This is a genomic window from Streptomyces sp. NPDC057950 (genome assembly GCF_042887295.1).
Lineage (GTDB): Bacteria > Actinomycetota > Actinomycetes > Streptomycetales > Streptomycetaceae > Streptomyces > Streptomyces kaempferi.
In genome coordinates this window covers 115,344-173,014 of the sequence record NZ_JBHVPP010000008.1, presented here as the reverse complement: position 1 = coordinate 173,014, position 57,671 = coordinate 115,344, and the positions used below count along the sequence as shown (strand labels likewise).

Below are 57,671 nucleotides of genomic sequence, written 5' to 3'. Positions count from 1 at the left end.
GACGCCGACCGTACGACGCTCGCCGGCCTGCTCACCTCGGCAGCCGCCGGAACCCCGGTCAGCGGCGTCGTCTCGGTCCTGGCCCTGGCCCCGGGAGAGCGCACCGGAACCCCGGAAGGCGTTCTGGCCACCGCCCTCCTCGTCCAGGCGCTCGGTGACACCGACATCACCGCACCCCTGTGGACCCTCACCCGCGAAGCGGTCACCACCGGCCGCGGCGACCTCCCTCCACGCCTCGACCAGGCCGCCGTCTGGGGACTGGGCCGCGTGGCCGCGCTCGAACACCCCGACCGCTGGGGCGGTCTCATCGACCTCCCGCACGAACTCGACCGCCGCACCGCCTCCCGACTGGCCGCCCTGCTCTCCGGCGGCGGCGCCGACGAGGACCAGGCCGCCGTCCGCGCCGCGGGCGTCCTCGCCCGCCGCCTGGTCGAGGTCACGGAGGAACCCGGCACCCCCTGGACCCCCAGCGGCACGGTCCTGGTCACCGGCGGCACCGGCGCGCTCGGCGCCCGGGTCGCCCGCTGGGCCGCCGAACAGGGCGCCGGCCGTCTCGTCCTCACGAGCAGGCGCGGGGCGCAGGCACCCGGCGCCGCCGAACTGGAGGCCGAACTCTCGGCCCTGGGCGCCGAAGTCTCGCTCCTCGCCTGCGACATGACGGACCGTGAGGCCGTACGACAGCTACTGGACGACCACCCGGTCGACGCCGTCGTCCACACCGCCGGAGTCCTCGACGACGGTGTCCTCGACCGGCTCACCCCCGAGCAGTTCGACACGGTCGTACGCTCCAAGGTCGCCGCCGCCCTCCACCTCGACGAACTGACCCACGGGCGCGACCTCTCGGCGTTCGTCCTCTTCTCGTCCTTCGCCGGCACCGTCGGCTCCGCGGGCCAGGCCAACTACGCCGCGGCCAACGCCATGCTGGACGCGCTCGCCGAACGCCGCCGCGCGCGGGGTCTGTCCGCCACGTCCATCGCCTGGGGCCCCTGGGCCGGCGGCGGCATGGCCGCCGACACCTCCGCCGAGGACCGCCAGCGCCGCGGAGGCGTCAACCTGCTGGACCCGGCGACCGGCCTCGACGCCCTCGCCGTCTGCGTCGCCTCCCCGGCCCCGGTCACCTTCGTCGCCGACCTCGACTGGACCCTGTTCGGCCCCGCCTTCACCGCCGTCCGCACCAGCCCGCTCCTCGGCGAACTGTATGCCGCCCCCAGGAACACGGCCGCACAGCCCGCTCCCGCGACCGCCCTGCGCGCACGCCTCACCGGCCTGACCGCACCGGCCCAGCGCGCCGAACTCCTCGACACGGTCCGTACCCGCGCGGCCGCCGTGCTGGGTCACGCCGGGCCGGAAGCGGTTCCGGCCGACCGCGCGTTCCGCGAACTGGGCGTGGACTCGCTCATCGCGGTGGAGCTGCGCAACGTACTGGGCGCGGAGTGCGGGGTACGGCTGCCCGCCACCGTGGTGTTCGACTACCCGACCCCGTCGGCCCTGGCCGACTTCCTCCACGGCGAACTGAGCGGTGTCGTCGCGGAAACACCGGGCGCGTCCGCCGCGACCGGGACCGAGGTGTCCGCCGACCCGATCGTGATCGTCGCAATGGCCTGCCGCTTCCCGGGCGGAGTCGACTCCCCGGAAACACTGTGGGACCTGCTGTCCGAAGAACGCGACGGCATCGCCGACTTCCCCCGCAACCGGGGCTGGGACCTCGACGCCCTCAACGCACCCGACGGCCCCTACACCAGCCACACCCACCGCGGCGGGTTCCTGGGCGACGTCGGCTCGTTCGACGCGGGCTTCTTCGGGATCTCGCCCCGTGAGGCGCTCGCCATGGACCCGCAGCAGCGCCTGCTGCTGGAGACGTCGTGGGAGGCGGTGGAGCGGGCCGGAATCGACCCGCGTCTGCTGCGCGGCTCCCGGACCGGCGTGTTCGCGGGAACGAACGGCCAGGACTACCCGGCACTCCTCGCCTCCTCGGGCGGTGACTTCGGTGGCTACGTCGGCACCGGCAACGCGGCGAGCGTCTTCTCCGGCCGGGTCTCCTACGTCCTCGGCCTCGAAGGGCCCGCGGTCACCGTCGACACGGCCTGCTCGTCGTCGCTGGTCGCCCTGCACCTCGCCGCCCAGGCCCTGCGGTCGGGGGAGTGCGACCTCGCACTCGCCGGCGGCGTGACGGTGATGTCCACCCCCGGCGCGTTCATCGAGTTCAGCCGCCAGGGTGGCCTCGCCGCCGACGGCCTGTGCAAGGCGTTCGCGGAGGGTGCGGACGGTACGGGCTGGGGCGAGGGTGTCGGCGTCCTGCTCGTGGAGCGACTCTCGGACGCGCGCGCCAATGGTCATCCGGTGCTGGCGGTGGTGCGGGGTTCGGCGGTGAACCAGGACGGTGCGTCGAACGGTCTGACCGCGCCGAACGGTCCCTCGCAGCAGCGGGTGATCCGGGCCGCGCTCGCGAGTGCGGGTCTGTCGGCGTCGGACGTGGACGCGGTGGAGGCGCACGGTACGGGTACCTCGCTGGGCGACCCGATCGAGGCCCACGCCCTGCTCGCGACCTATGGCAAGGGCCGTGACGCCGAACGGCCGTTGTGGCTCGGCTCGGTGAAGTCGAACATCGGTCACACGCAGGCGGCCGCGGGTGTGGCGGGTGTGATCAAGATGGTGGAGGCGATGCGGCACGGCGTGCTGCCCGCCACCCTCCACGTCGACGCACCCTCGTCGCACGTCGACTGGGAAGCCGGTGAGGTCAGGCTGCTGGCCGGGGCGGTGGACTGGCCGGAGACGGACCGTCCGCGCCGGGCGGGTGTCTCCTCGTTCGGATTGAGTGGCACGAACGCGCACGTGGTGCTGGAACAGGCGGAGACGGCCGTCGAGGAGACGGACACCGCGATCCTCCCGGCGCTGCCCGTCACCCCGTGGGTGGTGTCCGGGCAGAGCCCCACCGCCCTGCGTGCTCAGGCCACCAGGCTGCTGGCTCATGTGCAGGCCCATCCCGACCTGGACCCCGCCGATGTGGGTCTGTCGCTGGTCAGGACCCGTTCGACGTTCGAGCACCGTGCGGTGGTGCGGGGCACGGACCGTGAGGAATTCCTCGCGGGTCTCGCCGCCGTCGCCCGCGACGAGAGCGTGCCGGGTGTGGTCCAGGGCGTCGCGACCGAAGGCAAGCTCGCCTTCCTCGTCTCCGGCCAGGGCGCGCAACGCCTCGGTATGGGGCGGGAGTTGTATGACTCGTATCCGGTGTTCGCCGAGGCCTTCGACGCGGTGTGCGCGCACGTGGACGAGGGGTTGCGGGAGGTGGTGTTCGGTGCGGACGCCGACCTGCTGAACGAGACGGGCTGGACCCAGCCCGCACTGTTCGCGATCGAGGTCGCGCTGTTCCGGCTGGTGGAGTCGTGGGGTGTGCGGCCCGACTTCCTGATGGGCCACTCAGTCGGCGAGCTGGCTGCCGCGCACGTGGCGGGAGTGTTCTCGCTGGAGGACGCGTGCCGTCTGGTGTCGGCGCGTGGTCGTCTGATGCAGGAACTCCCTTCCGGTGGGGCGATGTTCGCGCTGGAGGCGTCCGAGGACGAGGTCCTGCCGCTGCTGGAGGGCCGGGAGGCGGAGGTGTCCGTCGCCGCGGTCAACGGGCCCCGCTCGGTGGTGATCTCCGGCGTCGAAGCGGTCGCGGAGGCCGTCGCGGGGGAGATAGCCGCCCTGGGCCGCCGTACCTCCCGTCTGCGTGTCTCGCACGCCTTCCACTCGCCGTTGATGGAGCCGATGCTCGCGGAGTTCCGCACGGTCGCGGAGAGCGTGACCTACGCACCGCCCCGTATGGCGGTCGTCTCGAACGTGACCGGACAGGCCGCCGGCGTGGGGGAGTTGGAGTCGGCCGAGTACTGGGTGCGGCATGTGCGTGAGGCCGTGCGGTTCGCGGACGGGGTGCGCACGCTGGCGGAGCGCGGTGTCACCCGGTTCGTGGAGCTCGGCCCGGACGGCACCCTCACCGCCCTCGCCCAGTCCAGCGTCACCGGCGACGAGGACATGCTGTTCGCGTCCGTCCTGCGCAAGGACCGCCCCGAGACGGACACCGTCATGGCGGCGGTGTCGCGGGCGTTCGCACACGGTGCCGCCGTCGACTGGCCCGCACTGCTGGCCGGCGCACGGCCGGTCGAACTGCCCACCTACGCCTTCCAGCACGAGTGGTTCTGGCCCGAGCCCGCCGCTGCCGCCGGACCCGTGGCGGCCGACCCGCTGGACGCGAGCTTCTGGGCGGCCGTGGAACGCGGCGACGCCCACGACCTCGCCGGGGTCCTGGGCGTGGACGAGGCCGAACTCGACGCCGTCGTACCGGCCTTGTCCGCCTGGCGGCGCGGTGCGGCCGAGCGCTCACGCGTGGACGGCTGGCGCTACCGCGTCGAATGGCAGCCGGTCACCCCTCCCACCGCGACCGACACCGGCCGCCGGCTCCTGCTCCAGCACGCCGGCGAGGACACGCTCGCGGGGATCGAGGAGTTCCTCCCCGGTGTGGAGCGGGTGACGTACGACCCGCACGCGGACCGTGCGGCGCTGGCCGACGTCCTGTCCGTCCTGTCCGACACCGCCGAACCGATCGCGGGCGTCCTGGCGTCCCCGGCCGACACCGCCGCCCTGCTGACGCTCGTCCAGGCGCTGGGTGACGCGGGCGTGAGCGCGCCGCTGTGGCAGCTCACCCACGGCGCCGTCACCGTGGGCACCCCGTCCGAAGGTGTCGTCGACCCGGCGCAGGCCGCCCTGTGGGGTTTCGGCCGGGTCGCCGCCCTGGAGCACCCCGACCGGTGGGGCGGCCTCGTCGACCTGCCGGCCCGCCCCGACCGCCGCGCCCTGGCCGCGCTGGCCGCCGTCCTCGCCGACGGCGCCGAGGACCAGGTCGCCGTCCGAGGCGCCGCCGCCTTCGCCCGACGCCTCACCCACGCCGCCGCCCCGGCCGACGCGGGCGGCGGATGGAACGCACCCCGCCGGGTGCTGCTGACCGGCGGCACCGGAGCACTCGGCGCGCGGGTGGCCCGGTGGCTGGTGGGGCGGGGTGCGAGTGAGCTCGTCCTCACCAGCCGTCGCGGAACCGACGCCCCGGGCGCGGCCGAACTCGTCGGTGAGTTGGAGGTGTTGGGTGCGCGGGTCGTGGTGGAGGCGTGCGACACGGCTGACGCTGAGGCGGTCGCGAGCCTGTTGTCCCGGCATCCGGTCGACGCGGTGTTCCATGCCGCGGGTGTGCTGGACGACGATCTGATCGACCGGCTGACTCCGGAGCGGGTCGCCGCGGTGCTGGCCGCGAAGGCGGTGGGTGCCGGTCATCTCGACGCGTTGAGCCGGGACTTGGACCTGTCGGCGTTCGTGGTGTTCTCCTCGATCGCGGGTGTGTGGGGCAGTGGTGGCCAGTCGGCGTACGCCGCGGCCAACGCCCACCTCGACGCCCTCGTCGAGCGGCGCAGGGCCCGGGGTCTTGCCGGCACCGCTGTGGCCTGGGGCCCCTGGGGCGAGAGCGGCATGGCCGCCGACGCCGAGGCCCAGGACCTGCTGCGCCGCCGCGGACTGCGGCCGCTGGAGCCCGACGCGGGCCTGCGCGCCCTCTCCCGCGCCCTCGAACTCGGCGACACCACCGTGGTCGTGGCCGACGTCGACTGGGACCGCTTCGCTCCCGCGTTCACGACCGGCCGCCCCAGCCCCCTGCTGTCCGCACTGCCGGAGGCATCCGACGCGCTGCGCGGCACCGGCCCGGCCGCGGACACCACGAGCGCGGGCGCCGCCCTGCGCGAACGGCTCGGCCCGCTGCCGGCCGAGGACCGCGACACGGCCCTGCTCGACCTGGTCCGCGAGCGCGCCGCCACCGTGCTCGCCCACACCGACACCGCGGCCGTCGCCCCCGGGCGGACCTTCCGCGAACTGGGCTTCGACTCCCTGACCGCGGTCGAACTGCGCAACGAACTCACCGGCGCCACCGGGGTGCCGCTGCCCTCCACCCTCGTCTTCGACCATCCGACCCCGCTGGCCGTCGCCGCCCGGCTGCGCGACGAACTCTTCGGCACCGGCACCGACACCGGCGACGACACCGCCGCGCGGCCCCCGGCGGCCACCGCCACCGACACCGACCCCGTCGTCATCGTCGGCATGGGCTGCCGTCTGCCGGGCGGCGTGGCCGGGCCCGAGGCGCTGTGGCGGATCGTCTCCGGCGGCCTCGACACCGTCTCCGGATTCCCCGAGGACCGCGGCTGGGACCTGGAGACCCTGCTCGCGGCCAGCGACACCCGCTCGGGCGGCTTCCTGCGGGAGGCCGCCGGCTTCGACGCCCCGTTCTTCGGCATCAGCCCCCGCGAAGCCCTCGCGATCGACCCCCAGCAGCGCCTGATCCTGGAGACGTCCTGGGAGGCGCTGGAGCGCGGCGGCATCGACCCGACCGGCCTCAAGGGCAGCCGGACCGGCGTCTTCGTCGGCGCCGGAAGCTCCGGCTACGGCTCGGGCCTGACCGAGGTCCCCGAAGGCCTCGGCGGACACCTGCTGACCGGCGGCGCCGGAAGCGTCGTCTCCGGCCGCGTCGCGTACACGCTCGGTCTCGAAGGCCCCGCGGTCACCGTCGACACCGCCTGCTCCTCCTCGCTCGTCGCCCTGCACCTGGCCGTGCAGTCCCTGCGCACCGGTGAGTGCGACCTCGCCCTGGCCGGCGGCGTCACCGTCATGGCGAACCCGGGCGCCTTCGTCGAGTTCAGCCTCCAAGGAGGTCTGGCACCCGACGGACGCTGCAAGGCGTTCGCCGACGGCGCCGACGGAACGGGCTGGTCCGAAGGTGTCGGCGTCCTCGTCGTCGAGCGGCTGTCCGACGCCCGCCGCAACGGCCACCGCGTCCTCGCCGTCGTCCGCGGCACCGCCGTCAACCAGGACGGCGCCTCCAACGGACTGACCGCGCCGAACGGCCCCGCCCAGCAGCGGGTCATCCGCGCCGCCCTCGCCTCCGCGGGCCTCACCCCGGCCGACGTCGACGCCGTCGAGGCGCACGGCACCGGCACCGTCCTCGGCGACCCCATCGAGGCGCAGGCACTGCTCGCCACGTACGGGCAGAACCGGCCCGCGGACCGGCCGCTGTGGCTGGGCTCGGTCAAGTCGAACATCGGCCACACCCAGGCCGCCGCCGGCGCCGCCGGCATCATCAAGATGGTCCTCGCCCTCGACGAGGGCGTCCTCCCGCGGACCCTGCACGCCGACGCGCCCTCCTCACGCGTCGACTGGAGCACGGGCGACGTCCGGCTCCTGACCGAACAGCGGCAGTGGCCCGACACCGGCCGCCCGCGCCGCGCCGGTGTCTCCGCGTTCGGCGTGTCCGGCACCAACGCCCACGTCGTGATCGAGCAGGCCCCGCACCCGCCGGCCGCCCCCGCCGCACCCGCCCGCGGGCCCGCCGCCGAAACGGTGACCCCGTGGATCGTGTCGGGCCGCAGCGCCGCCGCCCTGCGCGAACAGGCCGCACGCCTGCTGGCCCACGTCGAGGAGCACCCCGCACTCGACACCGCCGACATCGCCCACGCACTGGTGACGACCCGGCCCGGCTTCGAGCACCGGGCCGTGGTCCGCGGCACCGGACGCACCGGACTCCTGCGCGGCCTCGCCGCCGTCGCCGCGGGCGAACCCTCCCCGGACGCCGTCACCGGCGACACCCTGACCGAGGGAACCACCGCGTTCCTGTTCGCCGGCCAGGGCACCCAGCGGCCGGGCATGGGCCGCGAGCTCTACGACGCCTTCCCCGTCTACGCGGACGCCTTCGACGCCGTGTGCGGCCACTTCGAAGGCCAGTTGGGACAGCCGCTGCGCGAGGTCGTCCTCGGTGACGACGCCGCCCTCCTCGACCGCACCGAGTACGCGCAGCCCGCCCTGTTCGCCGTCGAGGTCGCGCTGTACCGCCTGGTCGAGTCCTGGGGCGTACGGCCCCAGCACCTCCTGGGCCACTCCGTCGGTGAACTGGCCGCCGCCCACGTCGCGGGCGTCCTGACCCTGCCCGACGCGTGCCGGCTGGTCGCCGCCCGGGGCCGGCTCATGCAGGCCCTGCCGGAGGGCGGCGCGATGATCGCGCTGCAGGCCACCGAGGAGGAGGTCCTGCCCCTGCTGGCCGGCCGGGAGGACGAGATCGGCCTCGCCGCCCTCAACGGCCCCCGGTCCGTGGTGGTCGCCGGTGACGAGCCGGCCGTACTCGCCGTGGCCGCGCACTTCGCGGGCGAGGGACGCAAGACCACCCGGCTGCGCGTCAGCCACGCCTTCCACTCACCGCGCATGGAACCGATGCTGGCCGACTTCCGGGCCGTCGCCGAAAGCATCGGCTACGCCGAGCCGCGCATCCCGGTCGTCTCCGACCTCACCGGCAGGCCCGCCGAGGCCGGGGACCTCACCTCGCCCGAGTACTGGGTGCGCCACGTCCGCCAGGCGGTCCGCTTCGCCGACGGCATCGCCTGGCTGGAACGGCACGGCGTGGAGCACTGCCTCGAACTCGGCCCCGACGCCACCCTCACCACCCTCGCCCAGGGCTGCTGGGAGTCCCACGGCCACCTCACCGTGCCCGCGCTGCGCGCCGACCGCCCCGAACCGGCCGTCCTCATCGCCGCCGTGGGCGCCCTGTTCACCCGCGGTGTCCCGGTCGACTGGCAGTCCTGCCTGGACGCGGCCGCCCCCGGCGGCCGGCCCGTACCCCTGCCCACCTACGCCTTCCAGCACCGCACGTTCTGGCTCGACGTACCCACCGGAGCCGGCGACCCGGCCGCGGCCGGACTCCTCGACGCGGACCACCCGCTGCTGACCGCCGTCGTCCCGCCCGCCGAGGGGGCCACCGTCGTCCTGACCGGACGCCTCTCGGCCCACGCGCAGCCCTGGCTCGCCGCCCACCGCGTCAACGGCTCCGTCGTGGTGCCGAGCACCGCCTTCCTCGAACTCGCCCTGCGTGCCGGTGCCCACACCGACTGCGGGCACGTACGCGAACTCGTCCTGGAATCCCCGCTCGTCCTGCCCGAACACGGCCGCGTCCACCTCCAGATCCGGGTCGCGGAACCCGACGCGCTGGGCTCCCGCGTCTTCGGCGTGTACGGCCGGCCCGAGGACCTGAACAACGCGGACAACCTGGCCACGGCCGGCCCCTGGACCCGGCACGCCGGCGGCCTGCTGAGCGCCCGGGAACCCGAACGCGGCGCCGGCATTCCCGAGTTCGACTTCACCGCCTGGCCGCCCCCCGGCGCCGAACCCCTCGACGCCGACGGCGTCTACGAACGGCTCGCCGCCGCGGGACTCGACTACGGGCCCGTCTTCCAGGGCCTGCGGGCCGCCTGGAGCCACGACGAGGACGTGTACGCCGAAGTCGCCCTCCCCGAAGGCGCCGCGCAGGAGGCCGGACGCTTCGACCTGCACCCCGCGCTCCTGGACGCCGCCCTGCACCCGCTCGGCCTGGGCACCTTCGACGGATTCGGCGACGGCCGCGTCCTGTTCTCCCTCGCCGACGCCTCACTCCGGGCCACCGGCGCCACCACCCTGCGCGTCCGCCTCTCCCGCCGCGGCCCCGACACCCTGACCCTGGAAGCCGCCGACGCGATCGGCGAACCCGTCCTCACCATCGCCTCCCTGCTGATGCGGCCCCTCGACCCGCACCACACGAGCACCCCCGCCGCCCCCGCCACCTCCGACCGGCCCGCCCCCGCCCGCACCCGGGCCGTCGCCCGGCGCACCGCGGCCCGCGCCCAGCAGCCCGGCAGCCTGCTGGAGAGGCTGTCGAACCGGCCCCCGGCCGAACGCGCCCGCGTCCTGCTCACCACCGTGCGCACCCAGGTCGCCGACGTCCTCGGCTACGAGGGCCCCACCGACATCGAGCCGGCCCACTCCTTCTCCTCCCTCGGATTCACCTCACTCACCTCCGTCGAACTGCGCGACGCGCTCAGCACCGCGCTCGGCGTGGGCCTCCCGGCCACCCTCGTCTTCGACCACCCCACCCCCCACGCACTCGCCCGGCACCTCGACGCCGACCTGTTCGGCAGCACCGACCACGACGACGACCACACCCGCCGCCCGGCGTCCACCGACGACGACCCGATCGTCATCGTCGGCATGGCCTGCCGCTACCCCGGCGGCGTCCGCAGCCCCGAGGACCTGTGGGACCTCGTCGTGGCCGGTACCGACGGCATCTCCCCGCTGCCCGGCGACCGCAACTGGAGCCCGGAGACCCTCTACCACCCCGACCCCGACCACCCGGGCACCGTCTACACCCGCGAGGGCGGATTCCTCCACGACGCCAGCCGGTTCGACCCCGCGTTCTTCGGCATCAGCCCCCGCGAGGCCCTCGCCATGGACCCCCAGCAGCGCCTGCTGCTGGAGACGTCCTGGGAGGCACTGGAACGCGCCGGCATCGACCCGGCCACCGCACGCGGCAGCCGCACCGGCGTCTTCGCCGGCGTCACCTACCAGGACTACGTCACGATCCTGGCCGCCGCCGACGACAACGTCGAAGGCTACGTCGGCACCGGCAACTCACCCAGCGTGCTGTCCGGCCGCATCGCCTACACCCTCGGCCTCGAAGGCCCCGCGGTGTCCGTCGACACCGCCTGCTCCTCCAGCCTCGTCGCCCTCCACCTCGCCTCCCAGGCACTGCGCCAGGGCGAATGCACCCTCGCGCTCGCCGGCGGCGTGACCGTGATGTCCACCCCCGGCTCCCTCATCGAGTTCAGCCGCCAGCGGGCGCTCGCCCCCGACGGCCGCTGCAAGCCGTTCTCCGCGGACGCCGACGGCGCCAGCTGGGCCGAGGGCGTCGGCATGATCGTCCTCGAACGGCTCTCCGACGCCCGCCGCAACCACCACCCCGTCCTGTCCGTGCTCCGCGGCAGCGCCCTCAACCAGGACGGCGCCTCCAACGGACTGACCGCACCCAGCGGACCCTCCCAGCAGCGCGTCATCCGCCAGGCGCTCGCCGGCGCCGGCCTCACCCCGGCCGAGGTCGACGCGGTCGAGGCGCACGGCACCGGCACCACCCTCGGCGACCCGATCGAGGCCCAGGCGCTCATCGCGGTCTACGGCCAGGACCGGCCCGAGGACCGGCCCCTGTGGCTGGGCTCCCTGAAGTCCAACATCGGCCACAGCCAGGCCGCCGCCGGCGTCGGCGGCATCATCAAGATGGTCATGGCGATCCGCGAGGGCGTCCTGCCACGCACCCTGTACGCCGACAACCCCACCCCGCACGTCGACTGGACCGCCGGCGACGTCCGCCTGCTCGACCGACAGCTCGACTGGCCCGAGACCGGGCGCCCGCGCCGCGCCGGTGTTTCCTCGTTCGGCATGAGCGGCACCAACGCCCACGTCATCGTCGAACAGGCACCCGCCCCCGAAGCGGCCACCGCCCCGCCCGCGACCCCGGACCCCGCGGCCTTCACCGGCGCCCTGCCCCTCGTACCGACCCTGCTGTCCGGCCGCACCGAGGCCGCCCTGCGCAGCCAGGCCGCACGCCTGCGCACCCACCTGCTCGCCCGCCCCGACACCCCGCTCACCGACCTCGCCTACTCCCAGGCCACCACCCGCTCGGCCTTCGAACACCGGGCGGCCGTCCTCGCCACCGGCCGCGACACCCTCGACGAGGCGCTCGCCGCCCTCGCCGCCGGCGCCCCCGTCACCGGACCCGGCGTCGTCTCCGGCACCGCGCCCACCGCCGCCGACCCCGTCCTGGTCTTCCCCGGACAGGGCGCGCAGTGGACCGGCATGGCACGCGAACTCCTCACCGAATCACCCCTGTTCGCCGCACTCGTCGCCGACTGCGAACGCGCGCTCGCCCCCCACATCGACTGGTCCCTGACCGCGGTCCTGCGCGGCGACGAGGACGCGGCCGACATCGGCCGGGTCGACGTCGTCCAGCCCGCCCTGTGGGCCGTCATGGTCGGCCTCGCCGGCCTGTGGCGCTCCCTCGGCATCACCCCCGCGGCCGTCGTCGGCCACTCGCAGGGCGAGATCGCCGCCGCCTGCGTCGCCGGGGCCCTGTCCCTCGACGACGGCGCCCGGATCGTCGCCCTGCGCAGCCGGGCCATCGTCGCCATCGCCGGCACCGGCGGCATGATGTCCGTGCCGCTGAGCGCCGACGAGACCCGCGCCCGGATGAGCCCGTGGGCCGACCGCCTCGCCGTCGCCGCCGTCAACGGACCGGCCTCGGTGGTGGTGTCCGGCGAAGCCGCCGCGCTCGACGAACTGTTCACCGCCCTCACCGAGGACGGCGTACGCGCCCGCAAGGTCGCCGTCGACTACGGCTCCCACTCGCCGCAGGTCGAACCCATCCGCGCGACCGTGCTCGACGCCCTCGCCGGCATCGAACCGCGGGACGCCGGGATCCCCTTCCGCTCGTCCCTCACCGGCCAGTGGCAGGACACCACCACCCTCGACCCCGAGTACTGGTACACCAACCTGCGCGAGACCGTCCGCTTCGAGGACGCCGTCCGCGGCCTGATCGCCGAAGGCCACCGCACCTTCATCGAGGTCAGCCCGCACCCCGTGCTCGCCGTCGGCCTGCGCGAGACCCTGGAGGACGCCGGCGTCGAAGGCGCCGCGCTCGGCTCCCTGCGCCGCGACAAGGGCGGCCTCGGCCAGTTCCTCACCTCCGTCGCCGAGGCCCACGTCAACGGCGTCACCCTCGACTGGACGGCCGTGTTCACCGCCACCGGCGCCCACCGCGTCGACGTACCCACCTACCCCTTCCAGCAGCAGCGGTACTGGCCCCACGTCCCGGAGCAGGACACCTCCGCCTCCTCCGACACCGCCGCCGCGGACACGGTGGAGTCCCGCTTCTGGGAGACCGTCGACCAGGGAGACCCGGAAGCCCTCGCCGACGCCCTCGACCTGCCCGCCGACGCACCGCTGAGCGCCTTCCTGCCGGCCCTGTCCACCTGGCGCCGCACCAGCCGCGAACGCTCCACCACGGACTCCTGGCGCTACGGCGTCGGATGGTCCCCGCTGACCGACAACGCCGCCGGCGCCCTGTCCGGCACCTGGCTCCTCGTCGCCCCCGCCGGACCGGACGGCACCCACGACGCCCTCGTCGCCGACGCCCACCGCGCCCTGACCGGCGGCGGCGCCCGCGACACCCGCCTGGTCACCGTCCCCGACGGAGGCACCGACCGCACCGACCTCGCCGCCCTCCTGACGGCCGCCCTCACCACCGACGACGCCACCCCCGCCGTGACGGGCGTCCTGTCCCTGCTCGCCCTCGACGAACGCCCCCACCCCGACCACCCGGCGCTCCCGCACGGCCTCGCCGGCACCGTCGCCCTCCTCCAGGCCCTCGGCGACACCGGCACCGACGCCCCGCTGTGGTGCGCCACCCGCGGCGCCGTCGCCGTCGGCCCCTCCGAGACCGTCACCAGCCCCGCCCAGGCGCTCGTCTGGGGCCTCGGCAGGGTCGCCGCCCTGGAACACTCCGAACGCTGGGGCGGCCTCGTCGACCTGCCCGCCGCACTCGACGGCCGGGCCGGCACCCGCCTGTGCGCCGTCCTCGCCGCCCCCGGCGACGAGGACCAGATCGCGATCCGGCCCTCCGGCTCCTTCGGACGCCGCCTGGTCCACGCCGCCGCCCCCCTCGCCGACACCCCGGCCTGGCACCCGCGCGGCACCGTCCTGGTCACCGGCGGCACCGGCGCCCTCGGCGGCCACATCGCCCGCTGGCTCGTCGCACGCGGCGCCACCCACCTGATCCTCGCCGGACGGCGCGGCGCCGACGCCCCCGGCGCGACCGCACTGCGCGACGAACTCACCGCGCGCGGCGCCGACATCACCCTCGCCGCCTGCGACGTCGCCGACCGGGACGCCCTGGACGACCTGCTCCGCTCGATCCCCGCCGACCGCCCGCTGGACGCCGTGTTCCACGCCGCCGGCTCCCTCGACGACACCGTCGTCGACTCCCTGACACCCGACCGCATGGACCCCGTCCTGCGCGGCAAGGCCACCGCCGCCCGGCACCTCCACGAACTCACCCGGGACCTGGACCTGTCGGCCTTCGTCCTGTTCTCCTCCTCCTCCGGCGTCCTCGGCGGCGCGGGCCTGGGCAACTACGCCCCCGGCAACGCCTACCTCGACGCCCTCGCCCAGCACCGGCGCTCCCAGGGCCTGCCCGCCACCGCCATCGCCTGGGGCCTGTGGGCCGACGGCGGCATGGTCGGCGACGCCGCGGGCGACCGCATGCGCCGCTACGGCGTCCACCCCATGGACACCAAGTCCGCCTGCGACGCACTGGGCCGGGCCCTGGACGCCGACGACACCACCGTCGTCGTCACCGACCTGCGCTGGGACACCTACGCGCTCGCCTTCACCGGACCGCGCCCCAGCCACCTCCTCGACGAACTGCCCACCGCCCGCCGCGCCCTGGACGCCGCCCGCACCCAGCAGGCCGAGGGCCCCGCCGCGGACGCCTCCTCCCTCCGGGCCCACCTGGCCCGACTGCCCGCCTACGACCGGGCCGGCGCCGTCCTCGACGTCGTCCGCTCCTACGTCGCGGGCGTCCTCGGCTACCCGTCCGCCGAGGCCGTCGAACCGGGCCGCCCCTTCACCGACCTCGGCATCGACTCCCTCAGCGCCGTCGAACTGCGCAACGGCATGAACCGCATCACCGGCCTGCGCCTGCCGGCCACCCTCGTCTTCGACCACCCCAACTGCGACGCCCTCGCCGGCCACCTCCTGACCGAGCTGGCCGGCACCGAACAGCCCGACACCGCGGCGCCCGCACCGACGACGGCGCCGCGCGACGACGAGCCGATCGCGGTCGTCGCCATGGGCTGCCGCTTCCCCGGCGACGTCAGCACCCCCGAACAGCTGTGGGCCATGCTGCTCGGCGGTCAAGAGGGGCTCGTGCCCTTCCCCGAGGACCGGGGCTGGGACCTCGACGCGCTCTACGACCCCGAGCCCGGAAAGCCCGGCAGCGTCTACACCCGCACCGGCGGCTTCCTGAACGACGCCAGCGGCTTCGACCCCGCGTTCTTCAACATCTCCCCGCGCGAGGCCGTCGCCATGGACCCCCAGCAGCGCCTGCTGCTGGAGATGACGTGGGAGACGTTCGAGCGGGCGGGCATCGACCCCAGGACTCTGAAGGGCAGCCGCACCGGCGTCTTCGCCGGCACCAACGGCCAGGACTACACCGGCATGCTGGCCGCCTCCCGGGAGGACTTCGAGGGCTACATGCTGACCGGCAACGCCGCCAGCGTCGTCTCCGGCCGGCTCTCCTACACCTTCGGCCTGGAGGGCCCGGCGGTCACCGTCGACACCGCCTGCTCGGCCTCCCTCGTCGCCCTGCACCTGGCCGTGCGCTCACTGCGCTCCGGCGAGTGCGACCTCGCCCTCGCCGGCGGCGTCACCGTGATGGCCTCACCCGGCCTGTTCGTGGACTTCAGCCGCCAGCGCGGCCTGTCGCAGGACGGCCGCTGCAAGGCGTTCGCGGACGCCGCCGACGGCACCGGCTTCTCCGAGGGCGGCGGCATGCTCCTGGTGGAGCGGCTGTCCGACGCCCGCCGCAACAACCACCCCGTCCTCGCCGTCGTCCGCGGCTCCGCCGTCAACCAGGACGGCGCCTCCAACGGCCTGAGCGCCCCCAACGGCCCCGCCCAGCAGCGCGTGATCCGCGCGGCGCTCGCCGACGCGGGGGTCACGGCCACCGAGGTCGACGCCGTCGAGGCGCACGGCACCGGCACCACCCTCGGCGACCCCATCGAGGCCCAGGCCGTCCTCGCCACCTACGGCCAGGACCGCGAGCCCGGACAGCCGCTGTGGCTCGGCTCGGTCAAGTCCAACATCGGCCACACCCAGGCCGGTGCCGGCGTCGCCGGGATCATCAAGATGGTCCTGGCCCTGAACAACGGCGTCCTGCCCGCCACCCTCCACGTCGACCGGCCCTCCACCCACGTCGACTGGACGGAGGGCGACGTCCGGCTGCTGACCGAGGCCGTCGACTGGCCCGAGGCGGACCGCCCCCGCCGCGCCGGTGTCTCCTCCTTCGGCATCAGCGGCACCAACGCCCACGTCATCCTCGAAGCCGCCACCGACGAGGAGCCCGCCCCCACCGCCACCGAACCGGCCCCCGCCGGCGGCGCGGTGCCGTGGATCGTGACCGCCCGCAGCCGCACCGCCCTGCGGGCCCAGGCGGACCGCCTCCTCACCCACCTCACCGACCGGCCGGAGACGGACCCCGCCGACGTGGGCCTGTCCCTGGCGGCACACCGCTCGGTCTTCGAACACCGCGCGGTCGTCCTCGGCGAGGACCACGACACCCTCCTCCAAGGCCTGCGCTCACTGGCCGACGACGAGCCCAACCCCGCCACCGTGACCGGCTCCGCCCGCGGCGAGGGCAAACTCGCCTTCCTCTTCTCCGGCCAGGGCGCGCAACGCCTCGGTATGGGCCGGGAGTTGTACGAGTCGTTCCCGGTGTTCGCCGAAGCCTTCGACGCGGTGTGCGCGCACGTGGACGAGGGGCTGCGGGAGGTCGTGTTCGGTGCGGACGCCGACCTGCTGAACGAGACGGGCTGGACGCAGCCCGCGCTGTTCGCGATCGAGGTCGCGCTGTTCCGGCTGGTGGAGTCGTGGGGGATGAGCCCCGACTTCCTTGTCGGTCATTCGGTGGGCGAACTCGCCGCCGCGCACGTGGCCGGAGTGTTCTCCCTGGAAGACGCGTGCCGTCTGGTGTCGGCGCGTGGCCGTCTGATGCAGCAACTCCCCTCCGGTGGCGCGATGTTCGCGCTGGAGGCCGCCGAGGACGAAGTCCTGCCGCTGCTGACGGACGGGGTGTCGATCGCCGCGGTCAACGGGCCCCGCTCGGTGGTGATCTCCGGCGTCGAAGCGGTCGCGGAGACCATCGCGCAGGAGATATCCGCCCAGGGCCGCCGTACCTCCCGCCTGCGGGTCTCGCACGCCTTCCACTCGCCGCTGATGGAACCCATGCTGGCCGAGTTCCGTACGGTCGCCGAGAGCGTGACCTACGCACCGCCCCGTATGGCGGTCGTGTCGAACGTGACCGGACAGGCCGCCGGCGTGGGGGAGTTGGAGTCGGCCGAGTACTGGGTGCGGCATGTGCGGGAGGCCGTGCGGTTCGCCGACGGGATCACGTGGCTCGAAGGACGCGGCGTACGCCGGTTCGTGGAGCTCGGCCCGGACGGCACCCTCACCGCCCTCGCCCAGTCCAGCGTCACCGGCGACGAGGACACGCTGTTCACGTCCGTCCTGCGCAAGGACCGCCCCGAGCGCGAAGCACTGCTCCTCGGCCTGGCCCAGGCGTTCGCCAAGGGCGTCGGCATCGAATGGGCCCACGTCTTCGACGCCACCGGCGCACAGACCACACCCCTGCCGACATACGCCTTCCAGCGGCAGCGGTTCTGGCCCGGACCGCCCGTTCTGCTCGGCGACGTCGGCTCGGCGGGCCTGGACTCCGCCGCGCACCCGCTGCTCGGTGCCGCGGTCGAACTGGCCGGAGGCGACGCCCGCCTCTTCACCGGACGCCTGTCGCTGCGCGGCCAGACCTGGCTCGCGGACCACGCCCTCACCAGCACCGCCCTGTTCCCGGCCACCGGCTTCCTCGACCTGGCCCTGCACGCCGCCGAACACGTCGGCTGCGACCGGGTGGAGGAACTGACCATCCTCACCCCGCTCACCCTCCCCGACAGCGGCGCCCTGCACGTACAACTGCACGTGGAGGCCGCCGACGCGAACGGCGCCCGCACCCTCACCGTGCACTCCCGCACCGAGGACGCCGCCCCCGAGACGCCGTGGACGCTGCACGCCTCCGGCCTGCTCACCGCCGACGCCGCGACCACACCCGAAGCCCCCTACGACTTCACCGCATGGCCGCCGCGGGACGCCGACGAAGTACCCCTCGACGGCTTCTACGAGCGGTTCGCCGAACGGGGCCACCTGTACGGGCCGCTCTTCCAGGGCCTGAGGTCGGTGTGGACACGCGGCGAGGAGGTGTTCGCCGAGGTCGCGCTGCCCGAGGACGCCGACCCGTCCGCCGACGCGTTCGACCTGCACCCGGCACTGCTCGACGCCGCCCTGCACGCCGTGATGTTCGTGCCCATGAAGGACGCGGGCCGGCTGCCGTTCTCCTGGAACGACGTCCGCCTGGAGGCCGCCGGCGCCGACGCCCTGCGGGTGCGCATGGTCCAGACGGGCCCGGAGTCGATCGGCCTGGCCCTCGCCGACACCACGGGACGCCCGGTCGCCACCGTCGGCTCACTCACCCTGCGCGAACTCACCGGAGACCTCGCGGGCGCCACCATCGGCGCACCGCGCCAGGAAGGCCTGTACGAACTGGACTGGGCGCCGGTATCCGCGAGCACCCGGACGCCCGACACCGACTGGATTCTCGTCGGCGGCACTGAAGCCCGGCCACTGGCCGCCGAACTGGAACGGACCGGCGCACCGGTGCGGGCCTTCCCCGACCTGACCGCGCTCGCCGCCTCGGACCTCCAGATCCCCGAGACCGTCCTGCTGGTCCTGCCCGACACCGACCCCGACACCGACACCGACACCGACACCGACACCGATGCCGGTGGTCTGGCCGGTGCCGCACGCGCCACCGCGCACACCACACTGCGGCTCGTACAGCAGTGGCTCGACGAACCCCGCTTCGCCCACGCCCGGCTCGCCGTCGTCACCCGCGACGCCATGCGCGTCGGAACCCGGCCCGCCGACCCGGCCCGCGCCACCGCCTGGGGACTGGTCCGCTCGGCCCGCTCCGAGAACCCCGGCCGTTTCGTCCTCGCCGACCTCGACACCGCCCCCGCCTCGGCGGCCGCGCTGCCCGCAGCCCTCGCCACCGGCCACCTCGAACTGGCCGTCAGGGAAGGGGCGGTGACCACACCGAAGATCATTCCCCTCGCCGTGCAGCGCGCGCTCACCGAGCCCGCCGACACGGCCGCCTGGCGGCTCGCCGTCGAGGAACGCGGAACCCTGGAGAGCCTGAAGCTCACCGCGTGCCCCGAGGTGACAGGACCCCTCGCACCGCGCGAGGTCCGCATCTCGATGCGCGCCGCGGGCGTCAACTTCCGCGACGTCCTCACCGCGCTCGGCATGTATCCCGGCGACGCCACGGCGATCGGCCTGGAAGGCGCCGGCGTGGTCACCGAGACCGGCGCCGACGTCACCTCACTCGCCGTCGGCGACCGCGTGATGGGCATGTTCGCCGGAGCCTTCGGTCCCGTCGCCGTCGCCGACGAACGGATGGTCGCCGCCATCCCGCGCGGCTGGACCTTCGCCCAGGCCGCCACCGCGCCCATCGTCTACCTGACCGCCTACTACGGCCTCGTCGACCTCGGCGGGCTGCGCCCCGGCCAGTCCGTGCTCGTGCACGCCGCCGCCGGGGGAGTGGGCACGGCCGCCGCACGGCTCGCCCGCCACCTGGGCGCCGAGGTGTTCGGCACCGCGAGCCCCGGCAAGTGGGACGCGCTGCGCGCCGCGGGCCTCGACGACGCCCACCTCGCCTCCTCCCGCGACCTCGGCTTCGAGAAACTGTTCCTGGAGACCACCGAGGGCCGCGGTGTGGACGTCGTACTCGACTCGCTGGCACGCGAGTTCGTCGACGCCTCCCTGCGGCTGCTGCCGCGCGGCGGACACTTCCTGGAGATGGGCAAGACCGACGTCCGCGACCCGCGGCAGGTCGCCGAGGACCACCCGGGCGTCGCCTACCGGGCCTTCGACCTCGTCGAGGCCGGCCCCGACCGCATCGGGGAGATGCTGCGCGAACTGGTCACCCTCTTCGAGGAAGGGGTGCTGCCGCCGCTGCCGATGACCACGTTCGACGTACGCCGGGCCCCCGACGCGTTCCGCTTCCTCAGCCAGGCACGCCACATCGGCAAGGTCGTCCTGACCCTGCCCACCGCCCCCGACCCCGACGGCACGGTCCTGCTCACCGGCGGCACCGGCGGACTGGGCCGGATCACGGCCCGCCACCTGGTCACCCACCACGGCCTGCGCCATCTCGTCCTGGCCGGCCGGCAGGGACCCGACGCGCCCGGCGCCGCCGAACTGCGCGAGGAACTGACCGCCCTGGGAGCCGACGTCGCCATCGTCGCCTGCGACACCGGCGACCGCGCCGCGCTGGCCGACCTCCTCGCCTCACTGCCCCCGGCCCACCCGCTGACCGCGGTGATCCACACCGCGGGCGTCCTCGCCGACGGCGTCATCTCCTCGATGACACCGGAACGCATCGACCGGTCGATGCGGCCCAAGGCCGACGCCGTGACCAACCTGCACGAACTCACCCGCGACCTCGACCTCGCACGGTTCGTGGTCTTCTCGTCCGTGGCCGGCACCTTCGGCGGCGCCGGACAGGCCAACTACTCGGCCGCCAACGCCTTCCTGGACGCCCTCGCCCACCACCGCCGCGACCTGGGCCTGCCGGCCACCTCCCTCGCCTGGGGCACCTGGCTGCCCGACGCGGGCATGACCGGCGAACTCGGCCAGGCCGACCGCGAACGCCACGCCAGGACCGGCATGGTCCCGCTCGGCGCCGAACTGGGCATGCGCCTGCTCGACGCCGGCCCCGCCACCGACCGCGCGGTGCTGCTGCCCATGGACCTCGACCACGCCTCCCTGCGCGAACACGCCGACGTGCTGCCCCCGCTGCTGCGCGCCATGGTCAAAACACCCGCCCGGCGCCGGGCCGAGACGTCCGCCACCGCGGCCGGCGGCACCCGGACCCTCGCGGAGCGGCTGGCCCCGCTGCCGGCCGCCGACCGCGAACAGCTGCTCCTCGACGCGGTCGCCGAACAGGCCGCGGCCGTCCTCGGCCACTCCTCGGCCGCCGAGATCGAACCCGAGCAGTCCTTCAAGGAACTCGGCTTCGACTCACTGACCGCGGTCGAACTGCGCAACCGCCTCAACGCCGTCACCGGCCTGCGGCTGTCGGCGACCCTCGTCTTCGACTACCCGACCCCCGCCGTCCAGGTCCGCCACCTGCTGACCCAGCTCGACCTGCCCGACCCGCCCGGCGGCGCGCAGGCCCTGCTGGGCGAACTGGACCGCCTGGACGCCGCGTTGAACGGCACCGACGTGGACGACACCGAGGTCCGCTCCCGCGTCACCGACCGGCTGCGGGACCTGCTGGCCCGCTGGTCGGGCGCGCCCGTGACGGTCACCGGGACCGAGGAACCGGACGCCGGGGACGGCGAACTGGAATCGGTCGAGACCGCCGACGATCTGTTCGACCTCATCGACAGGGAGCTGGGAACGACGTGACAACGGCAGCGGACGCCCGCACAGCGGCGGCACCCGCCGCCGCGGATCACCCCCCTACGGGAGTCGATCCCTCCACCCCGGCACTGGACCTCCCCACTCCGGCACTGGCTCCCGCACGGCGGACACGGTCCGGCTCGGGTCAAGGAAGTGAGACACGTGGCTGACGACGGCAAGTACGTCGAGTACCTCAAGCGGGTGACGGCAGAGCTGCGGCAGACCCGCCGGCAGCTTCACGAGGTGGAGGAGAAGCAGCGCGAGCCCATCGCCATCGTGTCGATGAGCTGCCGCTTCCCCGGCGCCGTGGCCACCCCCGAGGACCTGTGGCGGCTCGTCGACGAGGACGGCGACGCCATCGGCCCGCTGCCCGCCGACCGAGGCTGGGACATCGAGGACCGCTTCGACCCCGACCCCGACAAGCCGGGCACCTTCTCCACCCGCGAGGGCGGCTTCCTCGGCGACGCCGCCGCGTTCGACGCGGGCTTCTTCGGCATGAGCCCCCGCGAGGCCCTCGCCACCGACCCCCAGCAGCGGCTGCTCCTCCAGGCGTCCTGGGAACTCCTCGAGCGGGCCGGCATCCCTCCCGCCACGCTGCGCTCCAGTGCCACCGGCGTCTTCGTCGGCGCCGCCACCTCCGGCTACGGCCAGGGCCCCGTGGAGGTCCCCGAGGACGTCCACGGCCTGATGCTCGCGGGCAACGCCACCTCCGTCGCCTCCGGCCGCATCTCCTACGTGCTGGGCCTGGAGGGCCCCACCGTCACCGTCGACACCGCCTGCTCCTCCTCCCTGGTCGCCCTCCACTGGGCGGTGCAGGCCCTGAGGTCGGGGGAGTGCGACCTCGCCCTGGCCGGCGGCGTCGCCGTCATGGCGACCCCCGGACTGCTCTTCGAGTTCAGCCGGCAGCGCGGCCTCGCCGCCGACGGCCGCTGCAAGGCGTTCTCCGACGACGCCGACGGCACCGGATGGTCCGAAGGCGTCGGCCTGCTCCTGGTCGAGCGCCTCTCCGACGCCCGCCGCAACGGCCACCCCGTCCTCGCCGTCGTCCGCGGCTCCGCCGTCAACTCCGACGGCGCCTCCAACGGCCTCACCGCGCCCAACGGCCCCGCCCAGCAGCGCGTCATCGAACAGGCCCTGGCCAACGCCGGTCTGAACGCCGCCGACATCGACGCCGTCGACGCCCACGGCACCGGCACCTCACTGGGCGACCCGATCGAGGCACAGGCCCTGCTGGCCACGTACGGCGGTGCCAAGGACGCCGACCGTCCGCTGCTGCTCGGCTCCCTGAAGTCCAACCTCGGCCACACCCAGGCGGCCGCCGGTGTGGCCAGCATCATCAAGATGGTCATGGCGCTGCGCCACGGCCGCCTCCCGCGCACCCTGCACGTCAGCGAGCCCTCGACCCACGTCGACTGGGCGGCCGGCCACGTCCGCCTGCTCACCGAGCCCGCCGAATGGCCCGACACGGGGGACCGGCCGCGCCGCGCCGCCGTGTCCTCCTTCGGCATCAGCGGCACCAACGCCCACACCATCCTGGAGGCCGCGCCCGCCGAACCCCCGGCCGACGCCACCGCCGACGACGGAGCGGCCGGGCCCGTGACGGAGGCCGCGCCCGCCGGCGCCCCGGCCGCCTCCCCGGTCGTGCCGTGGATCGTCTCCGCGCGCAGCGCCGCCGCCCTGCGCGGCCAGGCCGCCCGGCTCCTCGACCGTGTCACCGCCGGGGACGACTCCGCGTCGCCCGGCATCGCCCACGCCCTCCTCACCACCCGTCAGCTGTTCGAACACCGCGCCGTCGTCCTCGCCGAGGACCACGCCGCCGCGCTGCGCGGACTGGCCCGGCTCGCCGACGAGGACCCCGACGCGCCCGACGCGCCGCACGTCGTCACCGGCCGCGTCCTGCGCGGCGCCACCGCCTTCCTCTTCTCGGGACAGGGATCCCAGCGCATCGGCATGGGACGTGAGCTGTACGCGGCGTTCCCCGCGTTCGCCGCGGCCTTCGACGCGGTCTGCGCGCACCTCGACACCGCGCTGGGCCGGTCCCTGAAGGGCATCGTCCTCGACGGCAGCGAGGGCCCCGACGCCCTGGACGGCACCGGCCTCGCCCAGCCCGCGCTGTTCGCCGTCGAAGTGGCCCTGTTCCGGCTGCTGGAGTCCTGGGGCGTCAAGCCCAAGTACCTCGTCGGACACTCCCTGGGCGAACTGTCCGCCGCGCACGCCGCGGGTGTCTGGTCGCTGGCCGACGCCTGCCGGCTGGTCGCGGCCCGCGGCCGCATCATGCAGGCGCTCCCGCCGGGCGGCGCCATGATCTCCGTCGAGGCGACCGAGGACGAGGTCACCGGGCTGCTCGCCGCACACGGCGGCGCCGTGAGCATCGCCGCCCTCAACGGCCCCCGCTCCACCGTGATCTCCGGCGACGAGAACGCCGTCGAGGAGGTCGCCGCACACCTGAGCGCCCGGCAGCGGCGCACCCGGCGCCTGCGCGTCGGCCACGCCTTCCACAGCGCCCGCATGGACGCCGCCCTCGACGAGTTCCGGACCGTCGCCGAGAGCGTCACCTACCACGCGCCGCGGATCACCGTCGTCTCCAACCTGACCGGCCGGCCCGCCACCGCCGAGGAACTGCGCTCGCCCGACTACTGGGTGCGCCATCTGCGCCGGCCCGTGCGCTTCGCCGACGGCATCGACTGGCTCGCCGGACACGGCGTCAGCCGGTTCGTCGAACTCGGGCCCGACGCCACCCTGACCGCGCTCGCCCGCACCTGCCTGCCCGACGACACCACCGAACGGGTCTGCCTCGCCTCCGTGCGCAAGGACCGGCCCGAGGCCCCCGCACTGCTGGCGGCCGTGGCCGGACTCTTCGCGCACGGCGCCGCCGTGGACTGGGAGCGCCTGCTGCCCCCGCCCGCCGCCGCCCGCGTCGACCTGCCCACCTACGCCTTCCAGCGCGACGACTACTGGCTGCGCATGAGCGCCCGCGGCGCGGGCGACCTCTCCGGCGCGGGACTCGGCAGCGCCGGGCACCCGCTGCTGAGCGCCGTCGTCCGCGTCGCCGACGACGGCCGGGTCCTGCTCACCGGCCTGCTCTCGGTGCGCTCCCAGCCCTGGCTCGCCGACCACCAGGTCTCCGGCGCCGTCCTGCTGCCCGGCACCGCCTTCGCCGAACTCGCCCTGCGCGCGGGCGACGAGGTCGGCTGCGACCTGCTGGAGGAACTGACCCTCGAAGCCCCGCTCGTCCTCGCACAGAAGGACACCGCGCAGCTCCAGCTCGTCCTCGGCGCCCCCGACGACACCGGCCGCCGCCACCTGGCCGTCTACGCGCGCCCCGAGCCCGCCGCGGGCGACGACACCGACACCGGATGGACCCGCCACGCCTCCGCGGTCCTGGCCGCCGGTGCCGCCGGGGCCTCCTTCGACCTGACGGCCTGGCCGCCGCCCGGCGCCACGTCCGTCCCCCTCGACGGCTTCTACGCCGCCCTCGCCGACACCGGCTACCAGTACGGCCCCGTCTTCCAGGGCCTCAAGGCCGCCTGGCGCGCGGACGGAGCCTGGTACGCCGAGGTCGTCCTGCCCGAGGACCAGCACAAGGACGCGGCCCGCTACGGACTGCACCCCGCGCTGCTGGACGCCGCCCTGCACGCCCAGCTCACCGCCCCCGCGGGGGAGGAGGGCGGCCCCGCCGGGGTCGGACTGCCGTTCTCCTGGAGCGGGGTGCGCCTGCACGCGGCCGGAGCCACCAGCCTGCGGGTACGGATCGAACCCTCGGGCGCGAGCGGTGTCGCCCTGCGCATCGCCGACGCCGAGGGCCATCCCGTCGCCACCGTCGACACCCTCGTCTCCCGGCCCGTCTCCGCCGACAGCCTGCGCGGCGCCGCGGCCCCGGCCGCCGCCGGCGCCCTGCACCGGGTCACCTGGAGCCCCGTCGAGAACACGCCGGCCGCACCCCCGGCCGGCCGCTGGTACGCGGCCGCGGACGACGACGGCCTCGACACCGGCCTCGATGCCGCCTGGCCCCGCGTGGCAGGCCCCGACGACGTCCCCGAGGACGCCGAAGCGGTGCTGCTGCCCTGCCCCGCCGGCGACGACCCCGGCACCGTCGCCGCACACCTCCTGCGGACCCTGCGGACCTGGCTCGCCGACGACCGCACCGCCGGCGCCCGCCTCGTCGTCCTCACCCGCGGGGCCGTCGCCGCCCGCGACGGAGAGGACGTGCCGGCCGTGGCCGCGGCCGCCGCCTGGGGCCTGGTCCGCTCCGCCCAGACGGAGAACCCCGGACGCCTCGTCCTGCTCGACACCGGCACCGACGGGATACCCGCCACCGCCCTCGCCGCCGCTCTGGCCACCGGCGAACCCCAGCTCGCCCTGCGCGACGGCCGGCCGCTCGTCCCCCGGCTCACCCGCGTGAACACCGCCCGCCCCGGCGCCGATCCGGACCACGGCCCCGAGGCTCCCTGGGACCCCGAAGGCACCGTCCTGATCACCGGCGGCACCGGCTTCCTGGGCGCCCTCGTCGCCCGCCACCTCGTCACCCGCCACGCCGTACGCGGCCTCGTCCTCGCCTCCCGGCGGGGCGCCGACGCCCCCGGCGCGAGCCGTCTGGTCGCCGAACTCGCCGCCCAGGGCGCCGAGGTGACCGTCGAGGCATGTGACACCGCCGACCCCGCCGCGCTCACCGCGCTCCTCGCCCGGATCCCCGCCGACCGGCCGCTGCGCGGCGTCGTGCACACCGCCGGCGTCCTCGACGACGGCGTCCTCGCCTCACTCACCCCCGAGCGCCTCGACACCGTCCTGCGCGCCAAGGCCGCCTCCGCGCTCGCCCTGCACCACGCCACCCGGGACGCGGACCTGACCGCGTTCGTGCTGTTCTCCTCCGCCGCCGGACTGCTCGGCGGCGCCGGACAGGCCAACTACGCGGCCGCCAACACCGTCCTGGACGCCCTCGCCCAGCACCGGCACGCCCAGGGCCTGCCCGCCACCTCCCTGGCCTGGACGCTGTGGGCCGGCGACGACGGCATGACGGGCGGCCTCAGCGAGGACGACATCCGGCGCATCGCCGCCTCCGGCCTTCCCGCGATCACCGCCGAACAGGGCCTCGACCTCCTCGACGCCGCCCTCGCGACCGGCGAGCCGCTGCTCGCCCCGCTGCGACTGGACACCGCCGCGCTGCGCACCGCCGCCGCCGCGGGCCGGCTGCCCGTGCTGCTGCGCGGCCTGGTCCGGGCCCCGGCCCGGCGCACCGTCGAGGCGGGCACCGGCGGCGCACCCCGGCTGAGCGCACGCCTGGCCGGCCTGGAACCGGCCGAACAGGAACGCCTCCTCCTGGACCTGGTCCGCCGGCACGCGGCCACCGCCCTCGGCCACGACACGGCCGGCGCGGTCGGCGCCGACCAGTCCTTCCGCGACCTCGGCTTCGACTCCCTCACCTCCGTCGAACTGCGCAACCGCCTCAACACCGAGACCGGGCTGCGCCTGCCCCCCACGCTCGTCTTCGACCACCCCCGGCCCGCCGCGCTCGCCCGCCACCTGCGCGAGGAACTCGGCGGAACCACCGTGCGGACGGAGACCGCCGCCGTGGCCGCCGCCGACGACGACCCCGTCGTCATCATCGGCATGGCCTGCCAGTACCCCGGCGGCGTCACCTCCCCCGAGGAGCTGTGGCGCTTCGTCGCCGAGGGCGGCGACGCCATCTCCGCGTTCCCCTCCGACCGCGGCTGGGACCTGGAACGCCTGCCCGGACTCCAGGCCGGATTCCTCTACGGAGCCACCCACTTCGACGCCTCCCTGTTCGGGATCTCGCCCCGCGAGGCCCTCGCCATGGACCCGCAGCAGCGGCTGCTGCTGGAGTCCTCCTGGGAGGTCTTCGAGCGGGCCGGCATCGACCCGCTGTCCCTGCGCGGCAGCCGCACCGGCGTGTTCGTGGGCGCGATGGGCTCCGGCTACGCCTCCGGGCTCGCCGACATCCCCGAGGGCATGGAGGGCTACATCGGCCTCGGCGTCTCCGGCAGCGTCATCTCCGGCCGCGTCGCCTACACCTTCGGCCTCGAAGGCCCCACCATGACCATCGACACGGCCTGCTCCTCGGCGCTGGTCTCCCTGCACCTGGCCGCGCACGCGCTGCGGACCGGCGAGTGCGGCATGGCCCTGGCCGGCGGTGTCACCGTGATGGCGACCCCCGGCACCTACACCGAGTTCACCGCGCAGAACGGTCTCGCCGCGGACGGCCGCTGCAAGGCGTTCGCCGCGTCCGCCGACGGCACCAGCTTCTCCGAGGGCGTCGGCGTCCTGCTCCTCGAACGGCTCTCGGACGCCCGCCGCAACAACCACCCCGTCCTCGCCGTCGTCCGTGGCTCGGCGACCAACCAGGACGGCGCCTCCAACGGACTGACCGCCCCCAACGGCCCCTCCCAGGAACGCGTCATCCGCCAGGCCCTCGCCGCCGCCGGCCTCACCCCCCGCGAAGTGGACGCCGTCGAGGCGCACGGCACCGGCACCAGCCTCGGCGACCCCATCGAGGCACGGGCCCTGTTCGCCACCTACGGCCAGGACCGGGAGGACGGCCGGCCCCTGCTGCTCGGCTCCGCCAAGTCCAACTTCGGCCACACCCAGGCAGCCGCCGGTGCCGCCGGAGTCATCAAGATGGTCATGGCCATGCGCCACGGCGAACTGCCCCGCACCCTCCACGTCGACGAGCCCTCCGAGCACATCGACTGGTCCAGCGGCGCCATCGAACTGCTCACCGAACCCCGCACCTGGCCGGCCGACACCGCACGCCCCCGCCGGGCCGGCGTCTCCTCCTTCGGCATCAGCGGCAGCAACGCGCACGTCATCCTGGAGGAACCGCCCGCACCCCGGCCCGCCCCGGCCCGCCCCGAACCGGCCGCCCGCCCCCGCGCGTTCACCCTCTCCGGACACACCCCGGAGGCCCTGCGCGCCCAGGCAGCCCGGCTGCGCACCCACCTCCTCGCCCACCCCGGCACCGACCTGCGCGACCTCGCGCACACCCTGTCCGCCGCCCGGCACACCCTCGACCACCGCGCCGTCGCCGTCGCCGGCGACCACACGCAACTGCTCACCGCGCTCGCCGCCACCGCGCAGGGCACCGCCACCCCGGACGTCGCCACCGGCGTCGCCGGCACCGGCGCCCGGACCGCGTTCCTCTTCAGCGGCCAGGGCGCCCAGCGCCCCGGCATGGGCCAGGACCTCTACCGGGCCCACCCCGTGTACGCCGAGACGTTCGACACCGTCTGCGCCGAACTCGACCGCCACCTCGACGGACCGCCGCTGCGCTCGGTGGTCTTCTGCGAGGACGGCTCCCCCGAGGCCGACCTGCTCGGCCGGACCGCCTACACCCAGGCCGCGCTGTTCGCCGTCGGCACCGCCGCCCACGCCCTGGTCCACTCCTGGGGCGCCCGCCCCGACGCCCTCATGGGCCACTCCATCGGCGAACTGACGGCCGCGCACGCCGCGGGCGTCCTCACCCTCCCCGACGCCTGCGCCCTCGTGGCCGCCCGCGGCCGGCTGATGCAGGCACTGCCCGAGGGCGGCGAGATGACCGCCGTCGAGGCCACCGAGGAGGAGGTGCGCGCACTCCTCGGCGGGAGCGAGGGGAGCGACGGGAGCGGGGACCGCGCCGGCATCGCCGCCCTCAACGGCCCCGCGTCGGTCGTCCTCTCCGGCGACAGCGACGAAGTCGAGCGGATCGCCGCCGTCCTCGCCGGGCGCGGCCGCCGCACCAGGCGCCTGCGGGTCAGCCACGCCTTCCACTCCGCCCGCATGGACGCGATGCTCGACGAGTTCGAACAGGTCGCGGCACGCGTCACCTACGCCCCGCCCGCCCTGCCCGTCGTCTCCAACGTGACCGGGCGCCTCGCCGAAGGCGACGACCTGCGCACCGCCTCCTACTGGAGGCGGCACGTGCGCGACGCGGTCCGCTTCTGCGACGGCGCGCGCGCCCTGGAAGCCCTCGGCGTCACCACGTACCTCGAACTGGGCCCCGACGCCACGCTGACGACGATGGCCCTCGACAGCGTCACCGATCCCACGACGGCCGCCGCCGCACCGCTGATGCGGCGCGAGGGCGACGAACGCCGCTCCGCGCTGCTCGCCGCGGGCCTGCTGCACGCCCGCGGCGCCGAACTGGACGCGGCCGCGCTGCACGACCCCGACGCGCTGCGCGGTGAACCGCCACTGCCCACCTACGCCTTCCAGCGCGAGCGCTACTGGCTCCAGTCCTCCGCACAGCCCGCCGGGGCGGCCCCCACGGCCGACTCCGCCGAGGAGGCGCGGTTCTGGGACTTCGTCGAGCAGGCCGGCCCGCAGGACCTCGCCGACCGCCTCGGCCTCGGCACCGACGCCCCGCTCAGCGCGGTCCTGCCCGCGATCTCCTCCCTGCGCCGGGAGCGCCGGCAGACCTCCGAGGCGGAGGGCTGGGAGCACCGCGTCGTGTGGAAGCCGGCCGTCGAAGAGGCCGCCGCCCTCACCGGCACCTGGCTGCTGCCCGTCCCCGCCGCCGACGCGGACGGCGCCTGGGCCGCCTCGGTGGCCGCCGCCCTCGGCGCGCACGGCGCCCACGTGGTGAGCGTGCCCGTCGACTGTGTCTCGGCCGACCGCGTCACCCTGGCCGCCCAGGTGACCGGCGCCCTCGCGAAGACGGACGGCGGCGTCCTCGGCGGCGTCCTGTCGCTGCTCGCCGCCGACACCCGGCCCCTGCCGGAGCACGCCTCCACCCCGAGCGGCCTCGCCGCCACCGCCGCGCTCGTCCAGGCACTCTCCGACAGCCTGGACGACCTGGGGAGCCCGGACGGCCCGAACGGCCCGCGCACGGCGGCGGGTTCGTCCCCCGCGCCCCTGTGGTGCCTGACCGCCGGCGCCGTCGGCGTCCACGCCCAGGAGGCGCCCACCGCACCCGAACAGGCCGCCGTCTGGGGCTTCGGCCGTACCGCGGCCCTGGAGTACCCGCAGAGCTGGGGCGGACTGGTCGACCTCCCCGGCACCGCCGACGCCCCGATCGCCGAGGACATCGGCCGCCGGCTGAGCGCGGTCCTGGCCGGCCGCGACGGGGAGGACCAGGTCGCGGTACGCGGCTCCGGCACCTTCCTGCGCCGCCTGGAACGCGTACCGGCCGGCGCCGCTCCCGCCACCGCCTGGCACGGCACCGTCCTGCTGACCGGCGCGACCGGCGCCCTCGGCGTGCACACCGCCGCCTGGCTCGCCGCACAGGGCGCCGAACGGATCCTGGCCGTCAGCCGCTCCGGCGCCGGCACCGAGGGCGCGGCCCGGCTGAAGGCCGCACTGGACGGCACCGGCACCGCACTCGAGATCGCCGCCTGCGACGTCGCCGACCGCGACGCGCTCGCCGCCCTCCTGGCCCGGCACCCGGTGGACGCCGTGGTGCACACCGCGGGCGTCCTCGACGACCGGCTCATCGACACCCTCTCGCCCGAGAGCCTGGAGACCGTGCTGCGCCCCAAACTGGCCGCCGCCCGCAACCTCCACGACCTCACCCGCGACCGCGACCTGTCCGCGTTCGTGCTGTACTCGTCCGTCTCCGGCACCCTCGGCACCCTCGGCCAGGCCAACTACGCCGCAGCCAACGCCTGTCTGGACGCCCTCGCGCAGCAGCGCCGCGCCGCCGGACTGCCCGCCACCTCCCTGGCCTGGGGGCCGTGGGCCGGCGGCGGCATGGCCGCGCAGAACACCGGGGCCGAGGAGCGCATGCGGCGCAGCGGCATGAACCCGCTGGACCCGCGGCGCGCCCCGGCGGCCCTCGGCCGGGCCGTGGCCCGCCCGGACGCGGCCGTGGCCGTCGCCGACGTCGACTGGGCACGCTTCGCGCCCGGCTTCACCTCGGCCCGGCGCAGCCCGCTCCTGTCCGACCTGCCGGAGATCCGCGACCTGGCGGCCGCCCGCCCGGCGGCCCCGGGCGAGGACAACGCCGCCGAGGCGCTGCGCTCCCGGCTGGCCGGGCAGTCCGCCGCCGAGCAGGAGCGCACGCTCCTGGCCCTGGTGCGCGGCCAGGCCGCCGGGGTCCTCGGCCACGCCTCCACCGACAAGGTCGGCGCCGCCCAGGCGTTCAACGCCCTCGGCTTCGACTCCCTGACCGCCGTCGAGCTGCGCAACCGGCTCGGCACCGCCACCGGCCTGGCGCTGCCCGCCACGCTGCTGTTCGACCAGCCCAACGCGACGGCTCTCGCCGGATATCTGCGCGGCCGGCTCACCGAGGGCATGGACGGCGCGGGCCGGGCGCTCGCCGAACTCGACCGTCTGGAGTCCGCGCTGACGGACCTGGCGGACGACGACGCGCGGCGGGACCGGATCGGCGCCCGGCTGCGCTCCCTGCTGGCCCGCTGGGACGGCCCCGACCGCGGCGCCGTCCTCACGGCGACGGCGACGGACGACGTCAGCGACCGGATCAACTCCGCGGCGGCGGACGAGATCTTCGACTTCATCGAGAACGATCTTGGAATCTCCTGAGGCCGCCGCGACGGCGACGGCGAACGGACACAGGACAGGACCGGGGAACGGGTGAACACGCATGAGCGATGAACAGAAGCTCCTCGGCTACCTGAGGAAGGTCACGGCCGATCTCCACCAGACGCGGCAACGGCTGAGCGAGGCCGAGGCCCGGGGCCGCGAACCCGTCGCGATCGTCGCCATGGGCTGCCGGTTCCCCGGCGGCGTGAGCGACCCCGAGGACCTGTGGCGGCTGCTGGGCTCGGGCGACGACGCCATGACCGAGTGGCCCGTGGACCGCGGCTGGGACACCGACTCGCTGTACGACCCCGAGCCCGGCACCCCCGGCCGCAGCTACACACGGACCGGCGGATTCATCGACCGCGTCGCGGACTTCGACGCGGGCTTCTTCGGTGTCTCGCCCCGCGAGGCCGTCGGCACCGACCCGCAGCAGCGCCTCCTTCTGGAGATCTGCTGGGAGGCCCTGGAACGGGCCGGCATCGACCCGGCCGGGCTGCGCGGCAGCCGCACCGGCGTGTTCGCGGGCACCAACCTGCAGGACTACACCACCCTGCTCAGCCTCTCGGACAACGCGGGCGACGACGGTGTCGGCAACTCCGCGAGCGTCCTGTCCGGCCGCGTCTCCTACACCCTCGGCCTGGAGGGCCCCGCGGTGTCCCTCGACACCGCCTGCTCGTCCTCCCTGGTGACCCTGCACCTGGCCGTGCAGGCCCTGCGCAACGGCGAGTGCGACCTCGCGCTCGCCGGCGGCGTCACCGTCATGTCGACGCCCACGGTCTTCCTGGAGTTCAGCCGGCAGCGCGGCCTCGCCCGCGACGGCCGCTGCAAGGCATTCGCGGACGCCGCCGACGGCACCGCCTGGGGCGAGGGCGCAGGCGTCCTCGTCGTCGAGCGGCTGTCCGACGCCCGCCGCAACAACCACCCCGTCCTCGCCGTCGTCCGCGGTACGGCCGTCAACCAGGACGGCGCCTCCAACGGACTGACCGCCCCCAACGGACCCTCCCAGGAACGCGTCATCTGGCAGGCGCTCACCTCCGCCGGCCTGGCCCCGGCCGACGTGGACGCCGTCGAGGCGCACGGCACCGGCACCAAGCTGGGCGACCCCATCGAGGCCCAGGCCCTGCTCGCCACGTACGGCCAGGACCGGCCCGCCGACCGGCCGCTGCTGCTCGGCTCGGTCAAGTCCCACATCGGCCACACCCAGGCCGCCGCCGGAGTCGCAGGCGTCATCAAGATGGTCCTCGCGCTGCGCGAGCGGCACCTGCCCGCCACCCTGCACGTCGACCGGCCCTCCACCCACGTCGACTGGTCCGCGGGACACGTCGAACTGCTCACCGACGCCCGGCCCTGGCCGTCCGCCGACCGCCCGCTGCGCTGCGGCGTCTCCTCGTTCGGCGTCAGCGGCACCAACGCCCACGTCATCCTCGAACAGCCCCCCGCACCGCAGGACACCGCACCGTCCGCCCCCGCCACCGACGCGCAGCCGCCCGCCACCGACGCGCAGCCGGCCACCGGCCCCTTCGCCTTCCCGGTGTCCGCACGCACGAGCAGCGCGCTGCGCGCCCAGGCCCGGCGCCTGCACGACCACCTGACCTCCGGGCAGCGGCCCGCCCCGCACCCCGCCGACCTCGCCCGCGCGCTCACCCGCACCCGCTCCGCCCTGGAACACCGCGCCGTCGTCGTCGCCCGGGACACCGGCGAACTCCTCGCCGGTCTTGCCGCCGTCGCCGAGGACACACCCGCACCCTCCGTGGTCAAGGGCATCGCCGACACCGAGGGCGGACCCGTCTTCGTCTTCCCCGGGCACGGCCCGCAGTGGCCCGGCATGGCCACCGAACTCCTCGACACCGACGAGGTGTTCCGCGCCCACTTCACCGAGGTCGCCTCCGCCGTCGAGGAGTACACCGACTGGAAGGTGCTGGACGTGCTGCGCGACACCGGCGGCGCCCCGCCGCTGGACCGCGTCGACATCGTCCAGCCCGTCCTGTTCGTGGTCTGCGTGGCGCTCGCCCGCCTGTGGCAGTCCCACGGGGTGCGGCCGGTCGCCGTCGCCGGCCAGAGCCAGGGCGAGATCGCCGCCGCGCACGTCGCAGGCGCCCTCACCCTGACGGACGCCGCCCGCATCGTCGTTGCCCGCGGCCGCGCGCTCACCCCGCTCTCCGGCCGCGGCGGCATGCTCTCCGTACCGCTGCCGCTCGCCGAGGTGGAACACCGCCTGGCCCGCCGGGAGGGACGGATCTCCGTGGGCTCGCTCAGCGGCCCCCGCGCGGTCGTCGTCTCCGGCGACACGCAGGCGCTCGACGCCCTTCAGGCCGAACTCGCCGACGAGGGCGTACGGTCCCGCCGCGTCGCCATCGGCTACGCCTCGCACTCCGCGCAGATCGAGGAGGTGCGCGACGACCTGCTCGCCGCGTTCGCGCCGGTCACCGCACGCCCGGCCGACGTGCCGTTCCACTCCACGGTCACCGGCGGCCGGATCGAGGACACCACCACGCTGGACGCGGACTACTGGTACCGCAACGTCCGGCAGACCGTCCGCCTCGGCGACACCGTCGAGGAGCTCGCCGCCGCCGGCCACCGCGTCTTCGTGGAGGTCGGCCCCCACCCCGTGGTGACCACCGTCCTCGGCGACGTCCTGGACGAGGCCGGCGCCACCGGCAGCGTCGTCGTCGCCACCCTGCGCCGCGGCGACGGCGGCCGCGCCCGCTTCCTGCTCTCGCTCGCCGAACTCCACGTACAGGGCTGCGCCGAACTCGCCGCCGCCGACGACAGCCCGCCACGCCGCGTCGACCTGCCCACCTACGCCTTCCAACGGCGGCGCTACTGGCCCGAGTTCACCCGGGCCGCGGCCGCCGGCGCCGCTGCGGGCACCAGCGACGGGCCGTTCTGGGAAGCCGTCGAGCAGGGCGACGTCACGGCCCTGACCGCCGCCCTCGACCTCGACGAGACCGCCGTCTCCCGGCTCGTCCCGGCGCTGGCGCACTACCGCCGGCACAGTGCCGAGACCGCCGTCGCCGACTCCTGGCGCTACCGCATCGCCTGGCAGCCCGTCGAGGACGGACCCGCCCCCGCCCTCAGCGGCCGCTGGCCCGTCGTCGTCCCCCCGGGCCGCGAGGACGGCCCCGAGGCCACCGCCCTGACCGCCGCCCTGCGGCGCGCCGGCGCCACCCCGGTGACCGTCCCCGTCGACTGCGCGGCCGACCGGACCGCCGTCGCCGCCGCCCTCTTCGCCGCCCTCACCGGGAGCGCCGGACCCTCCGCCGAGCCCTCCGCGACGAACCGTGCCGCGCAACCCGCCGGAGTCGTCTCGCTGCTCGCCCTCGACGAGGACCCGCTGCCCGCGCTGCCCGCCGTACCGAGAGGATTCGCCGGGACCGTCACCCTCGTCCAGGCGCTGCAGGACCTCGGCGCCGACGTCCCCGTGTGGTTCACCACGCGCGGCGCCGTCGCGACCGACGCGCACAGCGCCCCGCAGGCGCCCGTCCAGTCGATGGTCTGGGGGTTCGGACGGGTCGTCGCCCTCGAACAGGCCGATCTCTGGGGCGGTCTCGTCGACCTGCCCGCCGCCCTCGACGAGCGGGCCGCCGACCGGTTCACCGCCGTACTGGCCGGCCGCGACCACGAGGACCAGGCAGCGATCCGCGCCACCGGCGTCCTCGGCCGCCGTCTGCTGCGCGCGGCCACCGGCGTCCGGCCGGCCGGCCGCCGCTGGCACCCCGACGGCACCGTTCTGGTCACCGGCGGCACCGGCGCACTCGGCCGGCACGTCGCCCGCTGGCTGGCCCGCTCCGGCGCCCGCGACCTGCTGCTGGTCAGCCGCTCCGGCCCGGACGCGCCCGGCGCCGCCGAGTTCGCCGCCGAACTCGCCGCCCTCGGTGCCCGCGCCGACATCGCCCGCTGCGACATCGCCGACCCCGGCGACCTCGACCGCCTGCTCGCCGCGATCCCCGACGAACGGCCCCTGACCGCCGTGTTCCACACGGCCGCCGTCCTCGACGACGGCGTCATCGGCTCCCTCACCCCCGACCGCCTCGCCGACGTGCTGCGCGTCAAGGTGGGCGGCGCCCTCAACCTCGACTCCGCCACCGCCGGCCTCGACCTGTCGGCCTTCGTCCTGTTCTCCTCGTCCTCCGGAGTCTTCGGCAGCCCCGGACACGGCAACTACGCCCCCGGCAACGCCTTCCTCGACGCCCTCGCCGAGGACCGCCGCGCCCGCGGACTGCCCGCGACCGCCGTCGCCTGGAGCGGCTGGGCCGACGGCGGCATGGCCTCCGGCACCGTCGGCGAACGCCTGGAACGCCACGGCGTACGCCTCATGGACCCCGACACGGCCGTCACCGCGCTCCAGCACGCCCTCGACCACGGCGACACCACCCTCGTCGTCACCGACATCGACTGGGAGGTGTTCGGCACCGAACTCGCCAAGGGCCGCCCGCGCCGCCTCTACGCCGCCCTGCCCGAAGCCCGGCAGGCCCTGGCCGGCACCCGCGGCACCGCACCGGAGCCCGCGCCGGGGGAGCGCACCGGCCTCGCCGGACAGCTCGCCGCACTCGGCGACAGCGACCGCCGCGGCGCCCTGCTCACCCTCGTCCGGGCCCACATCGCCTACGTGCTCAACCACCCCAGCCCCGACGAGGTCGAACCCAACCGGGCCTTCCGGGAACTCGGCTTCGACTCGCTGACCGCCGTCGAACTGCGCAACGCCCTCAACGCGGCCACCGGCCTGCGGCTGCCGACCAGCCTCGTCTACGACTACCCGACGCCCGCCGCGCTCGCCGACCACCTCGGCGCCGAGCTGGCCCCCGCGAACTCCCCGGCCCCCGCCGCGGACACGGCCCCCGGCGTACGGCGCGCGGACACCGACGACGACCCGATCGCCATCATCGGCATGGCCTGCCGGTTCCCCGGCGACATCAGCACGCCCGAGGAGTTCTGGCGGCTGCTGGCCGCCGGCACCGACGCGATCACCCCCTTCCCCGACGACCGCGACTGGGACCTCGACGCGCTCCACGACCCCGAGCCGGGACACAGCGGCGTCTCCACCCGGGCGGGCGGCTTCCTCACCGGGTTCGCCGACTTCGACCCGGCGTTCTTCACCATCTCCCCGCGCGAGGCCGCCGCGATGGACCCGCAGCAGCGACACCTGCTCGAGATGTCCTGGGAGGCGTTCGAGCGGGCCGGCATCGAACCGAGGACCCTGCGCGGCAGCCGTACCGGTGTCTTCGCCGGCACCAACTACCAGGACTACTCCTCCCGGCCGCTCGCCCTCGACGAGGACGCCGGCGCCCACCTCGGCACCGGCAACTCGGCGAGCGTCCTGTCCGGCCGCGTCTCCTACACCTTCGGTCTGGAAGGGCCCGCGGTCACCGTCGACACCGCCTGCTCCTCCTCCCTGGTCGCCCTGCACCTGGCCGTGCGCTCCCTGCGCTCCGGCGAGAGCGACCTCGCGCTCGCGGGCGGCGTCACCGTGATGTCCACCCCCGGACTGTTCCTCGACTTCAGCCGGCAGCGGGGCCTCGCGGCGGACGGCCGCTGCAAGTCCTTCGCGGACGCCGCCGACGGCACCGGGTTCTCCGAGGGCGGCGGCATGCTCCTGGTGGAGCGGCTGTCCGACGCCCGCCGCAACGGCCACCGGGTCCTCGCCGTCGTGCGCGGCTCCGCCGTCAACCAGGACGGCGCCTCCAACGGGCTCACCGCCCCCAACGGCCCCTCCCAGCAGCGGGTCATCCGGGCCGCGCTCGCCGACGCGGGCCTCGGCACCGCCGACGTCGACGTCCTGGAGGCGCACGGCACGGGAACCATGCTCGGCGACCCGATCGAGGCCCAGGCCGTCCTCGCCACCTACGGCCAGGACCGGCCCGCGCAGCGGCCGCTGTGGCTGGGCTCGGTGAAGTCCAACATCGGTCACACCCAGGCCGGCGCCGGCGTCGCCGGGATCATCAAGATGGTCCTGGCCCTGCGCAACGGCGTCCTGCCGGCCACCCTGCACGTCGACCGGCCCTCCACCCACGTCGACTGGGAGGCGGGTGACGTCCGGCTGCTGACCGAGGCCGTCGCCTGGCCCGAGAACGACCGCCCCGGCCGCGCCGCCGTGTCCTCCTTCGGCATCAGCGGCACCAACGCCCACGTCATCCTCGAAGCCGCCGCCGAACGGGAACCCGGCGGGCCCGCCGAGGCCGGACCCGCCGCACCCGCCGCACCCGCGGCCACCGGCACCCATGCCCCCGTCACCCCCTGGGCGCTCAGCGCCCGCAGCGCCGCCGCCCTGCGGGACCAGGCGAGCCGCCTGCTCACCCACCTCGCCGACCGGCCCCAGGACGACCCCCGCGACGTGGGACTGTCCCTCGCCACCACCCGCACCGCCTTCGAACACCGGGCCGTCGTCCTCGGCGCCGACCGGGCCGAACTCACCGAGGCCCTCACCGCGCTGGCCGAGGGGCGCTCCGAGCCCCGGACCCCGGCCGGCGTGGCGCGCGGCGCCGGCCGCACCGCGTTCCTGTTCACCGGCCAGGGCGCCCAGCGCCCCGGCATGGGCCGCGAACTCCACCGCACGTACCCCGTGTTCGCCGAGGCATTCGACGCGGCCTGCGCCCACCTCCCCGGACTGCGCGACATCGTCCTCGGCGACGGCGACGGCGACGGCGACGGCGACGACGGCGGCGGCTCCGAGGCCGCTGCCGCCGAGGTCCTGAACCGCACCGAGCACGCCCAGCCCGCCCTGTTCGCCTTCGAGGTCGCCCTCTACCGCCTGCTGGAGTCCTGGGGCATCGTCCCCGACCAGGTCACCGGCCACTCCGTCGGCGAACTCGCCGCGGCCCACGTCGCCGGCGTCCTCTCCCTCCCCGACGCCTGCACCCTCGTCGCCGCCCGCGGCCGCCTCATGCAGCAACTGCCCCCGGGCGGCGCGATGGCCGCCCTGCAGGCATCCGAGGCGGAGGTGCTGCCCCTGCTCGCCGGGCGGGAGACCGCCGTCGGCATCGCCGCCCTCAACGGACCCGCGGCCACGGTCGTCTCCGGCACCGAGGACGCCGTCACCGCCGTCGCCGACCAACTGGCGGCGAGGGGCCGCAAGACCTCCCGGCTGCGCGTCAGCCACGCCTTCCACTCGCCGCTCATGGACCCCGTCCTCGACGCCTTCCGGACCGTCGCCGCACGGCTCACCTACTCCGCCCCGCACCTGGCCTTCGTCTCCGGAACGACCGGAGAGCCGGTCGGCGCACCGCAGTTGACCGACCCCGAGTACTGGGTACGCCACGTCCGCGAACCGGTCCGCTTCCACGACGCCGTCCGTCACCTCCGCGACGACCTCGCCGTCACCCGCTTCCTGGAGATCGGCCCGGACGCCACCCTCACCACCCTGGCCACGGCGGCCCTGGACGACCCCGACCGCCCCGAGGCCCAGCTCGTCCCGGCCGTCCGCAAGGACGTCCCCGAGGCCCGCGGCCTGCTCACCGCGCTCGGCCGGCTGTTCACCACCGGCACCGCACCCGACTGGCCCGCCCTGTTCACCGGCGCCCGGCCCGTCCCGCTGCCCACCTACGCCTTCCAGCACGAGCGCTACTGGCTGCCCAGCGCCCCCTGGACCGGCGACCTGGAGGGCGCCGGCCTGGAAACGGCGGCCCACCCCTTCCTGGGCGCCGCCGTCCGGCCCGCCGGCTCCGACACCGTCCTGCTCACCGGACGCCTGTCCCTGCGCACCCACCCCTGGCTCGCCGACCACACCGTGCTCGGCCAGGTCATCCTGCCCGCGACCGGCTACCTCGACCTCGCCGTCCACGCGGGCGACCGCACCGGCTGCGCCCACCTCACCGAACTCACCCTGCACAGCCCGCTGGTGATCCCCCGCGAGGGAGCCGTCCAGCTCCAGGTCACCGTCGAGGCACCCGACGAGCGGGGCCGGCGCACCTTCGGCGTGTACGCGCGCCCCGCCGACACCGACACCGGCACGCCGTGGGAACAGCACGCACGGGGCACCCTCGCCCCCGAGGACCAGGCCCCGGCCGCGCCGTCCGCCGACCTGAGCGTCTGGCCCCCGCACGGCGTCGAGACCGTCGCCGACGGCGGCCACTACGAAGGGTTCGCCGAGGCCGGGTTCGACTACGGGCCCAGCTTCCAGGGCCTGGGCCGGGTGTGGCGGCGCGGCGACGAGGTGTTCGCCGAGGTCGCCCTTCCCGAGGAGTACCGCGCCGACGCCCCCCGCTTCGGCCTGCACCCCGCCCTGCTGGACGCGGCGACCCACGCGCTTCTCGTCGAACTCCCGGGCGGCGCCGGGAAATCGCCGGAGCCGATGCTGCCCTTCGCGTGGAGCGGCCTGACCCTGCACGCGGAGGGCGCCACCGCCCTCAGGGTGCGGCTGGCACCGGCCGGACACGCCCACGGGTTCTCCGTGCTCGTCGCCGACACCGACGGCCGCCCCGTCGCCACCGCCGAGTCCATCACCCTGCGCGCCGTGGCCGCCGAACCGCCGCGCGAACACGACGACCGGGCACCCGGGCTGCTGCGCCTGGCCTGGAGCGACGCACGGCCCGCCCCGGCCGCACCCCGCCCCGAATCGGCCCGCTGGATCATCCTCGGTGAGGGCGACGACCGGGTGGCCCGGTCCGTCGACGCCGCGGGCGTCCACCTGGAGACGTACGCCGACCTCGAAGCACTCGGCAAGGCCGTGGACACCGGCATGACCATGCCGGACATCGTGCTCGTCGCCCCCGACGGCCACCGCCCCGACGACGGACACGACGTCCCCGGCACCGTCCGCTCCGCGCTCACCCCGGCCCACGACCTGATCCGCGGCTGGCTCGGCGACGAACGCTTCGCCGCCTCCCGCCTGGTGTTCGTCACCCGGACCTGCGTGGCCACCGACGACGACGGCGGCATCCAGGACCTGGCGGGCGCGGCCCTGTGGGGCATGGTCCGCTCCACACAGGCCGAACATCCCGGCCGTTTCCAGCTCGTGGACCTGCCCGGCACCCCCGACGAGGCGGACGAGCACGCCTTCCTCGCCGCCGTCGCCACCGTCCACCCGCAGAGCGCGGTACGAGGCGGCCGGGTCCTGCTGCCGGGCCTCGCCCCGGTCGGGCCCGGCACCGAGGCACCCGCCCTGGCGTCCGGCACCGTCCTGGTCACCGGCGCCACCGGCGCCCTCGGCAGCGCCCTCGCCCGGCACCTCGTCACCGCCCACGGCGTACGCAGCCTGCTGCTCACCGGCCGCCGCGGCCCCGACGCCCCCGGCGCCGGCGCACTGCGCGACGAACTCACCGCACTCGGCGCGGACGTCACCCTCGTCGCCTGCGACACCGCCGACCGCGACCAGGTCGAACGCCTCCTCGCCGCCGTCCCCGCCGACAGGCCCCTGACCGGCGTGGTGCACGCCGCCGGCGTCGTCGACGACAAGCCGGTCACCGCCCTGGACCCCGAACGCTTCGAGCGGGTCCTGCGCCCCAAGGCCGACGGCGGCTGGCTGCTGCACGAACTCACCGCCGGCCACGGCCTGGCCGCGTTCGTCCTGTTCTCCTCCGCCGCGGGAACCTTCGGCTCCCCGGGCCAGGCCAACTACGCCGCCGCCAACGCCTTCCTCGACGCGCTCGCCTCCCACCGGCGCTCGCTCGGCCTGCCCGCCTCCTCCCTCGCCTGGGGAGTGTGGGAGAGCGACAGCGCCATGACGGCCGGCCTCTCCGACACCGACCGCCGCCGCATGACCCGCGGCGGCATGCGCGCGCTGTCCACGAAGGACGGACTCCTCCTGCTCGACAGCGCACTGACCACCGACCGTCCCGCCCTCATCGCCATGGACACCACCGTCGGCACCGGCGCCCTGCAGGCCCTGCTGCGGCCCGCGGACCGCCCGGCCGGCCGCCGCAGCGCGGCGGGCGCCCGGCCGGCACCGACCACCTCCGCCCGGCTCGCCGGACTCGGCCCGGCCGAGCGCCGCACCACACTGCTCGGCCTGGTCCGCGACCTGGCCGCGGCGGTCCTCGGCCACGCGTCCGCCGACGCGGTGGAGGCCGACCAGCTCTTCACGGAACAGGGCTTCGACTCCCTGACCGCCGTCGAACTGCGCAACCACCTCGCCACCGCGACCGCCCTGACCCTGCCGCCGACCCTCCTGTTCGACCACGCCACCCCGGAACTGCTCGCCGCCCACCTCGACCAGCGGCTGCTGGACGCGCCCACCGGCGGCGACCCGGCGACGCCGGCCACCCGGCCCGCCGCGCACACCGGGGACACCCTCAGCGGCCTGTTCAAGCAGGCCTGCGAGAGCGGCCGCGTCGACGAGGGCTTCGCCCTGCTCCAGGCCGCCGCCGCACTGCGGCCGACCTTCGCCTCCCCGCGGGAACTGGCCGCGGCGCCCGAGCCGATCAGGCTCTCCAAGGGCGAAACCGGCACACCGTTCGTCTGCTTCAGCTCCTACGTGGCGCTGGCCGGCGTGCACCAGTACGCGCGGTTCGCCTCGGCCTTCCGCGGCGAGCGCGACGTATGGGCCCTGCCCACCCAGGGGTTCGGCACCGGTGAGGCACTGCCCGCCTCGTTCGACGCCGTCGCCGCGCTCCAGGCCGAGGCCGTCACCCGGACCGTCGGCGAGGGCCCCGTCGTCCTCGTCGGCTCCTCGTCGGGCGGCATCCTCGCCCTGGCCGCCGCCCGGCACCTCCAGGAACAGGGCAGGCCCCCGGCCGCCGTGGTCCTGCTCGACACCTACATGCCGCGCGCCGACTCGCCGTTCCTGAAGTTCTCCCAGCAGATGCTGGGCGGCATGTTCGACCGCGAGTCGATGTTCGCCCACATGGACACCGACCGGCTGACCGCCATGAGCTGGTACATCAGCCTCATCGGCGAATGGGAACCGGGACCGCTGGACAGCCCGGTCGTCCTGGTGCGCTCCAGCGAACCCCCGGTGCCCGCCGACCCGAGCGGCCCCCTGGAGCGGGAGGAGTGGCAGTCGTCGTGGGAGCGGGCGCACACCACGATCGACGTCCCCGGCAACCACTTCACGATGATGGAGAGCCACGCCCGCGGCACCGCCGAGGCCACCGACGCGTGGCTGGCGAGCCTGGGCCAGGACGGCTGACCCACCCCGCACAGCACGGTGCCCCCTGTGTCCGGACCGGACACAGGGGGCATCGTGTGGCGGAAAAGCCGGAAGAAACGGAAGAGACGAAAGAGCCGGAAGAGGCGGAGGGACGGTGTTCAGACCGCCCAGTGCGGCGTGTCGGTGATGGTGAGCACGGCCGCGCTGCACAGCCATCCCGGCCCCTGGGAGAACAGCAGGACGTTGTCGCCCGGCACCACCTCGCGCGTGCGCACCAGGTGCTCCAGGGAGATGAACACGTCGGCGCCGCCCACGTGCCCGACCGTCCGGCCGAAGTCCCAGCTGCACTCCGCCATGGTCAGCCCGAGCGGCAGCATGATCGAGTACTCGATCATCCGGCCGTCCATGTTGATCGGCACCACCTTGGTGAGGTCGGACGCGTTCAGGCCGGCGTCGACCAGCGACCGGTGGATCATGTCCAGGCCGAACAGGGTCAGCTTCTCCATCGTCTCCGACAGGGGCATCCGCTCGCTGAACTGCTCGGCCCGCTCGACCATGCCGGCCACCGTTCCGGTGTCCTCGCGCAGCAGCAGCGGCCCGTCCCCGCGGTGCCACGACTCCAGCTCGTGCAGCACCCCCGAGTTGAGGGAGCGCACCGCGGCGAAGCCCTCCTCGTCGCTCACCAGCACCGCGGCCGCGCCGTCCCCGAGGATGTACGCCTGGCCGAAGCCCTTCCAGCGGTCCATCTGCGGCGAGGAGAAGTTCTCGCCCGTCGTCAGCAGCACCGAGCCCGCCCCGGCGGCCCCGGTGAGCTTGCCGATCGCCACCTCCAGGGCGCTGAGCATGCCGTCGCAGCCCTGCTGGAGGTAGAGCGCGGGAATGTTGCCCAGGCCCAGCTCCCGCAGGATGTAGCCGGGCGGGTAGGCGCCGTCGGGGCCCTGGTAGTGGACGGCGCTGTGGATGTACGCCCCGAGGTCCTCGGGATCGGTCTTCGAGCGCTCCAGCGTGGTCCGGGCGGCCGCCACGACCAGGTCCATGGCCGGCACGTCACCGGCGACGTGGGTGCCCGTCAGCCCGTTCGCCGCCTGGATCTCGCCGTCCAGCCTCCCTTCGGCCACGGCCTGCAGGGCGTCGGCCCACTCGGGCAGCACGACGCCCAGCGATTCGATGTACACGTTCTCGACCCTCATCTGCCTTCTTCTCCTCTTCCGCCTTCGGGCGTTCTGTGTCGTGCGGCGTCATGACGGCGGACATCCCGCGTCACGACGGCGCCGGGCGGTGCGGCACCACCGTCGGGTGCCGCACCGCCCGGCCGGGGATCCCGCCTCAACGGGCCTGTCGGACAGCCTGGTTCAGCGGGCGAGCAGCTCCTTCTTCAGATGGCGGGCGAGCCCGGCCGGCGTGGCGAAGTCGAACACCACGGCCGCGGACAGGGGCAGCCCGGTCGCCTCGACCAGCGCGTTGCGCGCGGTGAGCGCCGTCAGCGAGTCGAAGCCGAGCTCCCGCGTCTCGCCGTCCGGCGGCACCTGGGCGCCGCCGGGCAGTCCGAGGGAGGCGGCGAAGTGCGTGCGTACCAGGTCGATGAGGGACTGCTCCTGCTCCGCGTCCGGCAGGGCCGCCAGCCGGTGCCGCAGCCCGGACGGGTCCGCCACCGCGTCACGGGCCACCCGGCGGCCCGCACCGGCCACCAGCCCCCGCCGCAGCGCGGCCGTGCCGGTGAGCGGGCCGGGGGAGCCGGTGCCGCCCAGCGGGGTGCGCGCGGCGACGACCGCGGGCAGCCCCAGCGAGCGCGCCGCGTCGAAGAGGTCGAGGGCCTCCCGCGAGGCCAGGTCGGCGCCGCGTACCGACACGGCGGGCACACCGGAGGCCCGCAGCCGCACCGCCCACGCGTCCAGGAACGCGCCGGCGGCCTCGGCGACCAGCCCGGGGGCGGTCGGCGAGGGGCCGGGGGAGCTGAGCACGAACGTGTCCACGTCCCCGGGCGCGAGCCCGTCGCCGAGGGCGAGCGCGGTGTCGACGACCGGCCGCAGCACCGCGTCGACATCACCGTCGGGCCCCTCGGAGGCGATGTGCACGGCCGCCGCGAACAGCACGGCCGAAGGACCGGCCGCCCGCAGCGGGCGCACGGACGCCACCGGGTCCGCCGCGTCCCACGCGGCCACGGACGTGCCCGGCACCCCGGCCCGCGCCGCGGCGTCCGGGTCCGGCCCCGCGGTGTCGGCCAACAGCACCTCACGCGAGCCGAGTCCGGCCGGCAGACGCCCGACCGGTGCGGTCGCCCCGGCCCGCACCACCAGCAGCGGGCCCGTGCCGCGCGGGGCGGGCACCGGCGAGCAGACGCCGGGCACGACGCGTTCGACCCGCGGCACGCGCGCCGCACGGCCGCGCAACGCCAGCCGGGGTTCTCCCGAGGCCACCGCGTCCGGCAGGACACGCCAGGCCCGCTTGGAGGCGTCCGTGTCGACCAGCAGGAAACGGCCCGGTGCCCGGTCCTGCGCCGCGCCGACCAGCCCCCACAGGGCGGCGGCCGGCAGATCCGGCGCCGGGGAACCGTCCCACGCGGGCACGGCACCTCGGGTCAGCACGACCAGACGGCTGTCCGCGAACAGCGGATCACCCCACCGGCGCGCCCACTCCAGGCCCTCGCGCACGGCGCCGCGCACCGCGTCCGCGACGTCCGCCCCGCTCCCGGCGGCGGCCGGGGCCCGGGAGACGACCACCACGTGCGGCGGCGCGGCGCCGTCCGAGACGGCCTTCGCGAGGGCGCCGAGGTCCGGATACGTCTCCGAGTAGCGCCCGGCGGCCATCAGCCCGGCGCGGACGCGCAGCGGGTCGTCGCCGACCACCGCCCACCGTTCGTCGCCGTGCCGCGCGGCCGCGGTGAGTTCCACGTCGTGCCACACCTGGGTGAACAGGCCGTCCTGCTGGAGTGCCGAGGCGCGGGCCAGCGTGGAGCGGGTCAGCCCGCCGGCCGTCACGGACTCCACGCTCAGTACCGGATCGCCGGCCGCGTCGGCGGCCTCGATGCCGAACCCGCCGTCGGGCCGCGGCCGTACCCGCACGCGCAGTACGGACGCCCCGGAGGCATGCAGCGTCACCCCGTGCCAGGTGTCCGGCCACCACAGGCCGTCGCCGTCCGGCGCGGGCGCCTGGACCGCCGGATCCACCCGGGTGTGCAGGAGCACGGGCCGCAGCACGGCGTCCAGCAGTGCCGGGTGCAGTCCGAACAGGGCTCCCTGCTCACGGCTGTCGTCGGGCAGCGCGACCTCGGCGAACAGCTCACCGTCGCGCCGCCACACCGTCCGCAGCTCCCGCGGCACGCCGTCGCCGGAACCGGAACCGGACGGCAGCTCCTCGAAGGGGACGCGCCGGGAACCCGCGGGCGGCCACACGGCCAGTTCACCCGGGCCGTCGGGGTCGGGGAGGCCGGGCGCGAGGGTGCCGGACGCGTGGCGGGTCCAGGGCCGCCCGGTCGCGCCCCCGCCGTCCCGCCGGGCGTGCACGGTCACGGGACGCACGCCCTCGTCACCGGCGGCCCCGACACTCACCCGCAGCTGGACGCCGTCCCGCTCGGGCAGCACCAGCGGTTCGCCGGTGCCCAGTTCCACCAGCCGTCCGCAGCCGACGTGGTTCCCGGCGTGCAGCACCAGCTCGGCGAGCACCGCGGGCGCCACGACGGCCGTACCGGCCACCGTGCGGGACGGCGGCGGAGCGTGCCCGCCGCCCCGCAGCCGGCCGGAGAACAGCACGCCGTCCCCGCCGGGCAGCTCGACCGCGGCCTGCAACAGCGGGTGCGCGCCGTCCAGCAGGCCCAGTTCCAGGGCCCCTTCGTAGACCCGCGAGGACCGCTGCGCCGTCCGGGCCCTGCGCCACAGCAGCCGGCCGGGCAGCCCGGCCAGACGCTTGCGGGCGATCTTCCCGGCGGGGTTGCGCGGGACCTCGTCGACCTCGTACAGCTCCTCGGGCAGCTTGAACGCCGACAGCTCCGCGCGGCACGCGGCCAGGACCGCGTCCGTGTCGATGCCGCCGGGTCCGCGCACCAGGTACGCCACCGGCACCTCACCGAGCGTGTCGTGCGGCTTGGCGCCCACGGCCGCGTCCGCGATGCCCTCCACCCGGCCCAGCACCTTCTCGATCTCGCCCGGATGGATGTTCTCGCCGCCACGGATGATGAGTTCCTTCAGCCGGCCGCTGATCGTGACGTACCCGGCGCCGTCCTGCCAGGCGATGTCACCGGTGCGGTACCAGCCGTCGCTCAGCACGGACGCCGTCGCCTCGTCCTGGCGGTGGTAGCCGAGCATCAGCGCCGGGCTGGAGACCCATACCTCGCCCTCCTCCCCGCCGGGCACCTCCTCCCCGGTGCGGGGGTCCGTCAGGCGCAGCGTCAGCCCCGGTACGGGCAGCCCGCAGGAGCCCGCCACGTACGGGCCCTCGGGGAGGGTGGTGGTGATCGCGCCGCCGGTCTCGGTGCTGCCGTAACTGTCCAGCAGCGGCAGGCCGAACGCGGCGCGGAAGGACTCGTGCAGCGACACCGGGCAGGAGGAGCCCGCGACCATGCACAGCCTCAGGTCCGCCGGCGCGTCGAAGCCGTCGGACCGGGCCCGCTCGACCATGTGGTGGTACATCGTCGGCACCCCGACGAGGAACGTGGAGCGCTCCTCGCGGGCCGTGCGCAGGATCTCGTCCGCCGCCAGCCCGTCGGTGATCCGGGCCGTCGCGCCGACCGCCAGCACGCCCAGCACGCACACGTTGTGCGCGACGGCGTGGAACAGCGGCATCGGCCACAGCACCCGGTCCTCGGGCGACAGCCCGAGCACCGGGGCGGTGCAGGCGCCGGTCGCCCACAGCGACGACCGCTGGGTGGAGACCACGCCCTTGGGCCGGCCCGTGGTGCCGGACGTGTAGAGCATCCACGCGGGCTCGTCCAGGCCCAGGTCGTCGCGTGGCGGATGACGTATCGACCAGGTCGTCGCCAGGGTCTCGTACCGCGGCAGGCCGTGGTCCTCCCCGGCCCCCGAGGGGTCCGGCACGACCACGACCGCGACCCCCGGCCGGTCGACCAGGACCCGGCGCACCTGCGGCAGTTGGGCCACCCCGGTGATCACCATGCGGGCCGCGCAGTCGTCGAGCAGGAAGGACAGCTCCGCGTCGGTCGACTGCGGGTTGAGCGGGACGCCGACCGCGCTCGCCCGTGTGATGGCCAGGTAACTCTCCACCGTCTCCACCCGGTTGGGCAGGTAGATCACGGCACGCGCCCCGCGTTCGAGGCCCAGTTCGGCGAGGTGGCCGGCCACCCGGGCGGTGCGCAGGGCGAGTTCGGCGTACGTCACCGAGCGGTGGGCGTCGCGGAACGCGGGCTGCCGGGGCCGGTGTTCGGCGTGCCCGGCGAGCAGCTCGTGCAGCGGCCGGACGAGATCGGCACGGAACATCTCACTCACGCTCCTCGGACTCCCGGCGGTCAGGCGGCGGACGCGCGGTAGCGGCGCACCGCCAGCGCCCGGCACGCCAGGGCGATGACGACCGACCACGCCACGGACACCACCACGGCGTGTTCGGCGGGCCAGCCGGTCGTCGCGTGCAGCCCGGGGTTGCCGAACAGGTCACGGGCCGCCTGGACGGTGGCCGTGAGCGGGTTCCACTCCGCCGCGAAACGCAGCGGGGCCGGGAGCGTGGACGGCGCGACGAACGCGTTCGAGAGGAAGGTCAGCGGGAACAGCCACAGGAAGTTGCCGGTCGCGGCGGCTTCCGGCGCACGGACCGACAGGCCGATGAGCACCCCCACCCACGACAGGGCGTAGCCCAGCAGGAGCAGCAGCCCGAACGCCGCGGCCGCGTGCAGGAATCCGTGGTGGATGCGCCAGCCGACGATCAGGGCGCAGCCCACCATGACCACGATCACGGCGCTGTTCTGCACCAGGTCGGCGAGCGCGCGGCCGGTCAGCAGCGCCCCGCGGGACATGGGCAGCGAGCGGAACCGGTCGACCATGCCGCTCTTGAGGTCGTTGGCCATGCCCACACTGCTGTTGCTGGCGGTCGCGAAGGCGATGGTCTGCGCGAAGAAGCCGGGCATCATGTACTCGCGGTAGGCCTCCGGGCCGCCCGCGCCGGGCAGTGCGAAGGAGCCCGCGAAGAGGTAGGCGAAGAGCAGGACGAACACGATCGGCTGCACGAGGCTGAGGACCAGCACCTCGGGGATGCGGACCATCCTGATGATGTTGCGCCGCGTGATCACGACCACGTCGTGGATCGCCTTCGCCGCGGACGCGGGGCGCAGGGCGTCCCCGCCGCGGGCCTGTACCGCCCATGCCACGGTCATCACTCCTTCTCGTTCGACGCGCCGGCCGAGACCATCGCGTGCCCGGACCGGCCGCCGCGGGGCGGGTCCGTCAGGGCCAGGAACACCTCGTCGAGGGTCGGCTGGCGCAGGCTGATGTCACTGATCTCGATCCCGGCGCCGGCCAGGGCACCGATGACCTCGGTCAGCAGGTGCACGCCGCCGTCCACCGGCGCGGAGACCAGCGACCTGGCCCGGTCCACGTCGGGGGCGCGGGTGCTGAAACGGCCCAGCAGAGCGGCGGCGCCCTCGATCTGTTCGGCGCGTTCCACCACGATCTCGATCTGCTGCCGGCTGGTGCGTGTCTTGAGTTGGCGCGGTGTGCCCTGGGCGATGATCCGGCCCTGGTCGACGACGGCGATGTCCTGGGCGAGCCGGTCCGCCTCCTCCAGGTACTGCGTGGTCAGCAGCAGGGTGGTGCCCGCGTCGACCAGCCGGTCGATGGCCTCCCACAACAGCAGGCGGCTGGTGGGGTCGAGGCCCACCGACGGCTCGTCGAGGAACATCACCGACGGCCGCACCACCAGCGCGCACGCGAGGTCGAGCCGCCGGCGCATGCCGCCCGAGTACGTGGTGGACACCCGGTCGGCGGCCCCGGTCAGCTCGAACTGCGCGAGCAGTTCCTCGGCCCGGCGCCGGGCCGCGCCGGCCCGCATGCCGTACAACTCGCCGATCATGCGCAGGTTCTCACGGCCCGTCAGCCGGTCGTCGACGGCGGCGAACTGACCGGACAGCCCGATCGACCGGCGCACCAGGTCCGGGGCGCGGACCACGTCGTGGCCCGCGACCGTGGCGCTGCCCGCGTCGGGGCGCAGCAAAGTGGTGAGCACCCGGACGGCGGTGGTCTTGCCCGCCCCGTTGGGGCCCAGCAGACCCAGCACGGTGCCCTCCGGGACCGTGAGACTGACTCCGTCGAGAGCCCGGATCTTCCCGAAGGTCTTGACGAGGCCCTCAGCGTGGATGGCGCCCGGCATGGCTTCTCCGTCCTGTTTCTGCGTTCGGTGGGACTTCTCAGTTCGCGGAGATCAGCTTCAGCTCGGGGTGGGCGGTGCCGCCCGCGATCGCGGTGGACGAGATGTGCGAGACGACCCGCTTGTCGACCGGGTCGTTCGCCGGGTCGTCGTTGACCTTGAGGTGCTCGTAGGTCGTGGAGCGCTGCGCGGGCACCCGCCCGGCGCCGCGGATCAGCGTGAGCAGTTCCACCAGGTTGGAGCGGTGCTTGGCGCCGGCCGAGGAGACCACGTTCTCCTCCAGCATCACGGAGCCGAGGTCGTCCGCGCCGTAGTGCAGGGTCAGCTGGCCGGCCTCCTTGCCGGTGGTCAGCCACGAACCCTGGATGTGGGCCACGTTGTCGAAGAAGAGCCGGGCGATCGCGATCATCCGCACGTACTCGAAGAGCGTGGCCTGCGTGCGGCCCTTGAGGTGGTTGTTCTCCGGCTGGTAGGTGTACGGGATGAAGGCGCGGAAACCGCCGGTCCGGTCCTGTACGTCGCGGATCATCCGCATGTGCTCGATGCGCTCGGCGTTGGTCTCGCCGGTGCCCATGAGCATCGTCGAGGTCGACTCGACCCCCAGCCCGTGCGCGGCCTCCATGATCTCCAGCCAGCGTTCGCCGGACTCCTTGAGCGGGGCGATCGCCTTGCGGGGGCGGGCGGGGAGCAGTTCCGCGCCGGCGCCCGCGAAGGAGTCGAGGCCGGCGGTGTGGATCCGCTGGATGGCCTCCTCCACGCTCACCTTGGAGATGCGGGCCATGTGCTCGACCTCGGACGCGCCGAGGGAGTGGATGACCAGCTGGGGGAAGTTCTCCTTGATCGCGGAGAAGTGCTTCTCGTAGTACTCCACTCCGTAGTCGGGGTGGTGTCCGCCCTGGAACATGATCTGGGTGCCGCCGAGTTCGACGGTCTCCGCGCAGCGGCGCAGGATGTCGTCGAGGTCGCGGGTCCAGCCCTTGGCGGTGTCCTTGGGCGCGGCGTAGAAGGCGCAGAACTTGCACGCCGTGACGCACACGTTCGTGTAGTTGATGTTCCGCTCGATGATGTACGTCGCGATGTGCTCGGTGCCGGCGTACCTGCGGCGGCGTACGGCGTCGGCGGCGGCGCCCAGCGCGTGCAGCGGAGCGTCACGGTACAGGGCCAGGGCCTCCGCCGGGGTGATGCGCTCACCCTCGGCGGCACGGTCGAGGACGGACTGCAACGGGGACGGGGTAGGTCGGGGCATGATGCCGGCCTTTCCGGGGCTGTGGATGGTGTTCCTGGTCATGGCGGGGGTGTCACTCGGGGGCGGTGCCCAGCAGGCGTACGGCCACGTCGGGCGGGAAGCCCTCGGCCGCACCGCCGACCCGGCGGGCGAACTCCTTGATGCCGGCCAGCTGCTCCGCGCCGAGCCGGAAGTCGAGCGCCTCGGTGTAGTACCGCTCCAGCGTTCCGGCGTCGAACTCCTCCCACTGGGAGGCCTGTTCGCTCACCTCGGTCACCTCGCGCAGCGACAGGTCCCGGGAGGCCAGCAGGTCGGCGTGGACCTGGTGGACCAGAGCGGGCTCGCGGGCGAGGAAGTCGCGGCGCGCCGCGAACACGGCGAACACGAACGGGAGGCCGGTCCACTCCTTCCACATCCGGCCCAGGTCATGGACCTGGAGGCCGAGTCCGGGGGCCTCGTGCAGCGCGGCACTCAGCGCCACGTCACCGATGATGACCGCCGCGCGTGCCTCGGACATCATCGTGCGCAGGTCGGGCGGCCGTACCACGTACTCGGGCCGCACACCCACCTTCTCCTCCAGGAGCAGCCGGGCCAGCCGCACCGAGGTCCGGCTGGTCGAGCCCAGCGCGACACGCTCACCGTCCAGCTGCTCCAACGGCACCTGACTGAGGATCAGACACGACATGACGTCGCCGTCGCTGCCCACCGCGATGTCCGGCAGGGCCACCAGGTCGTCGGCGTGCCGCAGGAACTCGACCAGGCTGATCGGCCCGATGTCGAGATCACCGGCGGCCAGCGCCTTGTTGAGGCCGTCCGGGCTGTCCGTGCGCAGATCCAGGTCGAGCAGGCTGCCGGTACGGGCCAACCCCCAGAACAGCGGAAGGCAGTTGAGGAACTCGATGTGCCCGACTCGGGGGCGGCGACGTTTGGTGCGCAGCGCCGACGACGGTTCTGCGACGAGTGGTTCGGTCATCTGTGGACGCTCCCGGAGCGGGTCGAAGAGGGGCGGCGGGGCGTACTCGGTGCCCGGCGCACGGAACGAGGAGGGACAAAGGACGGGTGTGCGACGCGCCGGGAGAGGAGCATCCCGGCGCCCGCCTGAACGTGTGCGGCCCTGCCCGGCGGCCCGCGCCGGTCCTACGCCCCGCGGGAGACCGTCGCGGTGAAGTGCTCGGTGAGGACGGCGAGGACGTCCGCCGCCCGGTCGGTGAGATAGAAGTGGCCGCCGGGGAACACCTGCAGCGTGCTGCCGCCCAGTGTGTGGCCCTCCCAGGCGCGTGCCTCGTCCAGCGAGGTCTTCGGGTCGTCGTCGCCGACCAGCACCGTCACCGGGCAGCGCACGGTGTCGTCCGGCGCGGCCAGATAGGTCTCGACGGCCGTGTAGTCGTCACGGATCGCCGGTAGCACCATGCGCAGCAGCTCCTCGTCGTCGAGGAGCCGGCTGTCGGTACCGCTGAGCGCGCGGATCTCGGCGATCAGCCGGTCGTCACCGAGGGTGTGCACCTTCTCGTCCCGGGTCCGGGACGGTGCCCGCCGCCCCGACGCGAACAGCCGCACCGGTCCGGTCCCGGACCGCTCCAGACGCCGGGCCACCTCGAAGGCGACCACCGCTCCCATGCTGTGCCCGAAGAACGTCAGCGGCCGGTCCTGCCAGGCCCGCAGCGCCTCGGCGACCCGGTCGGCGAGTTCGGTCACCGAGGTCAGCCCCGGCTCATGACGCCGGTCCTGCCGTCCCGGGTACTGCACCGCGACCACGTCGACGGCGGGGCTGAGGGCCGCGGCGACCGGCAGGTAGAAACTGGCGGAACCCCCCGCGTGCGGAAAGCACACCAGACGCTCGGCCGCTTCGGGAGCGGGACGGAAACTGCGGATCCACAGATCGTCCGCGGGAGTTGGACTCATGGGACGCGGATGTCCTTCCAGGGGATCGGCGCACCCGGCACAGGGGCCCGGTGCGCGGTGCGGAACTGGCTGCGGTGCTGCGGAGCCTCAGGCGCTCTCCGCCTCCGGACCCCAGACCTCGACGTCGTCGGCGACACGGCGCACGTGGATGCACTCGCCGGGGCACTCCTTGGCGGAGTCGGCGACATCCGGCAGAAGCTCCAGCGGGATCCGCGTGGCGGCGCGGGGTTCCTGGAGGAGTTCGTCGTCCTCGTCTTTCACATAGGCGATGCCGTCCACGTCCAGTTCGAACACCTCGGGCGCGTACTGGGCACAGATACCGTCGCCGGTGCACAGCTCATGGTCGATCCAGACCTCGAAGGCCTGCTCGCCGCTCGTCTGCTGGGACATGTCCACCTGCCTGCCGATCGTGTCGTGAGACCGCGCACCGCGGTGCGCGGGGGTGAGGGGAGAAGGAAGGCCGCGGCAGGACACACCGTCCGCCGCGGCCCGGCGCGTCAGACACGCATCGGCTGCGGCTCGTCGCGGCGGGTGCGGTCCGGGCCGTCGTACTCGCGGATGATCTCGTAGCGGGTGTTGCGCTCCACGGGGCGGAAGCCGGCGTCGCGGATCAGGTCGAGCAGATCCTCGCGGGTCAGCTTGTTCGGGGTGCCGTAGTTGTCCGCGTCGTGCGTGATCTTGTACTCGACGACCGAACCGTCCATGTCGTCCGCGCCGTGCTGCAGGGCGAGCTGCGCGGTGTGCAGGCCGTGCATGACCCAGAAGACCTTGACGTGCGGGACGTTGTCGAACAGGAGACGGGAGACCGCGAAGATCTTCAGCGCCTCGGTACCGGTCGCCATCTGGGTGCGCGCCTGCAGCTTGTTGCGGACCTTGCCGTCCTTCATGTCCACGAAGTCGTGCTGGTAGCGCAGCGGGATGAACACCTGGAAGCCGCCGGTCTCGTCCTGCAGCTCACGGAGCCTGAGGACGTGGTCGACGCGGTGGCGGGGCTCCTCGATGTGCCCGTACAGCATGGTGCACGGCGTCTTGAGGCCCTTGGAGTGCGCGAGGCGGTGGATGCGCGACCAGTCCTCCCAGTGGGTGCGGTGGTCGACGATGTGCTGCCGCACCTCCCAGTCGAAGATCTCCGCGCCACCGCCGGTCAGCGACTCCAGACCGGCGTCGATCAGCTCGTCCAGGATGTCGGAGGCCGACAGGCCGGAGATCGTCTCGAAGTGGTGGATCTCCGTCGCCGTGAACGCCTTCAGCGAGACGTTCGGCAACGCCTTCTTCAGCTCCCGCAGCGAACGCGGGTAGTAGCGCCAAGGAAGCGTCGGGTGCAGGCCGTTGACGATGTGCAGCTCCGAGAGGTGCTCGCTCTCCATCGTCTTGGCGAGACGGACCGCCTCCTCGATGCGCATCGTGTACGCGTCCATCTCGCCCGGCTTGCGCTGGAACGAGCAGTAGGCGCACGACGCGGTGCACACGTTCGTCATGTTGAGGTGACGGTTGACGTTGAAGTGGACCACGTCGCCGTTCTTGACCGTCCGCGCATGGTGCGCGAGCTCGCCCAGCCAGGCCAGCTCGTCCGACTCGTACAACGCGATGCCGTCCTCGCGGGACAGCCGTTCACCGGAGTAGACCTTCTCCTCCAGCTCACGCTTGAGCCCTGCGTCCATTACCGGGGAACCTCCTCGGTCAGTGCCTGGCGGCACACGTAGTGAGTGCGAGTACGCGGGTGGCACGTAACTCGTCTGCGGGCCCCGGCCGAGCCACCCGTCTTCGCGGACGACTCGCGCCGCCGTGGATCCGGCAGGGCGGAACTGGTGCGGAGCCGCGCCACCCGACCCGGGCCGGCCGGCCCGTCCGTTCCGGACGAGCTCGAACCCTCCCGGAGACAGCGGCACATGGACCGCTGCCGACCGGAACACAGGGGTTCCGGCCATGTCGGATGAGGCTCCCTCATCTTCGCGGAGGACAGTCTGGGGAAAACCCCACACCCACTGCGGCTTTCCTGGAGGGGGCGCGCGAGCGCCGTCACCGGATCACTCACGGCAGAGAATGAGGCGGGCCGCATGACGTCACCACTGACCCTGGCGCACTCCCCGTGCCCGAACGACACGTTCGTCTTCCACGCCCTGACCCACGGACTGATCCCCGGCGCTCCCGGAACCGACGTGCGCCTGGCCGACATCGACGTCACCAACGGACTCGCCGAACGCGGTGAACTGGACGTCCTCAAGGTGTCCTACGGCGTCCTGCCGCACGTACTCGACACCTACGCCCTGCTGCCGTGCGGCGGCGCCGTCGGCCGCGGCTGCGGACCGCTCGTCCTGCGCAGGCGGTCCGGCCCCGCCGGCCGCCTCACCGGCGCCCGCGTCGCCGTACCCAGCACGAGCTCCACCGCCTACCTCCTCTTCCGCCTCTGGGCGGCCCGCGCCGTCCCCGGCGGCGTCGGTGAGATCGTCGTCCTGCCCTTCCACGAGATCATGCCCGCCGTGCGCGACGGCCTCGTCGACGCCGGCCTCGTCATCCACGAGGCCCGCTTCACCTACCGCCACTACGGCCTGCACAGCGTCGCCGACCTGGGCGAGGAATGGGAGAAGGAGACGACCCTGCCCGTCCCGCTCGGCGCCATCATCGCCCGCCGCAGTCTCGGCGCCACCCGTCTCACCGCCCTCGCCGACGCCGTCCGCGCCTCCGTCCGCGCCGCCTGGGACACCCCCGCCGCCTCCCGCCCCTACGTCCTGCAGCACGCCCAGGAACTGGCCACGGACGTCGTCGACCAGCACATCGAGCTCTACGTCAACTCCTTCACCGCGGAACTCGGCGACGAAGGCCACGCCGCCGTACGGGAACTCCTCGGCCGCAGCGCCGACCTCGGCCTGCTGCCCGTCGTACCCGACGGCGCCCTGGACTTCCCCCCGGACCTCTAGGGCTTGTTGCGAAAGTCCCGCCTGCCTCGTGACGCCCGGCACGTTCCCTCACTGCCTCGAGGGCGTGGGAGGTGCCCCCACTCGCCGCACCGGGCGGAAGCCCGGGTACGTCCCGTACGCGGGCTTCCGCCCGGCACCGAGAGCACGCACCGGACGCCGCGAGGCCCGCCCTCCGGGCGGACGACGGAAGTTTCGCAACACGCCCTGGAGCCCAGCGCCCGCCAACGCTAGGGGATCTCTTAGAGCCTGTCGCCGCAGGTCCGGAAGCCACCCCCGGCCGTCCGCATAATCGGCCCCAGGCCGCCCGCACCCGTCCGGGACCGCCACCGCCCGCGCCACCGACGCACCACCGGCGACACCACGGGCCCCGCTGTCGAAGGGAACCGATCCGTGACCGAGGACAGGCTCCGCGAACTTCACGCGTTCCTGAAGCGCGTCACCGCAGACCTCCAACGCACGCGCAACCGCCTGCACCAGGTCGAGTCGAGGGCCACGGAACCCATCGCCATCGTCTCCATGAGCTGCCGCTACCCCGGCGGCGTACGCACCCCCGAAGACCTCTGGCACCTCGTGGACAGCGGCACCGACGGCATCTCGGACTTCCCCGAGGACCGCGGCTGGTCCGTCGACACCCTCTACGACCCCGACCCCGACCACCCCGGAACCTGCTACACCCGCCACGGCGGATTCCTGCACGACGCCGTCGACTTCGACGCCGACTTCTTCGGCATGTCACCCCGCGAAGCCCTCGCCACCGACCCCCAGCAGCGCCTGCTCCTCGAGGTCACCTGGGAGGCCATGGAGCGCGCCGGACTGCGCCCCGCCGACCTGAAGGGCACCGCCACCGGCGTCTTCGCGGGCGTCATGTACAACGACTACGGCTCACGGTTCCCCGAACCGCCCGAAGGACTCGACGGCTACATCGGCAACGGCAGCGCCGCCAGCATCGCCTCCGGACGCATCGCCTACACCTTCGGCTTCGAAGGCCCCGCCATCACGGTGGACACCGCCTGCTCCTCCTCCCTGGTCGCCCTGCACCTCGCCGTCCAGGCCCTGCGCGCCGGCGAGTGCGACCTCGCCCTCGCCGGTGGCGTCGCCGTGATGTCCACCCCGGTCACCTTCATGGAGTTCAGCCGTCAGCGCGGACTGTCCGCCGACGGCCGCTGCAAGTCCTACGCGGACGCCGCCGACGGCACCGGCTGGGGCGAGGGCGTCGGCATGCTCCTGCTGGAGCGCCTCTCGGACGCCCGCAGGGCCGGCCACGACGTCCTCGCGGTCATCCGCGGCTCCGCCGTCAACCAGGACGGCGCGAGCAGCGGCCTCACCGCTCCCAACGGCCCGTCGCAGCAACGGGTCATCCGCGCCGCGCTCGCCGCCGCCGACCTCCGGCCGGGCGACGTCGACGCCGTCGAGGGCCACGGCACCGGCACCACCCTCGGCGACCCCATCGAGGCCCAGGCCCTGCTCGCCACCTACGGCCAGGACCGGCCCGCCGGCCGCCCCCTGTGGCTCGGCTCGCTCAAATCGAACATCGGCCACACCCAGGCCGCCGCGGGCGTCGGCGGCGTCATCAAGATGGTGCAGGCCCTGCGCCACCGGCGGCTGCCCCGCACCCTCCACGTCGACC

At 74.7% G+C, this 57,671-nt stretch carries 13 protein-coding genes and 1 pseudogene (2 of these 14 cut by a window edge); 5 read left to right on the top strand and 9 right to left on the bottom strand.

Annotated elements, in window-relative coordinates; all coding sequences use genetic code 11:
• The 3 genes from ACFVTC_RS15915 to ACFVTC_RS15905 form a co-directional block, all read left to right on the top strand.
• Window positions 1-21,207, top strand: the 3' portion of a protein-coding gene (locus tag ACFVTC_RS15915) for a type I polyketide synthase (protein ID WP_390127231.1). It extends 2,910 nt beyond the left edge of the window; the window shows 21,207 of its 24,117 coding nt (coding positions 2,911-24,117); the start codon falls outside the window, past its left edge; the stop codon is at window positions 21,205-21,207.
• 156 nt (window positions 21,208-21,363) lie between these two features.
• Window positions 21,364-31,671: a type I polyketide synthase gene (locus ACFVTC_RS15910; RefSeq protein WP_390127230.1), complete on the top strand. Its 10,308-nt coding sequence runs from the start codon at window positions 21,364-21,366 to the stop codon at window positions 31,669-31,671.
• A 91-nt stretch (window positions 31,672-31,762) separates the two neighbouring features.
• Entirely contained in the window at window positions 31,763-42,733 is a 10,971-nt protein-coding gene (locus tag ACFVTC_RS15905) for a type I polyketide synthase (protein WP_390127422.1), read from the top strand.
• A gap of 119 nt (window positions 42,734-42,852) precedes the next feature.
• Here the strand turns inward: ACFVTC_RS15905 and ACFVTC_RS15900 are convergent, their stop codons facing one another.
• From ACFVTC_RS15900 to mqnE, 9 genes are all read right to left on the bottom strand, one after another.
• Complete coding sequence (locus tag ACFVTC_RS15900; protein WP_390127229.1) at window positions 42,853-43,884, bottom strand: ketoacyl-ACP synthase III family protein; 1,032 nt, start codon at window positions 43,882-43,884, stop codon at window positions 42,853-42,855.
• Window positions 43,885-44,046: 162 nt separating this feature from the next.
• Window positions 44,047-48,123: an AMP-binding protein gene (locus ACFVTC_RS15895; RefSeq protein WP_390127420.1), complete on the bottom strand. Its 4,077-nt coding sequence runs from the start codon at window positions 48,121-48,123 to the stop codon at window positions 44,047-44,049.
• A gap of 29 nt (window positions 48,124-48,152) precedes the next feature.
• Window positions 48,153-49,010 (bottom strand): ABC transporter permease, encoded by an 858-nt coding sequence (locus ACFVTC_RS15890; protein WP_390127228.1) that lies wholly within the window; start codon window positions 49,008-49,010, stop codon window positions 48,153-48,155.
• Window positions 49,010-50,002: an ATP-binding cassette domain-containing protein gene (locus ACFVTC_RS15885; protein ID WP_390127227.1), complete on the bottom strand. Its 993-nt coding sequence runs from the start codon at window positions 50,000-50,002 to the stop codon at window positions 49,010-49,012. The genes ACFVTC_RS15890 and ACFVTC_RS15885 overlap by 1 nt, the downstream gene beginning before the upstream one ends.
• Before the next feature lie 37 nt (window positions 50,003-50,039).
• Window positions 50,040-51,245: a cyclic dehypoxanthinyl futalosine synthase gene (mqnC, locus tag ACFVTC_RS15880; protein ID WP_390127418.1), complete on the bottom strand. Its 1,206-nt coding sequence runs from the start codon at window positions 51,243-51,245 to the stop codon at window positions 50,040-50,042.
• A gap of 52 nt (window positions 51,246-51,297) precedes the next feature.
• The gene (locus tag ACFVTC_RS15875; RefSeq protein WP_390127225.1) at window positions 51,298-52,197 is read right to left on the bottom strand and encodes a menaquinone biosynthetic enzyme MqnA/MqnD family protein; all 900 of its coding nucleotides are present in this window, start codon (window positions 52,195-52,197) and stop codon (window positions 51,298-51,300) included.
• Between the two features lie 164 nt (window positions 52,198-52,361).
• Complete coding sequence (locus tag ACFVTC_RS15870) at window positions 52,362-53,126, bottom strand: thioesterase II family protein (RefSeq protein WP_390127223.1); 765 nt, start codon at window positions 53,124-53,126, stop codon at window positions 52,362-52,364.
• 87 nt (window positions 53,127-53,213) lie between these two features.
• Window positions 53,214-53,516, bottom strand: coding sequence for a ferredoxin (locus ACFVTC_RS15865; protein WP_168525150.1), 303 nt, complete (start codon window positions 53,514-53,516; stop codon window positions 53,214-53,216).
• A 107-nt stretch (window positions 53,517-53,623) separates the two neighbouring features.
• Window positions 53,624-54,787: an aminofutalosine synthase MqnE gene (gene mqnE / locus ACFVTC_RS15860; protein ID WP_390127220.1), complete on the bottom strand. Its 1,164-nt coding sequence runs from the start codon at window positions 54,785-54,787 to the stop codon at window positions 53,624-53,626.
• 396 nt (window positions 54,788-55,183) lie between these two features.
• Between mqnE and ACFVTC_RS15855 the strand changes: the two genes are divergently transcribed.
• Window positions 55,184-56,044, top strand: a complete 861-nt coding sequence (locus ACFVTC_RS15855) for a 1,4-dihydroxy-6-naphthoate synthase (protein ID WP_390127218.1) — start codon at window positions 55,184-55,186, stop codon at window positions 56,042-56,044.
• A 495-nt stretch (window positions 56,045-56,539) separates the two neighbouring features.
• Window positions 56,540-57,671: pseudogene (locus ACFVTC_RS15850) on the top strand (SDR family NAD(P)-dependent oxidoreductase) (its annotated part continues 8,657 nt past the right edge of the window); the annotation flags it as partial.

Coding starts and splice junctions, on each gene's coding strand:
- ACFVTC_RS15875 (WP_390127225.1), bottom strand. CDS start 52,197: ATGACCGAACCACTCGTCGCAGAACCGTCGTCGGCGCTGCGCACCAAA.
- mqnE (WP_390127220.1), bottom strand. CDS start 54,787: ATGGACGCAGGGCTCAAGCGTGAGCTGGAGGAGAAGGTCTACTCCGGT.
- ACFVTC_RS15885 (WP_390127227.1), bottom strand. CDS start 50,002: ATGCCGGGCGCCATCCACGCTGAGGGCCTCGTCAAGACCTTCGGGAAG.
- ACFVTC_RS15890 (WP_390127228.1), bottom strand. CDS start 49,010: ATGACCGTGGCATGGGCGGTACAGGCCCGCGGCGGGGACGCCCTGCGC.
- ACFVTC_RS15895 (WP_390127420.1), bottom strand. CDS start 48,123: ATGTTCCGTGCCGATCTCGTCCGGCCGCTGCACGAGCTGCTCGCCGGG.
- ACFVTC_RS15870 (WP_390127223.1), bottom strand. CDS start 53,126: ATGAGTCCAACTCCCGCGGACGATCTGTGGATCCGCAGTTTCCGTCCC.
- mqnC (WP_390127418.1), bottom strand. CDS start 51,245: ATGCCCCGACCTACCCCGTCCCCGTTGCAGTCCGTCCTCGACCGTGCC.
- ACFVTC_RS15855 (WP_390127218.1), top strand. CDS start 55,184: ATGACGTCACCACTGACCCTGGCGCACTCCCCGTGCCCGAACGACACG.
- ACFVTC_RS15900 (WP_390127229.1), bottom strand. CDS start 43,884: ATGAGGGTCGAGAACGTGTACATCGAATCGCTGGGCGTCGTGCTGCCC.
- ACFVTC_RS15865 (WP_168525150.1), bottom strand. CDS start 53,516: ATGTCCCAGCAGACGAGCGGCGAGCAGGCCTTCGAGGTCTGGATCGAC.